This is a genomic window from Streptomyces sp. NPDC002537, assembly GCF_053594975.1.
Genome location: NZ_JBSFWT010000064.1, coordinates 1 through 43,347 on the forward strand (window position 1 = coordinate 1; position 43,347 = coordinate 43,347).

Annotated in this window: 39 protein-coding genes and 1 pseudogene; 26 read left to right on the forward strand and 14 right to left on the reverse strand. The window is 68.8% G+C overall.

What is annotated here, in order from left to right:
- Together ACWD4A_RS25275 and ACWD4A_RS25280 are read right to left on the reverse strand one after the other, a co-directional pair.
- Nucleotides 1-404 (reverse strand): annotated as a pseudogene (locus ACWD4A_RS25275) (sensor histidine kinase); the annotation flags it as partial.
- Entirely contained in the window at nucleotides 401-619 is a 219-nt protein-coding gene (locus tag ACWD4A_RS25280; RefSeq protein WP_451197394.1) for a helix-turn-helix domain-containing protein, read from the reverse strand. The gene ACWD4A_RS25280 and the pseudogene ACWD4A_RS25275, both read right to left, overlap by 4 nt.
- 124 nt (nucleotides 620-743) lie before the next feature.
- On the opposite strand from ACWD4A_RS25280, the gene ACWD4A_RS25285 reads away from it, so the two are divergent.
- The 15 genes from ACWD4A_RS25285 (at nucleotide 744) to ACWD4A_RS25355 (ending at nucleotide 14,893) form a co-directional block, all read left to right on the forward strand.
- On the forward strand, nucleotides 744-1,229 hold the full coding sequence (locus ACWD4A_RS25285; RefSeq protein ID WP_451197395.1) for a hypothetical protein: 486 nt from the start codon (nucleotides 744-746) through the stop codon (nucleotides 1,227-1,229).
- Complete coding sequence (locus tag ACWD4A_RS25290; RefSeq protein ID WP_451197397.1) at nucleotides 1,219-2,310, forward strand: efflux RND transporter periplasmic adaptor subunit; 1,092 nt, start codon at nucleotides 1,219-1,221, stop codon at nucleotides 2,308-2,310. The genes ACWD4A_RS25285 and ACWD4A_RS25290 overlap by 11 nt, the downstream gene beginning before the upstream one ends.
- Nucleotides 2,307-3,026, forward strand: a complete 720-nt coding sequence (locus tag ACWD4A_RS25295) for an ABC transporter ATP-binding protein (RefSeq protein WP_451197398.1) — start codon at nucleotides 2,307-2,309, stop codon at nucleotides 3,024-3,026. The genes ACWD4A_RS25290 and ACWD4A_RS25295 overlap by 4 nt, the downstream gene beginning before the upstream one ends.
- Entirely contained in the window at nucleotides 3,023-4,222 is a 1,200-nt protein-coding gene (locus ACWD4A_RS25300) for an ABC transporter permease (RefSeq protein WP_451197399.1), read from the forward strand. Before ACWD4A_RS25295 ends, ACWD4A_RS25300 begins: the two co-directional genes overlap by 4 nt.
- A gap of 96 nt (nucleotides 4,223-4,318) precedes the next feature.
- A complete protein-coding gene (locus ACWD4A_RS25305; protein ID WP_451197401.1) occupies nucleotides 4,319-4,459 on the forward strand; it encodes a hypothetical protein in 141 nt (46 codons plus the stop codon).
- A 4-nt stretch (nucleotides 4,460-4,463) separates the two neighbouring features.
- Nucleotides 4,464-5,723, forward strand: a complete 1,260-nt coding sequence (locus ACWD4A_RS25310) for a methyltransferase domain-containing protein (protein WP_451197402.1) — start codon at nucleotides 4,464-4,466, stop codon at nucleotides 5,721-5,723.
- Nucleotides 5,724-6,111: 388 nt separating this feature from the next.
- A complete protein-coding gene (locus tag ACWD4A_RS25315) occupies nucleotides 6,112-7,650 on the forward strand; it encodes a peptide MFS transporter (protein ID WP_451197403.1) in 1,539 nt (512 codons plus the stop codon).
- A gap of 88 nt (nucleotides 7,651-7,738) precedes the next feature.
- Entirely contained in the window at nucleotides 7,739-8,506 is a 768-nt protein-coding gene (locus ACWD4A_RS25320) for a GntR family transcriptional regulator (RefSeq protein ID WP_451197404.1), read from the forward strand.
- Nucleotides 8,507-8,626: 120 nt separating this feature from the next.
- Nucleotides 8,627-9,748 carry a TIGR03364 family FAD-dependent oxidoreductase gene (locus tag ACWD4A_RS25325; protein ID WP_451197405.1) on the forward strand — a complete coding sequence of 374 codons (1,122 nt, stop codon included), beginning with the start codon at nucleotides 8,627-8,629 and terminating at the stop codon, nucleotides 9,746-9,748.
- 5 nt (nucleotides 9,749-9,753) lie between these two features.
- The gene (locus ACWD4A_RS25330; RefSeq protein ID WP_451197406.1) at nucleotides 9,754-10,440 is read left to right on the forward strand and encodes a phosphonatase-like hydrolase; all 687 of its coding nucleotides are present in this window, start codon (nucleotides 9,754-9,756) and stop codon (nucleotides 10,438-10,440) included.
- 1 nt (nucleotide 10,441) lies between these two features.
- The gene (locus ACWD4A_RS25335; protein WP_451197408.1) at nucleotides 10,442-11,509 is read left to right on the forward strand and encodes an ABC transporter ATP-binding protein; all 1,068 of its coding nucleotides are present in this window, start codon (nucleotides 10,442-10,444) and stop codon (nucleotides 11,507-11,509) included.
- Nucleotides 11,502-12,476 carry a 2-aminoethylphosphonate ABC transporter permease subunit gene (locus ACWD4A_RS25340; protein ID WP_451197409.1) on the forward strand — a complete coding sequence of 325 codons (975 nt, stop codon included), beginning with the start codon at nucleotides 11,502-11,504 and terminating at the stop codon, nucleotides 12,474-12,476. Before ACWD4A_RS25335 ends, ACWD4A_RS25340 begins: the two co-directional genes overlap by 8 nt.
- Complete coding sequence (locus ACWD4A_RS25345) at nucleotides 12,463-13,260, forward strand: ABC transporter permease (protein WP_451197410.1); 798 nt, start codon at nucleotides 12,463-12,465, stop codon at nucleotides 13,258-13,260. The genes ACWD4A_RS25340 and ACWD4A_RS25345 overlap by 14 nt, the downstream gene beginning before the upstream one ends.
- A 62-nt stretch (nucleotides 13,261-13,322) precedes the next feature.
- Complete coding sequence (locus ACWD4A_RS25350; protein WP_451197411.1) at nucleotides 13,323-14,384, forward strand: 2-aminoethylphosphonate ABC transporter substrate-binding protein; 1,062 nt, start codon at nucleotides 13,323-13,325, stop codon at nucleotides 14,382-14,384.
- A gap of 149 nt (nucleotides 14,385-14,533) precedes the next feature.
- A complete protein-coding gene (locus tag ACWD4A_RS25355; protein WP_451197412.1) occupies nucleotides 14,534-14,893 on the forward strand; it encodes a hypothetical protein in 360 nt (119 codons plus the stop codon).
- Between the two features lie 125 nt (nucleotides 14,894-15,018).
- Here ACWD4A_RS25355 and ACWD4A_RS25360 read toward each other — a convergent pair whose 3' ends face one another.
- The 3 genes from ACWD4A_RS25360 to ACWD4A_RS25370 form a co-directional block, all read right to left on the reverse strand.
- Complete coding sequence (locus tag ACWD4A_RS25360) at nucleotides 15,019-15,570, reverse strand: phosphonate degradation HD-domain oxygenase (RefSeq protein WP_451197413.1); 552 nt, start codon at nucleotides 15,568-15,570, stop codon at nucleotides 15,019-15,021.
- Nucleotides 15,571-15,695: 125 nt separating this feature from the next.
- Nucleotides 15,696-16,568, reverse strand: a complete 873-nt coding sequence (locus ACWD4A_RS25365; RefSeq protein ID WP_451197415.1) for a serine hydrolase — start codon at nucleotides 16,566-16,568, stop codon at nucleotides 15,696-15,698.
- Nucleotides 16,565-17,533 (reverse strand): LysR family transcriptional regulator, encoded by a 969-nt coding sequence (locus ACWD4A_RS25370; protein ID WP_451197416.1) that lies wholly within the window; start codon nucleotides 17,531-17,533, stop codon nucleotides 16,565-16,567. The genes ACWD4A_RS25365 and ACWD4A_RS25370 overlap by 4 nt, the downstream gene beginning before the upstream one ends.
- Nucleotides 17,534-17,652: 119 nt before the next feature.
- Between ACWD4A_RS25370 and ACWD4A_RS25375 the strand changes: the two genes are divergently transcribed.
- The 3 genes from ACWD4A_RS25375 to ACWD4A_RS25385 all read left to right on the forward strand — a co-directional run bounded on the left by ACWD4A_RS25375 (nucleotide 17,653) and on the right by ACWD4A_RS25385 (nucleotide 23,019).
- On the forward strand, nucleotides 17,653-19,287 hold the full coding sequence (locus ACWD4A_RS25375; protein WP_451197417.1) for a penicillin-binding transpeptidase domain-containing protein: 1,635 nt from the start codon (nucleotides 17,653-17,655) through the stop codon (nucleotides 19,285-19,287).
- Between the two features lie 66 nt (nucleotides 19,288-19,353).
- On the forward strand, nucleotides 19,354-20,826 hold the full coding sequence (locus ACWD4A_RS25380; RefSeq protein ID WP_451197419.1) for a peptidoglycan D,D-transpeptidase FtsI family protein: 1,473 nt from the start codon (nucleotides 19,354-19,356) through the stop codon (nucleotides 20,824-20,826).
- Between the two features lie 84 nt (nucleotides 20,827-20,910).
- Complete coding sequence (locus tag ACWD4A_RS25385; RefSeq protein WP_451197420.1) at nucleotides 20,911-23,019, forward strand: D-alanyl-D-alanine carboxypeptidase; 2,109 nt, start codon at nucleotides 20,911-20,913, stop codon at nucleotides 23,017-23,019.
- A gap of 50 nt (nucleotides 23,020-23,069) precedes the next feature.
- Here ACWD4A_RS25385 and ACWD4A_RS25390 read toward each other — a convergent pair whose 3' ends face one another.
- Nucleotides 23,070-25,352 carry a transglycosylase domain-containing protein gene (locus ACWD4A_RS25390; protein ID WP_451197421.1) on the reverse strand — a complete coding sequence of 761 codons (2,283 nt, stop codon included), beginning with the start codon at nucleotides 25,350-25,352 and terminating at the stop codon, nucleotides 23,070-23,072.
- 510 nt (nucleotides 25,353-25,862) lie between these two features.
- Nucleotides 25,863-26,831, reverse strand: coding sequence for a hypothetical protein (locus ACWD4A_RS25395; protein WP_451197422.1), 969 nt, complete (start codon nucleotides 26,829-26,831; stop codon nucleotides 25,863-25,865).
- A 286-nt stretch (nucleotides 26,832-27,117) separates the two neighbouring features.
- Here ACWD4A_RS25395 and ACWD4A_RS25400 point away from each other — a divergent pair, with 286 nt between their 5' ends.
- On the forward strand, nucleotides 27,118-28,899 hold the full coding sequence (locus tag ACWD4A_RS25400) for a hypothetical protein (protein ID WP_451197424.1): 1,782 nt from the start codon (nucleotides 27,118-27,120) through the stop codon (nucleotides 28,897-28,899).
- A gap of 284 nt (nucleotides 28,900-29,183) precedes the next feature.
- Here ACWD4A_RS25400 and ACWD4A_RS25405 read toward each other — a convergent pair whose 3' ends face one another.
- Nucleotides 29,184-30,500, reverse strand: coding sequence for a choice-of-anchor A family protein (locus tag ACWD4A_RS25405; protein WP_451197425.1), 1,317 nt, complete (start codon nucleotides 30,498-30,500; stop codon nucleotides 29,184-29,186).
- A gap of 301 nt (nucleotides 30,501-30,801) precedes the next feature.
- Between ACWD4A_RS25405 and ACWD4A_RS25410 the strand changes: the two genes are divergently transcribed.
- Nucleotides 30,802-31,848, forward strand: coding sequence for an Lrp/AsnC family transcriptional regulator (locus tag ACWD4A_RS25410; protein ID WP_451197426.1), 1,047 nt, complete (start codon nucleotides 30,802-30,804; stop codon nucleotides 31,846-31,848).
- Nucleotides 31,849-32,047: 199 nt separating this feature from the next.
- Nucleotides 32,048-32,677, forward strand: coding sequence for a DedA family protein (locus tag ACWD4A_RS25415; RefSeq protein WP_451197428.1), 630 nt, complete (start codon nucleotides 32,048-32,050; stop codon nucleotides 32,675-32,677).
- Nucleotides 32,678-32,688: 11 nt separating this feature from the next.
- Here ACWD4A_RS25415 and ACWD4A_RS25420 read toward each other — a convergent pair whose 3' ends face one another.
- Together ACWD4A_RS25420 and ACWD4A_RS25425 are read right to left on the reverse strand one after the other, a co-directional pair.
- Nucleotides 32,689-33,138, reverse strand: a complete 450-nt coding sequence (locus ACWD4A_RS25420; protein ID WP_451197430.1) for a RidA family protein — start codon at nucleotides 33,136-33,138, stop codon at nucleotides 32,689-32,691.
- Nucleotides 33,135-34,433, reverse strand: a complete 1,299-nt coding sequence (locus ACWD4A_RS25425; protein ID WP_451197431.1) for an aminotransferase class I/II-fold pyridoxal phosphate-dependent enzyme — start codon at nucleotides 34,431-34,433, stop codon at nucleotides 33,135-33,137. Before ACWD4A_RS25425 ends, ACWD4A_RS25420 begins: the two co-directional genes overlap by 4 nt.
- 100 nt (nucleotides 34,434-34,533) lie before the next feature.
- Here ACWD4A_RS25425 and ACWD4A_RS25430 point away from each other — a divergent pair, with 100 nt between their 5' ends.
- Nucleotides 34,534-35,250 carry a GntR family transcriptional regulator gene (locus ACWD4A_RS25430; protein WP_451197433.1) on the forward strand — a complete coding sequence of 239 codons (717 nt, stop codon included), beginning with the start codon at nucleotides 34,534-34,536 and terminating at the stop codon, nucleotides 35,248-35,250.
- A gap of 79 nt (nucleotides 35,251-35,329) precedes the next feature.
- On the opposite strand, the gene ACWD4A_RS25435 is transcribed toward ACWD4A_RS25430, so the two are convergent.
- Together ACWD4A_RS25435 and ACWD4A_RS25440 are read right to left on the reverse strand one after the other, a co-directional pair.
- On the reverse strand, nucleotides 35,330-36,151 hold the full coding sequence (locus ACWD4A_RS25435) for a type 1 glutamine amidotransferase (protein WP_451197434.1): 822 nt from the start codon (nucleotides 36,149-36,151) through the stop codon (nucleotides 35,330-35,332).
- Nucleotides 36,152-36,244: 93 nt separating this feature from the next.
- On the reverse strand, nucleotides 36,245-37,699 hold the full coding sequence (locus ACWD4A_RS25440) for a TQXA domain-containing protein (protein ID WP_451197436.1): 1,455 nt from the start codon (nucleotides 37,697-37,699) through the stop codon (nucleotides 36,245-36,247).
- Nucleotides 37,700-38,313: 614 nt separating this feature from the next.
- Between ACWD4A_RS25440 and ACWD4A_RS25445 the strand changes: the two genes are divergently transcribed.
- From ACWD4A_RS25445 to ACWD4A_RS25460, 4 genes are all read left to right on the forward strand, one after another.
- A complete protein-coding gene (locus tag ACWD4A_RS25445) occupies nucleotides 38,314-39,819 on the forward strand; it encodes an alkaline phosphatase family protein (RefSeq protein WP_451197438.1) in 1,506 nt (501 codons plus the stop codon).
- A 275-nt stretch (nucleotides 39,820-40,094) separates the two neighbouring features.
- Nucleotides 40,095-40,511 (forward strand): SSI family serine proteinase inhibitor, encoded by a 417-nt coding sequence (locus ACWD4A_RS25450; protein ID WP_451197439.1) that lies wholly within the window; start codon nucleotides 40,095-40,097, stop codon nucleotides 40,509-40,511.
- A gap of 98 nt (nucleotides 40,512-40,609) precedes the next feature.
- Complete coding sequence (locus ACWD4A_RS25455) at nucleotides 40,610-41,473, forward strand: isocitrate lyase/PEP mutase family protein (protein WP_451197444.1); 864 nt, start codon at nucleotides 40,610-40,612, stop codon at nucleotides 41,471-41,473.
- 45 nt (nucleotides 41,474-41,518) lie between these two features.
- Entirely contained in the window at nucleotides 41,519-41,851 is a 333-nt protein-coding gene (locus tag ACWD4A_RS25460; RefSeq protein WP_451197440.1) for a hypothetical protein, read from the forward strand.
- On the opposite strand, the gene ACWD4A_RS25465 is transcribed toward ACWD4A_RS25460, so the two are convergent.
- Both ACWD4A_RS25465 and ACWD4A_RS25470 read right to left on the reverse strand, forming a co-directional pair.
- Entirely contained in the window at nucleotides 41,817-42,791 is a 975-nt protein-coding gene (locus ACWD4A_RS25465; protein ID WP_451197441.1) for an NAD(P)/FAD-dependent oxidoreductase, read from the reverse strand. The two genes, ACWD4A_RS25460 and ACWD4A_RS25465, sit on opposite strands and share 35 nt — an antisense overlap.
- A gap of 69 nt (nucleotides 42,792-42,860) precedes the next feature.
- A partial coding sequence (locus tag ACWD4A_RS25470; protein ID WP_451197442.1) for a tail fiber domain-containing protein occupies nucleotides 42,861-43,347 on the reverse strand: 487 nt, incomplete at its 5' end.

Genomic DNA, 43,347 nt, shown 5'->3' on the forward strand with positions numbered 1-43,347 from the left:
CGGGTGATGACGCCGACCGGGCGCAGCACGCGTCCGGCCATCCACCAGGCCAGGGCCGCGGAGATGACGGCGAACACGGCCAGCGCGATCAGGGAAATGAACAACAGCCGGTTCTGGGCGGCCTGTTCGGCGGCCTCGGAGAAGGTCTTGATGGTCTGGAAGCGTTTTGTCTCGTCAGGGGAGACGGGGCTTGTTGAGGCGAGGGAGGCCACGAGGGAGGGCGCCGGGGCAGCGGTGACCTCTCCGCGCTTGGTGGCCACAGCCGTGGTGATCGAGGCGTAAAGGCCCTGGCGGACGAGGAAGTTGACCAGGCTGATGAGCATGCCTCCGGCAAGGACGAGCAGCCCGCCGTAGAGCAGGGTCAGCCGGGCCCGCTCCCCGCCGGGCAGCCCGAGGCGCTTCATGCCGGGCCGTCGATGTGGTAGCCGTGGCCGGGGACGGTGGTGATGACCGGGGGATCGCCGAGCCTGGCGCGGAGTTCGCCGAGGGTGACCCGCACGGCGTTGACGCTGCTGCCGGCGCGTTTCCCCCGCACCCGCGCGATCAGGGCGTCGCGGCGCACCCTCTCGGCGATCATGACTGCCAGGAATTCCTCGTCCTCCACGATCAGCACGCGCATGGCATCAGGTGTATCCGAAGGCGACCTTTCGTCGTTGTAAGCGTCTTCGTTGAGAGAAACGAAATGCGGGTGTGTGCCAGCCTCCGTGCTGTCGGTCTCCAATGTTCGGACACGGAGGAAATCCATGCGGAACGGCAAGTACGGCATCGCGGCATCGGTCCTGGCAGGGGTGGCGTTGTTCGCCACGGCCTGTGTCGGCGGCACCGAGAATTCGAGCAAGGACAGCAGTTCCAAGGGCTCGGACTCGTCCGGCGAGGGCAAGGAGGCCGATGCGCAGTACAAGTACCGCGAGTGCCTGCGCAAGAACGGTGCGAAGGTGACCGAGCCCAAGAGCGAAAAGGAGGCCATGGGCATCGACGGTGACCCCGAGAAGGTCAAGAAGGCGATGAAGGCGTGCGCCGACCTGTCCGGTGGCCCGGGCAAGGGCGAGATATCCCAGGCCGACAAGGACAAGGCCCTCAAGTTCGCCCAGTGCATGCGCAAGAACGGTGTCGACGTGCCCGACCCGAAGTTCGACGGCGGAATGATGACGTCGCAGCGTATCCCGGACGTCGATAAGGGCAAGTTCGAGAAGGCGAACAAGGCGTGCAGTGATCAGAATGGCGAGTGAGCGCGAGAAGTCCCGCAAGAAGCCGGTGATCGTCTCGCTGATCGTGGCGACCGCGCTGGCGGGCGGGGCCATGGCCGTCTCGGCGTCCAGCGGTGACGGCACGAGCCACGAGAACCGTACGGACGGCCTGCCGCAGAAGACCGACTCGATCAAGCGGCAGGACCTGAGCAGCCGCACCCAGGTGGACGGCACCCTCGGCTACTCCAAGGAGCGCAGGCTCAACGGCGGGGCACAAGGCACCCTCACCTGGCTCCCGGACACCGGCACGGTGATCAAGCGCGATGAGCCCCTCTACGAGGCCGACGGCGACAAGGTCCGGCTCATGTACGGCGAGCGCCCCATGTACCGGAAGCTGAAGGCCGGGGACAAGGGCCCGGATGTCAAGCAGCTCAAGGAGAACCTCCGCGACCTCGGCTACGGCCAGGGCCTGTCAGTGGACGAGCAGTTCACCTCCGGCACCGCGGAAGCGGTCAAGCGCTGGCAGAAGGCACACGACCTGAAGCAGACCGGCGAGATCGGCCCGGACCAGATCGCCTTCGCGCCCAGTTCCGTGCGGGTCAAGAAGAAGGAGGCGGCCGTCGGCGACCAGACCGGCCCCGGCCGCCCGGTCCTGACCACCACCGGATCCGAGCGCGAGGTGCAGATCAAGCTCGACGTGGCCGACGCCGATCTCGCCAGGCCCGGCACGCGGGTCGACATCACTCTGCCCGGTGGCGAGAAGGTCAAGGGCAAGGTGGCCTCCGTCGACCGCAACGTCAACAACGACGACAACAAGGAACAGGGCGGGCAGGACAAGGCGAAGGTCACCGCACGGGTGACCTTCGCCGACCCGGGGCAGGCCAAGGGCTTCGACCAGGCACCGGTCTCCGTCGACCTCGAGGGCGAGGTACGCAAGGACGTGCTGACCGTGCCGGTCAACGCCCTGCTCGCGCTGCCCGTCGGAGGCTTCGGCATCCAGGTGGTGGAGAACGGCAAGGCCCGCGAGATCCCGGTGAAACTCGGCATGTTCGGGGAAGGCAGGGTCGAGATCAGCGGATCCGGTCTGACGGAGGGCATGAAGGTCGGAGTGCCCAAGACATGAGCACCGTCGTCGAACTGAACCAGGTCACCAAGGAGTACCCGGGCGGCGTCGCGGCGCTGCGCGGGGTGGACCTGCGCATCGAACGCGAGGAACTGCTCGCGATCGTCGGCCCGTCCGGGTCGGGCAAGTCCACGCTGCTGCACATCGTCGGCACCCTGGACCGGCCCACCGCCGGCTCCGTCACCATCGCGGGCCACGACGTGGCGACCCTCTCCGACCGTCGGCTGTCCGCGCTGCGCGCCCGGCACATCGGCTTCGTCTTCCAGTCCTTCCACCTGGTGGCCGGTGTCAGTGCCCAGGACAACGTCGCCGAGGGGCTGCTCTACTCCGGCCTGCCGCGCGCCCAGCGCCGCGAGCGCGCGGCCCACGCCCTGGAGCGGGTCGGCCTCGCCGACCGGATGCACCACCGCCCGCACGAGCTCTCGGGCGGACAGAAACAGCGCGTGGCCATCGCGCGGGCGGTCGTCGGCGAGCCGGATCTGCTGCTGGCCGACGAGCCGACCGGCGCGCTGGACTCCGCCTCCGGCGAGGCGGTCATGGAACTGCTCCACGATCTGAACGCCGAGGGCGCCACCATCGCCGTGATCACCCACGACAGCGAGATCGCCGACGCGCTGCCCCGCCAGGTACGCATCCGCGACGGCGAGGTCGTCGCGGACCTGCGGGCGGGAAGCGATGCCCTGGCGGACAGTGCCGGACGAGGTGAGGACGGATGAGCGACGACCGGCTGACTTCCGCCCGGCTCGGCCCCCGCGACGTCTTCCACGTCGGGTCGGCGGGCCTGCGCACCCGGCCGATGCGGGTCGTGCTGTCTGCTCTGGGCATCGCCATCGGCATCGCCACCATGATCGCGGTGGTCGGCATCTCCGCCTCCAGCAAGGCCCAACTTCTCCAGGAACTCGACAAGTTGGGCACCAACATGCTGAAGGTCACGCCCGGCCAAGACCCGTTCAGCGGTGAATCGGTGAAGCTGCCCAAGGAGTCGCCCGGCATGGTCGGCCGTATCCCCGGCGTCGAGCACGTCGGCGCGACCGGAGACCTGGAGCAGAGCGTCCGGCGCAGCGAGAAGATCTCCAAGGACGAGACCGGCGGGCTCTCGGTGAAGGCCGCCACCGAAGGTCTCCTGAAGGCCCTGCGCGGCACCGTCGGCTCGGGTACCTGGCTCAACGAGGCCACCGGGCGCTATCCGTCGGTGGTGCTCGGACATGTCGCCGCCGAACGCCTGGGCATCACCACACCGGGTCAGCAAGTCCTCGTCGGCAACCAGTACTTCACCGTCATCGGCATCCTCGACCCGCTCCCGCTGACGCCCGAGATCGAGCGAGCGGCCCTGGTGGGCTGGAAGGGCGCGGCCAAGCTGCTGGGCTTCGACGGACACCCCACCCAGATCTACGAGCGGTCCACGGACGCCTCGGTCGGCGCGGTCCGCGGCCTGATCCCGCGTACCGTCGACCCCGAGACCCCGAACAACGTACGGGTCACCGACCCGTCCTCCGCCCTCCAGGCCAAGGCCGCGACCGAGGGGGCCTTCACCAACCTGCTGCTGGGGCTGGGCGGGGTGGCACTGCTGGTCGGCGGTGTCGGGGTCGCCAACACCATGATCATCTCGGTGCTGGAGCGGCGCCACGAGATCGGACTGCGCCGGTCCCTGGGCGCCACCCGGGGGCAGATCCGCATCCAGTTCGTCACCGAGTCGCTGCTGCTCTCCGGGCTCGGCGGGCTGGCCGGGGTGGTGCTGGGTTCCCTGGCCACCTATGTGTACGCCGTCTCGGGCGGCATGCCGTGGGTGGTGCCTCCATGGGCCGTCGCCGGAGGCTTCGCCGCCACGCTGTTCATCGGTACGGTGGCCGGCCTGTACCCGGCGGTCCGGGCCGCCCGACTCTCCCCGACCCTCGCCCTCCAGGCCGGTTAGGGCGCGTCTGATGGGCCGGTGAGGAACTGCGGGGCCGACAAAACCTCCGTCCCGCACTACTGTCGGCCCATCACCGACCCTCACGAGGAGGCCGCGATGGGATGGGGCACCGGTAAAGGCGGGGACGGCGGCGACGGCAAACACGCCGGCAAGAAGGACCCCGGGATCGCCGCGCCGTCCAAAGACGGCGCGCGTCCCGCGCCGGAGCCGAAGCACAAGAAGAAGGACGAGAAGTAGCGGGATGGGCAACTCCCGCTGCTCCCTCCGCTCCCTTCGCGAACGCGAGCAGGCCGCCGTGCGCGGCCTGCTCGACGCGATCCGCGCGGCGAACGGGCCGGTCGACCCACGCTGGGAAGCCGCCTTGACGGCCGCCCCCCGGCACCTGTTCCTGCCCCGCACGGTGTGGGCGGAGGACGAGCACGGCGACTACGCACAGGTGAGCGCCGACATCGAACCGGACCGGTGGCTCGAACTCGCCTACGCCGAAGAGCCCGTGGTCACACAGATCAACGACGGGCGGCCGGTCGGCGACGACGACGCGGTCCTGCCCTCGTCATCGGCCTCCGACCCGGGCACCGTGGTACGGATGCTCACGATGCTCGACCCCCGGCCAGGCCGACGGATCCTGGAGATCGGCACCGGCACCGGCTGGAACACCGCCCTCCTCTCGCACGCCGTCGGCGCGGAGAACGTCACGAGCGTCGAGATCGACGAGCAGGTGGCCCGGCATGCGGCCGATGCGCTCTGCAGGGCATCCATGAAACCGCGGATCGTCACCGCGGACGGCGAATACGGATGGCCGGCCGGAGCCCCGTACGATCACGTCATCGCCACCTGCGCCGTGCACACGATCCCGCCGGCATGGATCGACCAGACCCGTCCCGGCGGCACCGTCCTCACCCCGTGGAACAGCCCCTGGCGCGACTACGGGCTCCTCCACCTCACCGTCCGGCCGGACCACACCGCACAGGGCAACTTCTCACCGCACTCCGCGTTCATGCTCATGCGCGGCCAGCGCCGGGACGTCCGCCTCTTCCGCGACGTCGTCCAGGACGAGCACCGGCCCACCGAGTCCACGACCGGTCTCGCACCGACCGCCGTCGCCGGCGATGACCTGGACGCCCAGTTCGCGCTCGGCCTGCTCCTTCCGGACCTGTGGCACGCATGGCACGAGAACCCGGTCGACGGCGTCGCCACCCGCCTGTGGGTGGCGAGCGCCGATGCCGGAAGCTGGGCCGCCGTCGACGACGACGGGCAGCGCGAGGACCGGTTCACGGTATGGCAGCACGGCCCGCGCCGACTGTGGGACGAAGTCGAAGCCACCTGGACCTGGCACAGCACCAACGGCCGCCCAGGACCGGCCCGTTTCGGCCTGACCGCCACCCGTACAGGACAGCGGGTCTGGCTGGACGACGCGGACAACGCTCTCCCCGGCGCCTGGGCCAAGAGCGCCTCGTGGGTGACTCGGCGCAGCGGGCCGAGCCTGCCCGACTTCGGCTGAAGTACCTCGTCGTACGCCTCGGCGACCTCCCGGGAGTGGATCACCACGGCACCGTCACGGCCACCGCCGCCCCCGACGGCGGGCTCACCGCCCGGGGTCGGGCTCCCGCCCCACGTACAGCCCTCCAGCGGGCCCGTGGAGCGGTGGCCGAGGCTGCGGAAACCCAAGGTCATCTATTTGTGTCAACCTTTGGCCCCGCTTTGGAGTCGAAGGTCCCTGTTGTGTACAAGGCAGGGGCCTCACTCTGGAGCACAGTCAATGACCTCCTGACCAGGTCGCCGCTCCGATGTGAGCGGGGGCGTGGATCCCGGCGCAGTGCGGCGCCGGTGCTGGTCACCCATCGGACGCGCTGTCGCTCTCAGGCGTCCCGACCGTTCAAGGAACCCCTATGGCGTCCCTCCCCACCAAGGGCGCGGCCGAGCACAGCGGGCTGGCAGCCCCTGAGCAGAGCGGCAAGACATTCTTTGGCCACCCGCGCGGGTTGGCCGTACTTTTCATGACAGAACTGTGGGAACGCTTCAGTTTCTACGGTATGCGCGCGCTTCTCGTGCTCTACCTGATCGCCGGTGGCCCGGATGCCAAGCCGGGCAGCCAGGGCGGCGGGCTGGAGATGCCCGAGGGCAGCGCCATCGCGATCTACTCCGTCTACCTGGCGATGGTCTACCTGCTCGCCCTGCCCGGCGGCTGGTTCGGTGACCGGGTCTGGGGTCCCCGCAAGACCGTGGCCGTCGGAGCGGGTGTCATCATGGCGGGCCACCTGTCGCTCGCCGTTCCGGGGCAGGCCATGTTCTTCGTGGGTCTGGCCCTGGTCGCGCTGGGTTCCGGTCTGCTCAAGGCCAACATCTCCACGATGGTCGGCCACCTCTACAACGGCCCGGACGACCCGCGCCGCGACGGCGGCTTCACGATCTTCTACATGGGCATCAACCTGGGTGCCTTCGTCGCTCCGCTGGTGATCGGCACCGTCGGCCAGACCGTCGGCTGGCACCTGGGCTTCGCCCTCGCCGCGGTCGGCATGGGGCTGGGCCTGGCGGTGTTCCTGATCGGCACCCGCCACCTCAGCCCGCGGAGCAACGTGGTCCCCACGCCGCTGCCGGCCCAGGAGCGCAACGCCTGGCTGGTCAAGGGTCTGATCTGGTGCGCGATCGCCGCCGTCTTCTACGGCGTGGTCGTGGGCACCGGGAACTTCACCCTCAACTGGGCGCTGGTCCCCATCACGCTGCTGGGTCTCATCCTCCCGGTCGCCGTCCTGACGCGCATCAAGCGCGACAAGGAGCTGTCGGACACCGAGCAGTCCAAGGTCAGCGGCTACCTCTGGTTCTTCGTCGCCGCGGCCGTCTTCTGGATGATCTACGACCAGGGCGGTTCGACGCTGGCCGCCTTCGCCGAGACGAAGTCGGCGGACACGGTCTTCGGACTGGGCTTCCCCTCCAGCTGGTTCCAGTCGCTCAACCCGCTGTTCGTCATGGCGCTGGCCCCGGTCTTCGCCTGGCTGTGGCTGTGGCTGTCCCGCAAGAACCGGGAACCGAACACCGTGGTCAAGTTCGCCATGGCGATGTTCCTCGTCGGCGGCTCGTTCTTCGTCTTCGTCGTCCCGATGGCCATGGCGTCCGACGGCACGAAGGTCAGCCCGATGTGGCTGGTGTCGATCTACCTGATCCAGACCGTGGGCGAGCTCTGCCTCTCCCCGGTCGGCCTCTCGGTGACCACGAAGATGGCGCCGCAGAAGTACGCGGGCCAGATGATGGGCGTGTGGTTCCTGGCGGTGACGGCGGGCGACTGCGTCACGGGTCTGCTCTCCCTGGCCGGTGTGAGCCTCAGCGGCACCGGGGTCATCGCGGCCGAGGCGGCACTCGCGGCCCTCGCCGGCTTCGCGGTCTTCATGTACCGCAAGAAGGTCACGGCTCTCATGGGCGACGTCCACTGACAACGAGCGGGGCGTACCTCGCGCAGGCGTCGGCCGGTCCCGTCAGCGGACCGGCCGACGCGTATGCCCGGGGTGCGAACATGGCCCCGTGGACTACCTGAACGACCAGACACCTGGCGCACCGATCCGGTCCGGCATCCCCGAGCACGGACGCATCCCGAAGTACTACGCGGTCAAGGTCCAAATCGCCGCACTGCTCGGCGAATTGGGCGAGGGCAGCCTGCTGCCCACCGAACGTGACCTGGCGCTGCGCTTCGAGGTCTCCCGGGAGACCGTGCGCCAAGCCCTGCGTGAACTGCTCCTGGAAGGGCGGGTACGGCGGCTGGGGCGGGGCACGGTCGTGGCGGGCCCCAAGATGGAGCAGCCGCTGTCCATGGCGAGCTACACCGAGGGTGTGCGCAGGCAGGGCAAACGGCCGGGGCGCCACTTGACCGGACTGGACCGCTTCCCCTGCCCGCAGGCCCTCGCGGCCGAGCTCCAGCTTCACGTAGGGGATCCCGTATGGCACATGGAACGTGTACTGCTCGCCGATGACGAACGGGTCGGGCTGGAGAGCACCTATGTCGCCGTCGAGCGGGTGCCCCGGCTGGACACCGACTTCGAGCCCAACTCGTCCTTCTACGCCTACCTCTACGACCGGCTGGGCATCGGCTTCGGAGGTGCGGACGAGCGGCTGGAGACGGTGCTGGCCACACCGCGCGAGGCCCTGCTGATCGGGACGTCGCCCGCGCTTCCGATGCTGCTGATCCACCGCAACTCCCGTGACACGCGAGGCATACCGCTGGAGCGGGTCAGGACGCTGTACCGGGGCGACCGGTTCTCCTTCACCACGCACCTGGACGCCGTCACCCGATGAGGCCGGGCTCACGGAAGATAACGAATCGGTAACTGGTCTTTGCTGGTATTGCAGGCCTGTTCACCTTCCCGTTGCCTTTGCCCTGGATCCAGTTCACGGTGCTCGTCGAGTGTCGTGGTCATGCGAGTCATAGTCGTCGGAGCCGGTGTGCTGGGAACGATGCACGCCTGGCAGGCAGTGGAACGTGGCCACGAAGTGGTCCACATCGAGCGCGAGACCGAGGCGCGCGGCGCCTCGGTCCGCAACTTCGGACAGATCTGGGTCAGCGGCCGCGCGGGCGGCGAGGAACTGGCAACCGCCCTGCGCGCCCGCGAACTGTGGGAGGACATCGGAACAACCCTCCCCGAACTGGGCTTCCGAGCCATCGGATCGCTCACCGTCGTCCGCAACGAGGCCGAACGGGCCGTCGCTGAGGCCGCCACCCGGCGCCCCGACGCCACCGCCCGCGGCTGGGAACTCCTCGGCCCCGACGAGGTCCGGGAGATGAATCCCGCGCTGCGCGGCGAATACCTCGGCGCGCTGTGGTGCGAGCAGGACGCCGCCGTCGAGCCCCGCACCGCCCAACGCGTCCTCAAAAAGGCGCTGTTGGCCTCCGGCCGCTACACCTACCTCGGCGGACGCGAAGTGCGCGAGGTGGTGGGGGAGAGGGCCGTACGCGACGACCACGGCGAGGTCCATCACGGCGACGTGGTGGTGCTGTGCACCGGCGCATGGCTCGGCGGACTGGTCCGCGAGCTCGTCCCGGACCTGCCGGTGCGGCGCGTACGCCTGCAGATGATGCAGACGGACCCGCTCGGCGAGGCACTGACCACCTCCGTCGCCGACGCCGACAGCTTCCGCTACTACCCCGCCTACACGAGCGACGCGCTCGACGCCCTGGCCGCGGCACAGGCCCAGACACCGACCGCCGCCGAGCACAAGATGCAACTGCTGATGGTGCAGCGCACCGACGGCTCCCTCACCATCGGCGACACCCACGAATACGAGGCACCCTTCGCCTTCGACGTGGTCGAGGAACCGTACGAGCACCTGCGCACCGTCGTCGAGACGATCCTCGGCAGGCCCCTCCCCAGGATCCGCCACCGCTGGGCGGGCGTGTACGCGCAGTGCACCGACACCTCCCGCGTCGTCCACCGGCAGCAGGCCCGCGAAGGTGTCTGGCTGGTCACCGGCCCCGGTGGCCGCGGCATGACCTGCTCCCCGGCGATAGCCGAAAAGACCGCGAACGAACTGGGATGGTGAGCGAGTTGACGGAACGTATCTCCCTCGTGGTGCTGGACATGGCGGGCACCACCGTCGCCGACGGGGGCCTCGTCGAGCAGGCCTTCAGCGCCGCGGCCCAGCGCCTGGGCGTCGAACCGGGCAGCGCCGACCACGCGGAGAAGCTGGACTACGTCCGTGCCACCATGGGCGAATCCAAGATCTCCGTCTTCAGACACCTCTTCGACGACGAGACGACGGCCCAGCGCGCCAACACCGCCTTCGAAGAGGCATACGGGGAACTGGTCGACGGCGGTCACATCGCCGCCATACCCGGCGCCCGCGAAGCCATCGGGACGATGCGCGAAGCCGGCCTGACCGTCGTACTGACCACCGGCTTCGCCCGCGTCACCCAGGACGCGATCCTCGACACGCTCGGCTGGCACGACCTGGCCGACCTGACCCTCTGCCCGGCCGACGCGGGCGGCCGCGGCCGCCCCTACCCGGACATGGTCCTCACCGCCCTGCTGCGCACCGGCGCCGCGGACTCCGTCCGGCAGATCGCGGCCGTGGGCGACACGTCCTACGACATGCTCTCCGGAAGCCGCGCGGGAGCGGGCGTCGTGGCCGGGGTACTGACCGGAGCACACGGCGCGCACGCGCTGCGGGACTCCGGCGCCACGCACGTCCTGGCCTCGGTCGCCGAACTCCCCTCCCTGATCGGAGGGGAGTGACATGGCCGGCGCGCCGGGGGCGGGCATCCGCTTCGAAGGCGTGTCGGTGGTCTACGGCAAGAACACGGTCCTGGACGACTTCGACCTGACCGTGGAGCCCGGCGAGGTGATGGCCCTGCTCGGGCCGTCCGGCTCGGGCAAGACCACCGCGCTGCGGGCGGTCGCCGGATTCGTCCAGCCCGCCTCGGGAAGGGTCCTCATCGGCGGCCGGGACGTCACCGGACTGCCGCCGTACCAGCGCGGCATCGGCATGGTCGTCCAGCAGTACGCGCTCTTCCCGCACATGCGGGTGGCCGACAACGTCGCCTTCGGGCTGCGGGCCCGGAAGGCGCCCCGGGGAGAGATCGCCGGCCGGGTGGCCGAGGCCCTGGAGATGACCGGCATGGCCGACTACGCCAAGCGCTATCCGCGGGAGCTCTCCGGCGGACAGCAGCAGCGGGTCGCCATTGCCCGCGCCCTCGCCATCCGCCCGAAGGTCCTCCTCCTGGACGAACCGCTCTCCGCGCTCGACGCCCAGCTCCGCTCGGGCATGCTCGCCGAACTCGCCCGGCTGCACCGCGACCTGCCGGATGTGTCCATGCTGTACGTCACCCACGACCAGGTCGAGGCGCTGACACTCGCGGACCGCATCGCCGTCATGGACAAGGCGAGGCTGCGGGACTGCGGAACACCGCAGGAGCTGTACCGCAGCCCGCGCACCGAATTCACCGCGTCGTTCGTGGGCAACGCCAACCTCCTTCCGGTGACGGTGGGTTCCGCGGACACCGTGGACTTCGCGGGCACCCGGCTCTCGGTCACCACGGGCGAGGCCGCGCACGGGGCGAGCGCCACCCTGTGCGTACGCCCGCATCTCGTCGGCCTCGGCGAGGGCCCCAACGCCCTGCGCGGCACGATCGCCGAGGTCCAGTGGCGCGGCTCCACCCACCGGCTGTACGTGGACGTGGCCGGCCAACGTCTCAAGGCCGATCTGCGGGAGCTGCGCGAGTCCCCTGTACCGGGCGACGAGGTCACCCTGAACTTCGCCGCCGAGGACGCCGTGCTGATCGGTGCCGGAGTCGCCCATGCCTAGCGCGGCGCACTCGACCTCCGCCACGGCCGGCCCGCGGTCCGCCTCTGTCCTCACCCGCGGTTCGTCGATCCCCTCGCAGCGCGGTGGCGGGGAAGGGGCCGGCCGGGGGCCGCGGGAGCCCGCCGGGACGGTACGCGCACCGGCCCGGTCGGTGCCCCGGTTCGTATGGGCGCTGCCGCCCGTCGCGGCCCTGGGGCTGATCTTCCTCTATCCGCTCGCGCTGGTCGTCCAGCAGTCCTTCACCACCGCGGCGGGCGAGACCTCCCTCCAGCCCTACGGCAAGGTCTTCGCCTCGGAGGCGTTCCGGGAAGCGCTCGGGACCACCGTGTGGCTGGCCGTCGGATCGACCGTCGGCTGCCTGCTGCTCGGCTTCGTCCTCGCCCTGGTCATCGCCTTCGTGCCGTTCCCCGGAGGCAAGGCGGTCACCAAGTTCATCGACGTCTTCCTCTCCTTCCCCTCCTTCCTGATCACCCTCGCCCTGCTGTTCATCTACGGCACCGTGGGCATCGCCAACGGCCTGTGGACCGACGCCACGGGCGCCGCGAGCGGCCCCTTCCAGTTCCTCAATACCCCGTGGGGCGTCCTGCTCGCCGAGATCACGTACTTCACACCGTTCGTGATGCGGCCCCTGCTCGCCGCCTTCTCCCAGCTGGACACCGCGCAACTGGAAGCGGCGTCCTCGCTCGGCGCGCGGCCCGCGCGCATCGTGCGCCAGGTGATCCTGCCCGAGGCGCTGCCGGCGCTGGCGGCGGGCGGCAGCCTGGTGCTCGTCCTGTGCCTCAACGAGTTCGGCATCGTGCTGTTCACCGGCGCCAAGGGCGTCACCACCCTGCCGATGCTCGTCTACAGCAAGGCGATGCTCGAATCCGACTACACGGCGGCCTGCGTCGTGGCAGTGGTCAACATCGCGATCTCCGTGGGCCTGTACGGCCTCTACCGGGTGGTGAGCCGACGTGTTGGTGCATAGCCGTAGGGGCCGCTGGGCCTCCTGGGCCGTCTTCTTCGGCCTCGCCTTGCCGGTCTTCGCCCTGCCCCTGGGCGTCATCGTGGCAGCGTCCTTCGCCACGCACTGGTCCGGCGTCTTCCCCTCGGGGGCAACCCTGCACAACTACTCCTCCGCCACGCGGGGCGAGTCGTTGCAGGCACTGATCACGAGCCTGGTCACGGCGGTCGGCGCCAGTCTGCTGGCGCTGACGCTGGGAGGCTGGGCCGCCCTGTCGGCGGCTGCGCTCGGCAAACGAGGCCGGAGAACGCTGGAGGCACTGTTCGTGCTGCCGGTCGCCGTCCCGTCGGTGGCCGTCGGGCTGGCCGTACTGGTCGCGTTCAGCAAGCCGCCGATCCTGCTCAACGGCACTCCCTGGATCGTGCTCATCGCCCACACGGTGCTGGTCACCGCCTTCGCCTACCAGTCGGTCTCCGCCGCCGTCCGACGGCTGGACCCGGCGTACGAGCAGGCCGCGGCCAGCCTCGGGGCCCGCCCCTGGTACGTGCTGTGGCGGGTCAGGATCCCGCTGCTGCTGCCCTCGCTCAACGCCGCGGCGGGCCTCTGCTTCGCCCTGTCCATGGGCGAGTTGAGCGCCACGATGATGCTCTACCCGCCGGACTGGGTCCCCCTCCCGGTCCAGATCTTCACGGCCACCGACCGGGGAGCGCTGTTCACCGGCTCCGCCGTCGCGGTCGTGCTGATGGGAACGACGATGCTCGTACTGCTCGCCGTCTCCCGCATCCGCACCAAAGCCACCTACCGATGACCCCCGGGCAACTCCCCATGCGGGAAACCATGCGAGAAACCATGCGAGAAAAGGACACCGTCATGAAGCGCTCCATCAAGCTCGCCGTCGCCGTCACCGGCAGCCTCGCCCTCGTCGGCACCCTCGCCGCCTGCGGAGGCGGCTCCCTGACCGGCTCCGACTCGAAGACCGTCACCGTCTACAGCGCCGACGGCCTCAAGGGCGAGAACGGCGACGGTTTCTACGACAAGGTCTTCAAGGACTTCGAGAAGCAGACCGGAATCAAGGTCAAGTACGTGGAGGGCGGCTCCGGGGAAATGGTGCAGCGCGTCGCCCGCGAGAAGACCAACACCCAGGCCGATGTACTGGTCACCCTGCCCCCCTTCATCCAGCAGGCCGACGGCAAGGGCCTGCTGGAGAAGTACGAGCCCAAGAACGCCGACAAGGTGGACAGCTCGGGCAGGGCACCGGACGGGAAGTGGACGTCGGTCGTCAACAACTACTTCGGCTTCGTCCACAACAAGAAGGAGCTCTCGGAGGCGCCCAAGACCTGGGAAGACCTGCTGGACAAGAAGTTCAAGGGAAAACTCCAGTACTCCACGCCGGGTGTCGCCGGTGACGGCACGGCCGTCCTCATCAAGGCCATGCACGACTTCGGCGGCAAGGAAGCGGCCATGGAGTACCTGAAGAAGCTCCAGGCCAACAACGTCGGCCCGTCCTCCTCCACCAGCAAGCTCGCGCCCAAGACCGACAAGGGCGAACTGCTGGTCGCCAACGGCGACGTCCAGATGAACTTCGCCCAGTCCAAGTCCATGCCGAACCTCGGCATCTGGTTCCCGGCCAAGGGCGGCGCCAAGCCCACCTCCTTCGCCCTCCCGTACGCGGCCGGGCTGGTCCACGGCGCCCCCAACAGCGAGAACGGCAAGAAGCTGCTGGACTACCTGCTGACCGAGGAGGTCCAGAAGCAGGCCAGCGAGATCAGCGGCGGCTTCCCGGCCCGTACCGACGTCAAGGCGACCGACGAGAACGCCACCAAGCTCGCCGACATCATGAAGGGCGTGGAGATCTTCACCCCTGACTGGTCGGACATCGACAAGAACCTCGAGTCCTACATAGACGCCTGGAAGTCCGCGACCGGCAGCTGAGCCGGTCGACGGGGGGAGACATCGGGGAAACATGGGTTGAGGTGGACTGGGCCGTATCGGAGGGGTTCGCGAGAGAACCTTTTCCTTTACGAGAGGACACCATGATGAAGCCCATTCGTATGCCGCGTCGGAAGTCTCTCCTTGTCGCTGTGGCCGCGGCCGCATTCGGCACCGTGGCGGCGGGCAGCACGGCCTTCGCCGCCGGGACGGACTCCGGCAACGCTTCCAAGCCGCCGTCCTGCAACATGAAACACACCCAGGCGGATGGCAAGAGCGGCACCGTCGTGGCTCGCGCTGTTGCCGGATCCACCGGCGAAACGCCTGCTCACAAGGCCGGGGACAAGGTCGAGCGCAAGCTCGTCGCCTCGGACGGCAAGGTCGCGGGCAAGGTCACCACCGCGGACGGCAAGACCGAGGTCAAGACCATCACCCTGGACGGCAAGGCCGATGTGTCCTGCGCCTCCATCGAGCTCACCGAGGCCAAGCCCGCCCAGAAGAAGGCTGGTTGACGGACCCGGGCGCAGTCGGCCGGGGACGCGGACAACAATGCCGGTCCAGTCGGGGCCGGACGGGCCCCGGCCGACTCAGGGCCCCTCACACCTGGCCCCTCACACCTGATACCCGGGGCACCGCCTCACGAGCGAGTGAGCAGCGATTCGAGCAGCGGGCGGAAGTGCTCGAAGCCCGGGGTCGCGAACTCCGGATCCTTCGCCTGCTCGTCCCAGCGGCGCACGGCGACGGCATCCCGGGACCCGGGTGACGCCGCGAACTCCCTTGCCTGATCAGGGGACATGGGACCGCCCTGCACCTTGAGCGTGTGCACGGACGCCTCCGAGAGAAGCTCGAAATAGCCGGGCTCCACCGCGCACAGATACCGCTTGGCGGCCACGTGCAGCCGTACGGGCTCGGTCACCTCGGGGCCGAAGTACCGGTCGAGCCAGTCGGCGCCGGTGTGGCTGTGCCGGTTGTCCTGACCGCCCTCCATCAGGTCCCGGCCGGTGACGGCGCCATGGAAATGTCCGATGTCGTGCAGCAGGGCGGCCGCGACGAGGTGCGGCGGAGCACCGGCGGCCTCGGCGAGCGCCCCGGCCTGGAGCATGTGCTCGGCCTGGGTGACGGCCTCACCGAGGTATTCGGCGCCGCCTTCTCCGGCGAAGAGTTCGGCGAGCAGGTCGATGGGGTTCACGCGTCGGTTCCTAAGCGTTCGAGGACGGCCGGAGTGGAGACGAGGCCGAGGTGGAACGGCTTCCGGCCCGTAGGTGAAGCCTGGCGGTCGGGAATGACGCCGAGGTTACAAAAGGGTTGAATCCGCTATAGGGCGCGGAGCGCGTCGACGGCGATACGGGCCGTGGTGCCGATGACGGCGTCGGCCGGAGGGAGCGTGGCGGCGGTGCTGGCGGCGCGGGTGAAGACCGCGACGGCGTAGCGGCCGCCGTCGGGGTATTCGATGACGCCGACCTCGTTGCGCACGGTCGGCAGGCTGCCGGTCTTGCCCGCGACGTGGACGTCGTCGAAGGGGAAGCCCGAGGCCATGCGATGGGGCCAGACCTGCAGGCCGAGGAGACGGCGGATCGCGGCGCAGTGTTCGGGCGCGCAGGCTTCGTCACGCCAGACGGCGGCGAGCAGGCGGGTCATGTCGCGCGGGGTGCTGCGGTTGGTGCGGGCGGGATCGAGGGCGCGCAGCCGGGCGACGACGTACGGATCGGTCAGCGCCTGCGGGCCGCCGGGTCCCGCGTCCTGCCTGATGGTGGCGAGGATCCGGCCGAACGTGTGGACGGCGTGGGTATGGGCGAGGCCGAGCCGGGCGGTGGCGTGATTGACGGCATCGAGGCCGACCCGCTCCAGGAGGACGTCGGCGGAGGTGTTGTCGCTGACGGCCATCATCAGATAGGCGGCGTCGCGCAGTGACATGCGGACGGGGTCGAGCATGGCGGCCAGCCCGGTGGGCCCCGAGGTACGGCCGGCCGGCGGGCACTCGATCTGCTCGGTGAGGTCTACGCGCCCCGCCGCGGCCTGTTGGTGGAGTGCGACGAGCAGACAGAGCTTGTGCACGCTGGCGGTGACGACCGGGAGATCGGCGCCCGCGTTGATCTCCGCACCGGAGTCGATGTCGAGGGCGTGCAGTCGGCCGGTGACACCGGCACTGTCGAAGGCATCGCGGATGCGGGCGAGAGCGCCGGTCACAGCCAGTACTCCGCTGCCGGGCGCAGATGGAGCGGGTGTGTGGGCGGGGCGGCGCTCATGGCGGTGGTGTTCCGCAGCGCGTGTGTGGCCGCCTCCGCGAAGGCGCCGACGACGGTGTCGCTGCGCCCTTGCGGCCAGGCGACGGAGTGGCGCCAGGCCAGCGGGGCCCCGGCGAGAGGGCGCCAGACGACGTCCGGGTCCCGGTCGGCGGCGCCCGCGGGGTGGGCGTCCCGTGGGCTGAAGGCGACGGCGTGCGCGGAGAGGATCAGACCGCGGACGAAGCTGGCGCCCTGGCCGTGCCGGACGGCCGCGGGGGAGTAGCCGTTGCGGGCGCAGGTGGTCAGCACGTCGTCGTGCAGGGACGGAGCGGCCGCGCGGTGGAAGAGGACCAGGTCGTATCCGGTGAGGGCGGTCAGCGGTACCTCGTCGAGTGCGGCGGCCGGGGCGTCGCGGGGCAGCAGCACCCCCACCTCACGGCGCAGCACCGGGCCCAGTTCGAGGCCGGAGACGTCACAGGGGTGATGGATCAGCCCGACGTCCAGCTCGTGCGAGGCGAACTGGGCGAGCTGCTCGGCGGTGGACAGCTCGCGCAGCTCCAGCTCCACACCGGCATGGCGCTGCCGGAAGTCCGCCAGGATCGCGGCGACGGTTTCGCCGGGGATGTCGGGCGGCAGGGCGGCGCGCAGCAGCCCGCTCTCGCCGTCGCGGACCCGGCGGGCGGTGGCCATCAGCGCCTCGGAGCGGGCGAGCAGCTCACGGGCCTCGTCCAGGAGCAGCGTCCCGGCCTTGGTGATCGTCACCTGTCGGCTGGTCCGCTCGAACAGGCGCACCCCCAGCTCGCGCTCCAGACGCTGGATGCGCTGCGACAGGGGCGGCTGGGCGATGCCCAGCCGCTCCGCGGCACGGCCGAAATGTGACTCTTCTGCAACAGCCACAAAGCACTCCAAGTGCCGCATCAGATCCATAGCCAGCAACGATATCCCAAATTAATCGATTCAAGAACGATAAGGAACTTGGACACATACCGGGGCGCGCTGCTCTTCTCCTGATAACAGTGGATGAGTACAAGGACCAGGACTCCCCGATGCCTGAAACCCGAAACCGCACCACCTCCCGCCGCAAGCCCCGCAAGGTGGCCCGGTCGGCCACCGCGGGGGCTCTGGTGCTCGCCGTCGCCGCGGGCGGGGCGTACCTCGCCGAGCTGGGTCCCTTCGCCGCCGACTCCGCGGCGGCCGGTCCCGACCCCGCGGCCGTGGCCGAGGCACGGGCGTTCCTGGCGGACTGGGCGGGTGACCGCATGCCGAACGCGGGCCGCCGTACCACCGACCCCGGCAAGGCCCAGGACGTGCTGCGCAATTTCACCGCCGGACTCGGCATCGACAAACCGACCCTGACCGCGGCGAACGCCACAGTGTCCGGGAACGGCACCGTCAGCGTCCCCTTCACCGCCAAGATGCCCGTCACCGACCTGGGGACATGGACCTACGACTCGAAGCTGCCCCTGCGGAAGCAGCAGGACGGCACATGGAAGGTGGACTGGACGCCGGCCCTCGTCCACCCGAAGCTGAGCAGCACCGAGAAGTTCCGTCTGGAGCGCGAGGACACCGACCGCCCCGAGATCACCGACCGTGGGGGCGCCGCCTTGTCAGGCGGAAAGCACCCTTCCCTGGCCCCGGTGCTGAACCAGCTCTCCGGAGCCGCGGGAGCAGGCCCTCGCGGTGCGATCCAGCTCGTCGACCGGGCCACCGGAGAGGTCAAGGGCACGGAAGCCACCTTCGGCAAGAAGCCCGACCGACCCACCGACCAGCCGATCCGCACCACGCTCGACTCCACCTGGCAGACCGCCGCCGAGAAGGCCCTCGCGTCCGAGGCCAAGGGCAAGGACGCCGCGCTCGTCGCCCTGCGCATCGACAACGGCGAGATCCTCGCCGTGGCGAACTCGCCCGCTTCCGGCTTCAACCGCGCCGTCTCCGGCACCTACGCGCCGGGATCCACCTGGAAGGTCGTCACCACCAGCGCACTGATGCTCAAGAACGCCGTCAAACCGAGCGACGTCGTGGACTGCCCCAAGTACCTCACCGTCGGCAAGCAGTTCCACAACGTCGAGACCGGCGAACACCGCGACGCCACCTTCCTCCAGGACTTCACCGAGTCGTGCAACACCGCTTTCATCAGCCTGCGCGACAAGCTCGGCGACCGGGAGCTGGGCGACGTCGCCCGCAAGTACTTCGGGATCGGCCAGGAATGGCACATCGGCATTCCCTCGTTCGACGGCTCGGTCCCCGCACCCCGTGACCAGACCGAGAAGGCCGCCTCGATGATCGGACAGGGCAAGGTACTGGCCAACCCGCTGCTCATGGCATCCGTCACCGCGACCGCGGTCTCCGGTACGTTCCACCAGCCCACGATCACCGGTGGGACCAAGGACACGACGACCACCGAAAAACTGCCACAGGACGTCGTCACCCAGCTGCGCGCGATGATGCGTGCCACCGTCACCGACGGCACGGCGAAGGTCCTGGCCGATCTGCCCGGTGGCGTCGGTGCGAAGACCGGCACCGCCGAGGTCACCGAGGAAGACCCCAACAACGGCTGGATCGTCGCTCACCGCGGCAACATCGCCGTGGCCTGCGTCGTCGAGAAGGGGAAGACCGGCGGCGCCTCCGCGGGGCCCGTCGTCCGCAGCCTGCTGTCCGCCGTCACCGCCGACCCGTCATGACACCGCCGTTGCCGCCGGCCCTTCCCACGAAGCCGGCAACTGCCGCGAGACCTCATCTGGAGAACAATGAACAAGCCGCTGAGGCACATAGCCGTCTTCTGCGGGGTACTGGTGCTGGCCCTGCTCGTACAGGCCACGTGGGTGCAGTTCGCCAGAGGCGACAAACTGGCCAGTGACCCGCACAACCGGCGGGTGCGGATCGAGGCATTCTCCGAGCCCCGCGGCAACATCATCGTCGGCGGTGAATCGATCACCGGCTCCGTGCAGACCTCCGGCTCGGACTTCAAGTACAAGCGCGTCTTCAAGAACGGACCGATGTACGCACCGGTCACCGGCTACTTTTCCCAGGCCCAGGGCGCAACCTTCCTCGAAGGCGTCCACGGCGACATACTCAGCGGCAAGGACAGCAGGCTCCTCGGCAGCCCCCTCTCCCTGCTGACCGGCGAGAAGCCGCAGGGCGGCGATGTCGTCACCACCATCGACCCCAAGGCACAGCGGGCCGCCTACAAAGGGCTGACCGACCTCGACGCCAAGGGCGCGGTGGTCGCCCTCGACCCGCGCACCGGCAGGATCCTCGCCATGGTGAGCACGCCGTCCTACGACCCCTCCGTCTTCGCCGGTATGTCGGGCAAGGAAGGGGAGGAGTTCCAGAGGCTGGACAAGAGCAAGGACAAACCACTGAGCAACCGGGCGATCCGCGAGACCTACCCGCCCGGCTCGACCTTCAAGATCCTCACAGCGGCGGCTGCCCTCGAACACGGCACGGTCACCGACATCAACGCCTCTTCGGGCATTCCGTCCCCCTACCAGCTACCGCTGAGCCGCAAGAAAATCGGCAATGTCGTCCCCGACGCACAGTGCGACAAGGTCTCGATGAAGACGGGCATGCAGTGGTCCTGCAACAACATCTTCCTCGACGCCGCGCACAGGACCGGCAAGGACCAGATGCGCGAGACGGCGGAGAAGTTCGGCTTCAACAAGGAACAGTTCACCCCCGTCCGCACGGTCGCCAGTGGCTATCCCGGTGAACTGGACCAGCCCCAGACCGCGCTGACCGGCATGGGCCAGGGCAGCGTGGCCAGCACGCCGCTGCAGATGGCCATGGTCACCGCCGGGCTCGCCAACGACGGCAAGGTGATGAAGCCGTACATGGTGGACGAACTGCGCGGCCCCGACCTGTCGACGATCGAGAAGGCCGAACCCGAGGAACTGAACCAGGCCGTCTCCGAGAGCACCGCGAAAAAGGTGCAGGAGATGATGGAGTACACCGTGAGCGACGGCACGGGAAGCAAGGTGAAGATCGACGGCGTCACGGTCGGCGGCAAGCCCGGTACGGCCGAGCACGGCGTCAACGTCGATGACGAGCGGCCGTACGCCTGGTTCGTGTCCTACGCCAAGCAGAGCGACGGCTCCTCCCCGGTCGCGGTCGCCGTCCTCGTCGACCCCAAGGACATGAACATCTCCCCCTCCGACATCGCGGGCGGCCGGCTGGGCGCCCCGATCGCCAAGGCGGTCATGGAAGCGGTACTGAAGCGGTGAGCCGTCCCCGTACGGGGACGGCCGGGCAACACGGGATCACTGGCCGGACCCGGGCCAGGCAAGCACAAGGCGGCGGCGCGACAGATGAGTGAGACACCAGCAGTGGGCGAGGACCCCGACAAGGCGGAGCCGAAGCGACTCCCGGAAAGGGCGTCGGCGAGCGGACACGAACCGCGAACCGTGCCGTCCCGCACCCCGGAACCCGAACCGGCGGCTGATGGGCTCCCGGAGTCGGTTCAGGCCACAACCGACACGACGAGCGAGGAGCCCACACCGGAGCCGGAAGAAGAGCAGGCGCCTCACCCGGCAGCGGCGCCGCCCGACACCGATGCGGCGACCGAGAGCACGGAACGTACCGCGTCCGATGAGCGGGCCGACGCGTGCGACACCGAAGCCGACGTCCCGACCGGGACGGATAGCGAGACGGATACCGAGACAGCCGGCCGGGACGCCACCGACGATGCGGCCACTACCGCCACCGCCGAGGACAGCCTCACGACCTCGGGCCCTCGCGACGAAGCCACCTCCAGGGGCGAAGACAGCAAGGCCACAACAGAGAGCGAACCGGACGACGACACCGAACCGGACGGCGACACCGAAGACGACAACGATGTCGAGCAGACCGACTCCGCCGTCACCGACCACGGCGCCGAGTCGGCCCCGGAGCGGACCGGCCGGATCGTGGCAGTCGCCCTGACCGACGTCGCGGCCGCGGAGCGACAGCGTTCGGTTCCGCCGGGTACCGTCCGTCCCCGCGAAGAGAAGTCCGGCCGCCCCGGTCGGCCGGGTGCGGTGGAGGAGGAGACGGCGGCCGCCGCTCCGGTGCCCGGGGGCGCCCCGTCGGCTCGGTCCGGCCCGCAGCCCGAGGCCGAGCAGTCCCCGCCGCCGACGCCCCTGGACCTGCTCGCACAGCTCACCAACACCCCGCCGCCGCCCGAGACCCCGGCCCGGACCATCGTTCGGCGGCTCAAGATCTGGACACCGATCGCCCTGGCCCTGGCCGCCGTCCTCATGGCCGTGCAGGCGGTGCGCCCCCTGCCCGACGCGACGCTCGAACTCGCCGGTGGCACCTCCTCCTACACCTTCGACGGACGGTTCGACATCCCGTGGCCCGAGAAGGGACAGGGCGCCGTCCAGGCCCAGGGCATGGGCAGCCTCGGCACCTTCGGGAAACAGAAGCCCGTGCCGATCGCGAGTGTCGCCAAGGTGATGACGGCGTATGTGCTCCTCAAGGAGCACCCGCTCAAGAAGGACGAGGCGGGCCCGGCGATCGAGGTCGACGACAAGGCCGTGCAGGACGGCATGTCGGAGGACGAGTCACGCGTCGAAGGTCTGACGGCCGGCACGAAGTTCAGCCAGCAGGACATGCTGAAGATGCTCATGATCCCGTCGGGCAACAACATCGCCCGGCTGCTGGCCCGTTGGGACACCGGCAGCGATACCGAGACCGCGTTCGTGCGGAAGATGAACGACGCGGCCAAGGCGCTCGGCATGAAGGACACCACCTACACCGACCCCAGCGGCCTCGACGCCAAGACCGTGAGCACCGCTGTCGACCAGCTCAAGCTGGCCGAGGCGGTCATGAGGTTCGACGCGTTCCGGCCGGTCGTCGCGCTGCCGAACGCCACCATCGAGGGCCTGCCCCAGCAGATCGTCAACAACAACGACAACCTCCTGCTCGCGGGCCTGAGCATCACAGGCATCAAGACCGGATCCAACACGCCGGCAGGCGGCGCCCTGATGTGGGCCGCCTACAAGACGATCGACGACGAGACGCCGCTGATCCTCGGCACGTTGCTCGACCAGCGCGTCGACGGCCCGGACCCCAACGGCGCCAACAGCCTCGTCCTGGTCAAGGACAACAGCAAGAAGATCATCGAGGCGGTCCGTAGCGCACTGACCTCCTCCGTCGCCGTCGACAAGGGCCAGGTCGTCGGCCATCTCGACGACGGACTCGGCGGCCGGACCCCCCTCGTCGCGGCCAAGGACCTCAAGGTCCTCGGCGTGCCGGGCCATCAGCTGGACCTTCACCTCGACGACGACGGCAAATCCCTCCCGCGCACGGCCAAGGCGGGCACCGAGGTCGGTGTGCTGACGGCGGGCAGCGGCCCCGACGCGTTGAAGGTACCGGTGACCCTCCAGGAGGATCTGGCCGAACCGTCCCTGGGGTCGAAACTGAAGCGATGGGGATGACGCTCGGGCCGACGGAGTCCGCCCGAGCGTCAACTGCCAGCACCTCGTGATCAGTTACCGCCGCCTGGCGGTGGATCGGCCGTCGGGTTGCGCGTCGGGCCGGTCGGGCCGTCCGTCGGGCGGCCCGTCGGTGTCCCCGTCGGCGGGTTCGTCGGGTTCGGCGGGATCGTCGGGGGAGACGGCGGGGCGGTCGGGGCGGTCGGCCGGGGCGTGGGCGTCGGAACGCTGTCCGGCGTCCTCGACGGCAGGGGCTCCTCCGGCGTATCGGTGATCGGCGGGGTCGGTTCGGCTCCGGAGCCCTGGCCGGTCTCCAGGTCGAACTTGGCGTGGTCGCCCCGCACCGCTTCGAAAGCGTAGGCCGACCAGATCCTGGCCGGGTAGCTGCCACCGGCGATCCGGCCGTCGGCGCCCGCCGCGCCCGAGATGGTGACCTGACCACCCTTCGGGACGGTCACCTTCTTGCCGTCCACCTTCATCTCACGGGGCCCGGCGGCCTGGCCCCACAGGCCGACCGAGGTGACCAGGTTCGGGGTGTAGCCGACGAACCAGGCCGACTTGTTGTCGTCGGAGGTGCCGGTTTTGCCGGCCACCTGCCGACCGCCCCGGTTGCGGGCGTCCCGCACCGATTCCTTGGCCGTACCGTCGTCGACCACACCGGTGAGCACCGACGTGACGCCGTCCGCGGCCTCCCTGCTGATCACCTGGTCGCCGATGGCACGCTGCGGGCTGTAGGAACGCGTCGGGTGCTGGGCCTCCTTGATGATGGTCGGGGTGACCTTCTCGCCGTGATTGGCGAGCGTGGCGTACACACCGGCCATCTGCATGGGGCTGGCCCCGTAGGAGCCCAGCGTGATGGCCGGGTGCGCCTTCTGCCCCTTGATGTCGGCCATGCCGAGCTCGTAAGCGTCGTCCTGGACCTGGTCGAGCCCCACATCCACACCCATCTGGGCGAAGACCGTGTTGACCGACTTGTCCATGGCCTCCTGGACGGTGATGGAACCGTAGGAGATGTCGTCCTCGTTGGGCGGGGCGTAGCCGTTGCCACCCGGGCCCTTGACCGGCCGCTCGGTGTCACCGTTGTAGATGGTGTCAGCCGTGATCGGCTTGCCGTCCTGGGTCCGGGAGCCCGCGTTGAACGCGGCGGCGAGAATCGCGGGCTTGAAGGTGGAGGCGGGCTGGTAGGTCGTGTTGGTCGCGTTGTTGAGCTGGTGCTTCGCGTAGTCCTGGCCGCCGTAGAGGGCGAGGATCTCGCCGTTGTTCGGGTCCACCGAGACCGCGCCGGCCTGGACGTCCGCGTCGACCTTGCGCTTGGCCGGGTCCAGCTTGCGGGTGAGTTCCTTGGCGACCGCGTCTTCCAGCAGCTTCTGCTTCTTCCGGTCGATGTTGAGGGTGATCGTCCAGCCGCCTTGCTGCAACTCCTGATCGCTCACGCCCTGCCTGCGCATCTCGGCATTGGCGGCCTGCACCAGATAGCCGTTCTGGCCCCCGAGTCCGGCGGCGGGCTTGGCTTCGGCGGGCGTCGGGAACTTCATCCCCGCGCGCTGCCCGGCGTCGAGCTCCTTCATCTCGACCATGTTGTCGAGCACATAGTTCCAGCGGTCGGTCACCAGCTTCTTGCCGGTGTCGGTGGCCACCGCCCAGTCGTACTGACTGGGGGCCTGGAGCACCGCCGCGAGATAGGCGCCCTGCTCGACGGTCAGCTTGGTGGAATCGACTCCGTAGTATTCCTGCGCCGCGGCCTGGATACCGTAGGCACCGCGCCCGAAATAGCTGGTGTTGATGTAACCGGCGAGGATCTCGTCCTTGCTGGAGCGCTGGTCGACCTTGAAGGAGATCACCAGTTCCTTGAGCTTGCGGGTGATCGTCTGGTCCTGGTTCAGGTAGTAGTTCTTGACGTACTGCTGGGTGATGGTCGAGCCGCCCTGTTTGCCACGGCCGGAGAGGGTGTTCCACAGACCGCGGGTGATCCCCATGAGGTCGATGCCGTTGTCCTCGTAGAAGGACTTGTTCTCGGAGGCGACGAAGGTCTTCTGGACCGCTTCGGGGATCTTGTCCAGGCCGACGATGTCACGGTTGACCTGACCGGCCCGCGCGAAGACCTTGCCGTCGGCGTACTTGTAGACGTTGTTCTCACGCCTGGCCATCGCGTTCGCCTCGGGGATCGGCACCAGCAGATGGAGGACGTAGAGGCCGCCCATCGCGAGCAGGCAGAGCCCGAAGAACGCGCCGAGCATCTTCTTCCAGGTGAAGAGTCTGCGTATGCCCTTTTTCTTCCGCTGCTTGCCACGGCGTGCCTCACGCTGCCGGGCTCGCTGCTCTTCCACTCGCCCCATAACCCCAGTCGCTCGCCTTCACTTCGACTTTGCAGAGAACACCCCTGTCGACGGGCCGTGATTCTTCACGATGACCCTGACCGCCTCGACTTTCCCTTGTCTGACGCAAGGCAGGGCGATCGTGGAATTACGGAAGTACGGCCGGGTCACGGCAGGAAGCCGCCAACGGAGAGGAGCCAGGCCATGGAGAGTGCCCCTGGTTCGGCGGCTTTCATGCGGCGATGGTGAATCCTCGTCTGGCCGTCCCATCTATACCGCACCGGGCCTCAACATTTCGACTGGATCAGCCAATTGGATCCAAAGGTGGACTCATCGCGCCGAAGGGTGACACTCTCCCAGGATTTCCCGGGCCGAACGGCGCTGCACGCCGGGGGAACATCGTGAGAGGAAACCGCCACGGACCGCTCCGGGAACGGCTACCCACAGCGCGTGTCGGGCAACCCGGCCGTCACGGAAACAGGGTGCACAGGAGATCCCCTGTGCACCCTGAGGCGTTCTGAAGCGCTTCCGTTACTGCGAGGTGCCCTCTTGGAATCCCGTGCCCGCGGTGTCCGCGGCGCCATGGTCCTGTGGCGGCTTGGGATCGGTGATGTGGCCGCCGGTGGCGCCTGCACCGCCGGTGCCGGTGTCGGTGCCGGTGCTGTCATCCGCCCTTTCACCGTCCGGTGTGTGGCCGGGAACGTCTGGATCCGACTCGGTGTGCGGGGTGGAGCCGTCGCCGGGCGAGGCGGACGTCGAGGGGGACGGCGATTCGGTGCCTGTGCCGCCGTCGTGCTGTGAGACGTCCGGGTCCGGTGTCAGGCCGTCGCTCGGATTCTCCTTGCCGTTCCCGGTTTCCCGGCCGCCGCCCTGGGAGTGGCCCGGGGTGGGGGTCCGTTGGGGTGTCGGGTCCTTCTTGTCCGGCGTCCCGCCGAAGATCCGGCTGACCGACGTGCTGCCCTTGCCGCCCGACGCGTCCGAACCCTTTGCCCATTCGACTGCGGTGACCGCTCCCATGGCGACGACGAAGATCGCGCCGGCGGCCAGCAGCGGGCGCTTCCATCCTCGCAACCGCGTGCCGTGCGTCGTTCTCTCCGTGAACTCATCGGAATGGCGATCGAATTGCTCACCACCGCGTGTCGTGGAATGCGCGCCCGTGTCCTTGCCGTCCCCGGGCGCGAGGGAAGGATTGGGCAACAGTCGGGTCGCGTCCTCGGCCGGGAGTACCTGCGTGGTGTCCACTTGGCGCAGCACCTTCGTCGCGGCGTCGCTTCTGCCCGCGTGACGCGGTTTCGGCTTCGCCGCCAGGCCCGTGGCCTCACGGAGCTGCTCACCCGTCCGCTTGAAAACATGCTGGAAGATCGTGCCGCCGGAAGTGGCCACGATGCTCACGACACCGGCGCCGATGACGGTGCCGTACACACCGAGTTGGCCCGCGAGCAGCGCGGCCACCACCGCGGCCAAGGCGCTCCCGGCGACCTGAGCGAAGCTCAACTCCATACGCTTGTTCTTCGGTTTTGCCTCGCTGTCGGCTCTTCCGTTCATCTCCTGCCTCTGTTAGTTCTTACTCATGATCGGACAGGAGAATACGGTAGAGCGCCATGAAAAGTTCCGGCTCGGGTGAATGTGTGAGTCTCGGCACTTGTGAAACGGCGCCGTTGCCCGCGGCGAAGCGTCGGGGTGAACTCCCGGAATGCCGACCGAAGTAGAGATGTCAACTTGCGCCGATGTCAAAACGACTATCGATGATGCATCGTCAGCTCGTGGCGCTTGTAGCGTTCTTGTTATGAGCCAGGAAGAGACTTACTCTTACGAGACGGATTACGACGTCTCCGTGCGCTATGACGAAGAAGACGGCGAGGCCTACTACCACTTCGGTGACGAGGGCAGCGGGTTTCGCTGGAAGACGTCGGGGGCGGGGACGCAGCACACCGTCATCATGCCGGAGCACTGCGAGCTCGGATGGGACGGCCAGAAGATCACCGTCAAGTGCGCGGAGAATGATTTCTACACGCAGGTGGAGATCACCATCTCGGCGAGCATGGGCCGCTTCAGCTTCGGTGGCAGCGGGCTGCTGGAGGCCGACGGCAGCGAGTACGCGGTGCAGCTCACCTCGATCGACGGCAGCAGCGTGTACGGCGGCCTGGACAAGGTGTTCAGTGCGCCCGAATGGCGCAGCAGGATACGCTGTTTTCCCGTTTCAGGTGATGTTCCTTCCGGGCACTACGACCGACAGGACATCAAGGGCTATGTCTCCGTGACCGCCGCTTCCACTGTCCGGGAATCCACCATCCAGGTTCCCGACTCCTCTTCGGATCTCGGCACATACAGCCAGCAGGGCCGACTGGGAAAGGTTGTGCCCGTACTGGACCCGTCCGATCTGGTGGAGACCTTCACCGAAGCGGGCAGGCAGACGATTGCCTACCTGGCCAGGAGGAACCCGGGGGCATTCACCGATGTCGCCGGCAGGTCCATCCCGGCGGAGCAGGTGGTGGAGAAGCTGGAGGAGGCGTACAAGGAAGCGCTGCCGGCTCTCTCCAAGATCAAGCTGCGCACGGTCGTCATAAAGGGCGCGGGTGCGGGTGCCTCCAACGCGATTGGCGTCTGGGGTGTCTATTCGGCATTCTCCAATGACGACGTAAGTGCTCTGGACCGGGCGTCTGCGGTAACCGGCGTACTGTCTTCGGGGCTTGACGCAGCGGCTGCTGCTGCCACGGGGGTGAAGGCGGGGACGGTCGCCTTCAAGGGCACCGCAAAGGCAGCCGAGAAGATCTTGGGCCGCGTGGCCTTTGTGTTCGGGGTCGCATCGGACGGACTCGCCCTCGCGAGTGCGATCAAGAACGGCGACCAGGAGGCGATCGCGCTGGACGGGGCGTCCCTGGTGGGAACCGCCATTTCGCCGATTTTCCCTCCCGCTCTGCTGCTCAGCCTTCCGGCTGTGTACATGAGCCTTGAGTCGCTCTTCTCCGACAAGGTGCCGGTGACCGAAGCGGACTTCCTGGCCATGCTGGAGGTCCGGGAAAAGCTGACCAAGAGCGTCATCGAGCAGGCCACCTCCCCGAAGGAGGACGCCATCACACGGGCAACGGCCTACATGACCTACCAGAAGGTGGTGACGTCGAAAATCATCGAGCTGCAGACGGGACAGGAGCGTTCGAGCCTCGCCGGTGACCAGGCCGCCGTGGCCGCGCTCGACAGCGAGGAGGAGCAGGCGCGGAACGGCCTGGCGGGCAACGACTGGGCCGAGCAAGCGGTACGCGAGGTCGCCCGAGCTCATGTGGAGGCGGTGTGCGGCAACCATGAGCTGGTCATGGAGGTCGTCTATGACGCCATGGACAAGTGGATCGACGGCTGGACCGTCCCGCCCAGCATGGCCGTTCGCCTCGACATAGGGTTCCGCAAGAAGGGCTACGGTCCGGTTCCCATCGGCGATGCGAACAGCCTCTACCGGCATCTCGTGAAGCAGGCCATTCGTCTGCACCCGGAAAAGCAGTTCAGGCCCGTGGCAACGGATCCGATGTTCACCTCCATCGTGGAGTCCTGGGTGACCGCGTCACGGAACGGCTGAGCAAGTTCCGGCGATCGAGGCCGAGTTCTGGACCATCCACCTTTCGGTGTCCGGTGTCAACTTTCGGTCCGCTCGCGTGATCCACGAGATCACGCATACTGAAAGCGGCCGGGGCACCGGGGATTTGACCGATAGGGGACTGTCGGCAGGTTTCCCGTTCGCCTGGGTCCTCTCGCCACCGGGCCGTGTTCCACTCCATGTACGCACACGTAGGAGCACGGCCCGGTGGTCTGCCATGTCCAGCCGGACGGACGAAGCCCCCCGACACCAGGGGGCCCGCGTACCTACTGGGACGTTCCGCGCCGCTTCGCGTACCGGATGGCGAGCAACGTGCCGGCGGCGATCATCGTTCCGCCCAGGCCCATGTACAGGAGCATGCTGTCGCTGCCGGTCGAGGCGAGGTTCCCCACAGGGGCGGCACTGGGCGAGGGCTGCGTGGACGGTTCCGGGCCGGTGCTGTCCTCCGGGCCCGGCTTCTCCGGGGCGGGTGTGCCGGGCTTCTCGGGGCCGGATGTTTCCGGGCCGGGTGTGCCGGGCTTCTCCGGATCGGGCTTTTCCGGGGTCGGCTTCTCGGGACCGGGCGTTTCCGGGTCGGGCTTCTCCGGCTTCTCCGGGTCGGGTATGCAGCCTCGGAACGACATATGGTGGGTCTCCGCACCGGAGATGCTGGTCATCTCCTTGGCGATGACGGACCCGTTGACGTGACCGGGGCCGACCTCGCCGCCCTGGCCCGTTCGCCCCAGTGCCACGGAGGCGTTCGGCGCCAGGATCGTGCCGGGCCAAGAGGTGTAGTTCTTGAGGACCTCGGTGGCCTGGGGGAAGTTCCACAGCAGCTTGCTGCGCGCGGACTTGAAGGCGTCGCTTCCCGCCTGGTAGTCGTCCTGGACGTAGCGTCCCGCGGTGTGGTCCCACAGGGAGACGCCGTACGTGGCGTTCGCGTGCATGTTGTACGACGAGCCAAGGACATTCACCAGAGCGGTGGCCCCCAGGGGAACCTTGATCTTGATGTGCCGGGCCTTTTCCAGCTCGGCGGCCTGGACGGAGAAGACGTTGAACCTCTGGTCGCCCTCGAGTACCAGTGTGTCCGGCTCGCTGCGCACCGTCCCTGTGGCCGCCAGCCCGCCCCATGTGGAGGAACTCGACCTGAGCTGTGAGAACTCCTTCGAGAAGTCGATGGGGGAGGGCCCGGCCTGGTGCGGCCCGTCGATCGCGAAACTCGCACCGGGGGCCTCGATGAGCTTCTGGTAGACCGCCCTGCCGCGCTTGATCACGACTTGATTCGCCGTCAGATCCCCGCCGACCACGAGGGAAGCGCCCCCGGGCAGCGCCGAGACCTCGCTCCCACTGAGATGGCTGCCGATGGAGAATCCCTCCTTGCGCTCCGGATCGCCGAGGGTCGCGTCGCCACCGATGGCGACCGCGCCTTCCGAGTCCGAGACGCGACGCGAGGATTCGGCGACGAACTCGGCGTACCGGCCTGCGAGTCCGAGAGGTGACGGCAGACAGGTGTCCGTCGGGGCAGCCTGAGCCGTTCCGCTGAGCGGGCCTGTGAGGAGCCCGCCGCCAACGGCGAGCAGGGCCAAGGATGAACGCGCGAGCATAAGGGACTTCCCGGTAGAACGGCGGCTGGCGGACCCGAGGCTACGCGCGCGTCCCGGCCCTGAAGATCACCGATGGTCGACACCATGGTGGCGAGGGTTGACCGATGAGGCGGCTGACGGCCCATCACGCCACTCGCATGCGGCGTACCCGGCCGATCCGGCAACTTCGTCAGGCGGAAGGGGCATTGCGGCAGGGATACGCCGGGCCGTTCGGCCCGCTGCGCTCGTCATGCGTACATGCCTGCCCCCCCTTCGTTCATATACAGGGTGAAATGACGGGTAGCGGCTACGCTGCTCCTTGATGGATTCCTCCCGTATCACTCCAATTGATCTCAGGATCCTGCATGCGCTGCAGATCTACCCCCGGGCCTCCTGGGCTCTCCTGGGAGAGGCCCTGGAGGTCAGCCCTGCCACCGTGGCCCGGCGTTGGGCGCGGATGAACGAGGCCGGCCTGGCCTGGACGAGTGCCTACCCCTCCCAGGTGCGCGACGGCGCGGCGGACATCGCCGGCGCGTACGTGTTCGCGTCGTGTGCGCCGGGTACCGCGCTGGAGACGGCCGACGCTCTGGCCCAGCACCCCGAGGCGCTGTCGGTGGAGCTGACCGTGGGCGAGCGGGACCTGTTCATCACGATCGCCGCACCCAACCGCGTCGCCCTCGGGGAATACCTGCTCGGACCGCTGTCGACAGCCCCCGGACTGCTCTCCTTCGACACCACTCTGCTGGCCAGACTCCACCTGGAGGGCAGCCAATGGCGACTGCGCGCCCTGCCCCCGGACATCGCCCACAACCTGCGCGCGGCGGCGGGACGGCACGAACGGGTTCCTCCCCGGCGCCCCGCGGACGAGGTGGACCAGCAGGTGCTGGCCGTCCTCGGCGAGGACGGCCGCGCCTCGTACGCCGTGATCGCCGCCGCGTGCGGGATCAGCGAGAGCATGGCCCGGCGCCGTACGGAGTCACTGCTGGCGAGCGGTGGAATAACGGTGCGCTGTGATGTGGCCTGGGAGATCGCGGGCTGGCCGGTCTCGACGACACTCGCCGCGCGCGTACCGCCGGAGCGCCTGCCGGAGACGGTGCGAGCCTTCACGGTGCTCCCCGAGGCGCGGTTGGTGGCGTCCTGCGTAGGAGTGGCGGACCTGCTGGTGAGTCTGTGGCTGCCCTCGGTCCAGGACATTCCCCGGATGGCGGCCGCGATCGCCGGCCGTTTCCCCGACACCGAGACGCGCCGGTGGCTGACCGGGGTGCGCGCCGTCAAACGTCTCGGTCGCCTGCTGGACGCGCGGGGCCGGGCGACGGGTTGGGTGCCACCGTTCCAGCCCGCTGCCCCACCCTCACAGGAGGAGCGGTAGCGCACCGCATCCTGGCAAATACGGATGAATGGGTGGGCCGGATGAGATGATCCCGCGGAGTGCGCGCATCGCTCGTGGAAAACGACTGGCTCTGGCATCGGAGACTGCCCATGAAAAGGGGAACGCCCGGCCGGGGAGGTCACACGAGCCGGGGCCGCACGCGAGAGGGCGGCCAGGGACCGGGAGCCACCGGCCCGTGATGTCCACGACCGTGTTCGCGTCCGGCCCCTCGTGGTTGAGCCCCCACCACCTGATCGGCGAATTCGGGCTCATCGGGATCCTCGTCATCGTCTTCACCGAATCCGGCCTGCCGATCGGCTTCCTCCTGCCCGGCGACTCGCTGCTGTTCACGACCGGTCTGCTGGTCACCACCGGTGGGATCGAAGAGCCCCTGTGGCTGGTGTGCCTGCTGGTGGTGGCCGCCGCGATCCTGGGGGATCAGGCCGGATATCTCCTCGGCCGCAAGGCAGGCCCCGCCGTCTTCAAACGCTCCGGCTCCCGTCTCTTCAGAGAGGAGAATCTCCGGAGGAGCCGTCGGTTCTTCGACAGACACGGGAAGAAATCCATCATCTTGGCCCGCTTCGTATCGGTGATCCGTACCTTTACACCGATCGTCGCCGGCATGAGCGGCATGGACTACCGCTCCTTCCTCACCTACAACGTCATCGGCGGCATCATCTGGGGCGCGGGGCTGACGCTGCTGGGCGCCGGGTTGGGCACCATCGCGTTCGTCCGCGAGCACCTTGAGCTGATCATTATCGCCATCGTGCTGCTCGCGGCCCTGCCGATCGTCACCGAACTGCTCCGCTCCCGTTCGAAGAAGAGATGACCCCCTGGGCCTTACGGGGCATCGGACCGCGGTAGATACAGCACGGCATCGACCTCGAGCTCGATGCCGGGGAGATCGGACCGGACGAGAGTCCGGGCGGGCGGCGGGTGGGACACATAGTCTCGGTAGACGTTGTCGAAGTCGCCCTTGCGAGCGGGGTCGCGCAGGTAGACGTGGACCTTCACCGCATCCTGCAGTGTGCCGCCGACGGCTGTGGCGACCGCTTCCAGGTTGTCCAGCACCTGGCGGACGTGGGCTTCGAACGGCTCCGCGCCCATCCGTTCGCCATTGGCGTGCCGAGGGGTCTGTCCGGCGAGGAAGACCAGGTCACCCGCGCGGAGGGCTTGGCTGTAGGTACCGGCGGGGGCCGGGGCGGCAGATGTATGGACGGCGCGTTCCGTGTCGGCGATGGCGTATCCACGCGGTGGGGGACCGTCGGCACGGACAGGTGCGCGGGTCAAAGTCTCTGCTCCGCACCCAGGGCGTGGAGCACATCGACGGTGCGCTCCAGCGCGTGGGCCCATTGCCGCTCGTCGCGTGCGTAGCAGATCCGGAAGTGGCCCCGTCCCGTGGGACCGAACTGGTAACCAGGGCTGACCAGGATCCGCGCGTCGCGTACAAGGCGGGCGGCGATCTGTTCGTCGGGCAGCCGCAGCGCGCTGACGTCCGGGAAGAGGTAGGCGGTGCCGGCCTGCGGACGTACGGTCAGGTAGGGGACCTCCCGCAGTCGTTCGACGGTCATGTCGCGCAGGGCGCGCAGTTCCCGGACCCGGGCGGCCACCCACGCGTGGTCGTGGCGCAGCCACGGTGTGAGGACGTGCTGGGCGTAGGCGGGAGCGCGCAATGCCATGAGCGCGAGAACGTCCTCCATCGCATCGGCCAGCCGCGGCGGAGCGACGACGACTCCGAGTCGATAGCCCGACAACGATTCGGTCTTGGAGGGGCCGAGCAGGGTGACGCAGCGGCCGTACAGGGCCGGTTCGGCGGCGAGGTGGGGGAGTGGGCCGTCGTAGACGAGCCTGGCGTAGAGCTGGTCGACGATGACGGTCATGTCGTGCTTCTGGACGATCCGGGCGATGTCGGCCAGGACCGCTCGGCTGTAGACAGCACCGGTGGGGTTGTTGGGGTGGGACAACAGGAGCACGCGCGCGCCTTGGCGCCCGGCGCTGTCCAGGGCATCGAGGTCGAGTGCCGGCCCGTCCTCCGACAGGTGCAGGGGGATCCGCTCGACGCCGGCGCCGAGGAAGTTGACGATCCGCTCGTCGAAGAGGTAATCGGGGTCGGGCACGGCCACCCGGTCTCCGTCCTCGACCGTGGCGGCCAGGGCCGCGAAGAGGCCGGCCTGGGTGCCGGGAGTCAGGACCACCTCGTCATCCGGGTCGACCGGCACCGCGAGAAACGCGCTCACAGCCGCGGCCACCTGCCGACGGACGTGAGGGTCCCCACGGTAGGCGGTGTAGGCGAGCTCTCCGCGCTCGGCCGCGGCGGCGAAGGCCGACAGGGCCCAGGGCGGCGGGGGGAACCGGACGGTGTCGAAATGGGTGGTGTCGATGATCATCGCGTCGGGGCCTCCGACGGCGTCCCGCCCGTCTCCCGTCTCGCGTACGGCGCGCCGCACGAAAGCGTCCGCCGCGCGGGCGGACATGCCTACCCCGGCGGCTTCGGGTATCGCGGCCCGCACCAGTCTCGACGCCGGTCCGCCCGGGGCGGACCTGTTCACTGCGCCGCGGTCATGGTCGCGCTCGTTGGCCTCCATACGTAAATGTATACATTACGAAGTGGTGCATGCAAAGGCCCTGAGGTTATGCAGTGCAAGAGCGGACTGCTAGCGTTTACCGCAAGATCAGGAGGTCGAGATGAGCGACGGGGGTGGCGCCGTGCCGGATGGACCCGACCCGGTCGTGCGGGCGCCGCGTGCCACCAAGGCGAGCCGTGTCTACGCCGCGCTGCGCGAGGACATCCTGACCGCCCGGCTGGCCGCCGGCTCCGTATTGGACGAAGCCGAGCTGGCCCAGGTCTTCAACGTTTCCAGGACGCCGGTGCGCGAGGCCCTGCGGTCCCTGCAACGTGATGGACTGCTGCTGGTGGGGGCTCGCCGGCAGCTGTTCGTCCTGGACGCTTCCGAGCGCCGACGCGAGGTGCTGCTGCTGCGCGAAGCCCTGGAGGGAGCCGCGACGGTGGAGGCGTGTCGGCGGGTGGAGCCGGAAGACCTCGACGAACTGCGCCTGGCCGTCATCAAGCAGCGCCGGATCGCCCGATCGTCGGACCCGGGAGACTTCTTCCGCCTCGACGAGGAGTTCCACAGGACACTGGCCGCCGTGGCGCGGATGCCGCTGTTGTCCCAACTGCTCGACCAGCTGGGCGCGTTCGTCCATCTGGCCCGGATCGGCGAGTCCACCGACCGCGAACACATGCTCGGCGTCGCCGACGAACACGAGCGTCTCATCGACCTGCTCGAGGACAGGGACGCACTCACGTTGCGCACAGCCCTCGTCGCCCACATCCACGATCCGCGTCAGCGCCACACCGCGACCCCGCGGGACGGGGGCCGACGGGACACGGACGACGCGTAGGCACCCCGGGCCGAAGGGCGCCACATCGCGGGACGGCATCCGGAAGCCGTACTCGGGCGCGCCGTCCCGCGATGTGAGGTCAGGTCGCCGCCCTCTGCCGGTCGGCTTGCGCGCCCGCTGCGGCTTGGGGTGTCTGCGCGAGCCACTGCCGCATGAGGAAGTGTGCCTGCTGCTCCATGTCCGAAGCGCGCCATCTGTGTTCGGCGAGGAACGCTTTGAGGCCCTCTCGTCCCAGCGCCCGCTCCGCGGCCTGCCGGTAGGAGTCGTCCAGCAGCCACTGCTCGGCCAGGTCCGGAGTCACCTCCAGATGGAACTGGATGCCGTAGGCATTGCGCCCCACGCGGAAAGCGTGGGCGTAACGATCGGTGCCGGCCAGCAGTTGGGCGTGAGGCGGCAGCCGGAAGGTGTCGCTGTGCCACGCCATGACCGTCGCGCGTGCCGCGGACGCGCCGACTCCCGCGGCCCACGGGGCCAGTACGGGATCCGTGTGTCCGGCTCCGGTCAGCGCGACCTCGACGTGGCCGACTTCCGGCCCGTCCCCGTGCACGCACGCGCCGCCCGTACTGGCCGCGAGCAACTGGGCGCCGAGGCACACCCCCCAGTACGGCACTCCGGACGACACGGCGTCGGCAATGAGGCGGCACTCCCCGCTGGTACTCGGATCAAGGCCGCTGACCGAACCGGGGCCGCCCATGACGATGAGGGCATCCACACCCGAGAGCTCCGCCGGAGGCTCGGGGTCGCTGTACGAGGTGACACGCACCTCGTCGATTTCCCAGCCCATCTCGATCAGAGCCCGGCCGTACACACCTGGCGGTTCGGTATCGACGTGCGTCAGTACCAAAGCTCTCCCCGGCCTTCCTTCGAGTGCGACGACCCTCCGCTCTTTGTATACATCCATGCCGTAAGTACACGTAACTTTTGTCCGTGAGTCAAGGGTGAGCGCGGGCTCCCGGCTGCCGAGGCGAGAGCAGCCGGGAGCCTCAGGGGGCGATCAGTCCCGGGTGGCCTTGCGGCGCTTGCGGTTGAGGAACACGGCGGTTCCCCCGCCGAGGATCAGGAAGGCGGCCAGAGCCGCCAGGGGCGCGGTGAGACTGTTGCCGCCGGTGGCGGCCAGGCTGCCGTCCACGTCCTCCTTGTCCGAAGGACGGTCGGTCGGGCTCGTACCCGGGGCCGTGTCCGCGCTCTGCGTGGGAGAAGGCTTGCCACCACCGCCGCCGTTGCCGCCACCGGATGCGCCCTCACCGGGCTTGCTCTCGGTCTCGCAGTCCAGGATGCCGCTGAACTCCTGGGTCTTGCCGCCCGGCAGGGTGACCACGATGCGGTAGGCCCGGTCCTCGGCAACCGGGACGGTCACGGTCTTGGAGCCGCCGGGTGCGACGGTGTGGCTCTTGCCGTCCAGGGAGAAGGTGTACTGGGCATCGCCCTTGTTCGTCGCCGTGATGTCGACGCCGCCCTTGGCGCAGTTCTTCTTCGCGGACACGGCCGGTACGGGGGCCGGCTTATCGCCCTCGGCCCAGTTCACTGCCGTCGACGCCGTGACGGTGCTGGTGCTGGAGCCCGCGAGGATCATCGTCTGGCTGCCCTTGTGCTGGCCGATGCCGGTGAACACGCGCCCGATGGGTACCCGCGTGGTGGCCGTGGCCTTGATCGCGGCCGTGCCCCCGGCGGTGCCCTTGGGGACGTCGACGTACAGCCGGGAGCCGTTGGCGGCGGAGGTGACGGGCTTGCCGTCGCCGTCCACCAAAGCCACCTTGTCGTCCGTGGCGTCCGTCTCCAGCGACACGTTCACCGTGCCGGCGCTCGTCTCCACCGACACCGGTCCGAGCTTTTCACCGCTCTTGCCGGACAGTGTCTGGGGGTCCAGCGCCAGCGAGGCGCTGGGCTCCGTCAGCGGCTGGGCCTTCTCGTGCAGATATACGGCGAGCTTCTGAGCCACCGGATCCTTGGCCCGGGTGTCGATGTGATCGGAGTAGCGCCAGATCGCGGCCTGGGTGCCGGCGGCAGCCTGCCGTTCGGTGAGGGCGGGGACGCCCGCGGCGTCGGCGAGTGCGCCCAGGTCGTTCTTCTGCGGGTAGGAGTTCTGCAGAATCCAGCGGATCTTGCCCGCGTCCGGGTTGTTGTGGAGCGAACTCTCCTTCCACGGAGTCTCCTGGTAACGGGCCCTGGGCTGAGTGGGGTTGAAGGCGTCGATGCAATACGTCTGCAGTGTGCCCCCGCCGTCCATGGAGAGGTTGAAGAGCCCTCCCTGTACGGTGCGCCACCTGGTGCCCTCCTTCAACTCCACGTCCCCGTATGTCTTGAGACCGCCCAGGGTCGCGGTGGCACCGTCGTCGTTCCGCCCATCGGCCGCCGCCGGGACGACCGTGGAGAGCAGGAGCGACGCCAGAGCGGCCGCCGTCGCAGCAGCGGACCTGCGAAAGCGCTGCTTTTCGTGGGCACAGAACATGGGTTTTCCTCACAAGAAACAAATGAGCGTCAGTCGGGGGGCTGAAAGAGGGCGCGGTTCGTGCATGCGCCACCAAGAGACACCCCCGTCCGGACAGCGGGCCTGCTCGTCCGGCATCACGGACCGGGCATACAGGCCGTCGCATCCCTGCGAGGCCCGGTCGACGGAAATGCTATGAGGGCATTCCGGAGAGCCGGTCCCCCATGAGAACAGAGCGACAGCCAAAGGATGACAGCGTTCACGCCGATCGGTCGGCTTCGTGGCTTCGAGGGGCCGACTCACTTGTCTGACCGTCAGTTCACTTCGGTGTGCGGAGAGTTCGGCTCGTGTGCTCCGGCCCTTGGTCCATCTGGCCTTCATCACCCTTGTCCAGTCGGGTGCATGATGGTGTGTCAGTCTCTGCTCTGCTCGGCATCCATCGGCCGGGCAGCGTCTCGCGTTGTGGGGTCGGATCACGGCACCGGCCCGCAGTGCCTCGCGGCCTGCGGCCCGGAACGGACGCACACGGTACATCCGCCGGATGCGAGCCATTCACCTGCACGTTCCGGAAGATCCCCAAGGTCATGAATTAGGCCTTCTAGGGCTAATTCTCTATATCTACCTGATGGGGTGTAATGTCCAAGGCGCTCTCTCGTCGTACCGTCCTCGCCACCACGGCTTCCGCTGCCGCCCTGGCGGCAACCGGCTCCTTTGCGGCCCCCGCCGGCGCCTCCGCACGCGGCCGCAGTCGGAACAAGGTGCTTGTCGTCGGCATGGACGGCCTGTGTCACGACCGGCTCGACCGGGCGGAGACACCGCGCATCGATTCCCTGATCGCCGGTGGGACGTTCGGCACCAGTCTGTTGTACGCCCGGCCGATGGCCAATACGGATTCGGGGCCCGGCTGGTCGACCATCTCCTGCGGAGTGTGGCCCGACAAACACCGTGTGACCGACAACAGCTTCGGAGGCGACTATGGCGCCTACCCGCCCTTCATGACCCGTCTCGCCGAAGTACGTCCCGAGCTGTCGACCTACGCCGGCCTGTCCTGGACCCCGCTCAAGGACCACGGCACCTTCGCCGGTGCCAAAGAGATCTACGCACCTTCCGGGGCGACCCTCGAGAAGGACAGGCTGGTCACTCAACGCACCGTGCGACTGCTACGGGAGGAAGAACCCGACGTCCTCTTCGTGCACCTCGACAACACCGACTCGGTGGCGCACGCGTCCGGTGTCAACGGTGCCGCCTACTTCCAGGCCATGGCCACCGCGGACGGACTGCTCGGCGAGATGCTGGATGCGATTGCCTCCCGACCCGACCGGGATCGCTGGACCGTGATCGTCGCCACCGACCACGGACACGTCCCCCAAGGAGGCCACGGCGGCAGTTCCATCGACGAACGCTCCACCTTCGTTCTGGCGAAGGGGCCGGGGATCCCGGCCGGCGCCCGCCCGCGGGACACCCGGCTCGTCGATGTCGCGGCCACGGTGTTCCACCAGCTCGGCATCGTTCCGGACAGTCGGTGGGAGCTGGACGGCAAGCCACTCCAGCAGCGCGCCGATGACGACTTCGAGTCGCTCCACGACCGTTTGGAAGGGCGGGAGGACGAAACCGCCATACCTGCAGACGTACGTGGCTGGACCCGGACACCCCCGTCGGGCTGGTCAGTGATCAACACAGGGATGGGTGGGGGAGGAACCGCCGAATGGCGTGGCTGGTCCTTCGCCACCGACGATTTCTGGAGCCGCACCCGGCGCGACGAACAGCGCGAGCTGAATGTCCGTGCCCGCGGCGTCTTCGCTGTCGCCGACGCCTCACGCTGGGCCTCCCGCAGCCACTCCGGCCGTTTCGACTCCACGCTGGTGAGCCCGGCTCATCCCGTGCGCGGCAAGGCGCGTGTGCAGCTCGAATACACCTCGCTCTACCGACACGTCGACGGCCAGAGTGCCGAGGTACTCGCCTCCTTCAACGGCCAGACCCCCGTGGTGGTCGACACCCTCACCGGGGACTGGCGCTCCAAGCTCCGTTCGGTGACTGTTCCCGTCCCCGGGGAGGCGTCGGCCGTCAGTTTCCACTTCCGTCTCACCGGGGACAGAAGCTGGTTCTGGACGGTCGACACGGTCGAGGTCAGCGCGGTGTGACCTCGACAGACGTCGCGCGACGGGCGGGAGGCTCGCGTTACTCGTTCCACCGCATTGAAAGGGCTGAGTCAATTGACCATAAGTTGATTCTTCGCAGACCTTTTCGGATCGACGTGAAACCTCCGGCCGCCAAGGGCTGCATGCGTGGAATCCAAAGTCGAGGAAACTCTCGACAGTTGGTTGCGCGAGTGATTTGATCATGGCCGTCCGCGACCTTCCGGTCCGGAAATCAAGTCGAGCGGGGCACGTTCTGTACGGCCCTGCAAGGAGGTTTCATGTCCATTCGCCGAGTCGGAGCCGGGCGTCTCATATCGCTCGCCTCGATGGTGGCCGCCGCCCTCACGGTGCTCGCGGTCACGCCGGCCCAGGCCGCGACTGCTCAGAACCCGTCGGCCGAGCTGGGCATCCTGGTGTTCCACGGGGACGACATCCGCCAGTACTCCCTGGACTGCGGCCCCGACGGTGGCTCGCATCCGGATTCGCGCACGGCCTGCGGCCAGTTGCGGAAAGCCGACGGTGACCTGACCACGCTCCGTCCCGGGGCCGACCCGTCCTGCAAGGCACCCGAGACCGACCCGGTGGACGTCGAGATCATGGGCACGTGGAACGGCATGATCACGGTCTTCAACGAGCGTTACCCCAACCCCGCCTGCGCACAGGCATCTGCGGGCCTGGTCGTCCCGATCCACTAAGGGAAAATCAGCGTTGCTCCCGAGCCTGTGAAGAGCGGATCTTTACAGGCTCGGTACCGTTGGCAGCGTTCACTCGGCATTTGTCATCGGAGGTTCCGTTGTCGGCCCACCATTTTTCCCTGAAGAGTCTTCTCGAGGCTCCGGAGATTGTCATGGCGCCGGGCGCGGCCGATTCGGTCACCGCTCGCCTGGTCGAAGCGGCGGGCTTTCCCGCTGTCTATATGACGGGCTTCGGTGCGACGGCCAGCCGGTTGGGCATGCCGGACATCGGTCTGCTCAGCCAGACGGAGATGACCGAGCATGCGCGGAACATGACGCGCGCGGTGTCGATCCCGGTGATCGCGGATGCCGACACCGGATACGGGGGACCGAGCAACATCGACCGCACCGTCCGCGAGTACCTCCAGGCCGGTGTGGCGGCGATCCATCTCGAGGACCAGGTCGCGCCGAAACGGTGCGGACAGATGAGTGGTGTGCGGCTGATGGACGCGGACAGCAGCGTCAAGCGCCTGGGATGTGCCATCCAGGCGCGCGGGTCCGCCGATCTGTTGGTCATCGGGCGCACGGACGCCCTGCCCGCGGAAGGAATCGCGGAGGCGATCCGACGCGCTCGCCTCTACCAGGACGCCGGTGCCGACCTGGTCTTCGTCGACGGCATCAAAAGGATCGAGGAACTGGAGGCGGTCGCGGCAGGGGTCGAAGGCCCCAAAGCGGTATCCATCGTGGACGGGAACGAGACGACCGCGCTGACGGCTTCCGACCTCCAAGAGCTGGGATTCTCCCTGGCCTTCTACGCGGTGACGGCCCTTTTCACCGCGACCCGCGCCGTCGCCGACGCTTTCACACATCTTCGGTCGGCCGGCACCCCCGCGGGCGGGCCGCCGCAGCACACCTACGACGAGTTCTCCCGACTCGTGGGATCCGACTTCCACAAGGAACTCGACGACCGTTTCGGCGGCTGATCGCGCAACGCCGCCGCCCGGCCGAGGCGGAAGGGTGCGAGGAGAGTGCGTGGTTCATGTTCCCGCCTGCCCGTTGAGGAACTGGGAGCACCTGTCGGCATACGCATCCGCCGCAGCGACCTCGCCCCCGAGGAACGGACGGCCGGCGTCACCACCCAGGCCGCCCGCCCCGACCTGCTGACCACCCTGGGCGCCGAGGTGGACAAGGGAGTCTGGCTCAGCACCGCGAGCGAACGCCTGCCGGTGACCGTTCTCGGGGCGGTCGCCGCCCTCAACACGACGCGAGAAGGCGCTCCGCGGGAATCCGGTCCGAGCCGCGGCACCCCGGAGACGAAAACCAGGGTCAGGACACGGTCGGGGCCGACTTCCGGTAGGTGACGACCGCTTCCCGGGTCTCCTCGTCGATCAGGTCCGCGTTGATCTGGGCCGCGGCTGCGATGCCGGCCGCCGCGGCCGCGGCGGCTCGGTCGACCAGGCTGGTGACGTTGCCCGCGACCCATACCCCTGGCACGGCGGTGCGCCCGCCCGCCGCGCTGGGGATGTACTCGCCGATGCCCGCCGGATGCTCCGCCGGCCGCAGTCCGAGCCCCGTCAGGAACCGGGCCCGCGCCACCAGCCGTGGCGAGGCCATCAGCACCTCGCAGCCGACCACCGTGCCGTCGGCCAGCCGCACACCGGCCAGCCGGTCCTGCTCGGTCTCCAGGGCCACCACCTCGCCGTCCACCACGCGGATGCCGCGTGCGGCCAGTTTCTCCGCTTCCTCGGCGGACGGCGCCGGATCGGTGTGGACGAAGTACGTGACGTGGTCGCTCCACTGCCGGAACAGCAGTGCCTGCTGCACCGACAACGGCCCGCTCGCCAGTACACCGATGGCCCGGTCCCGGACTTCCCAGCCGTGGCAGTACGGGCAGGCCAGTACCTCCTTGCCCCACCGCTCCCGCAGCCCCGGCACGTCCGGCAGCTCGTCCGCCAACCCGGTGGCCACCAGCAGCCGGGGGGCACGGACCGTGCGGCCGTCGGCCAGCGCCACCGCGAAGAAGCCTTCGCCGTCCCGGGCCGCCGTGGTGACCTCGCCGTCCACCACGTGACCGCCGTAGCGGCGGACCTCGGCCCGGCCGCGTTCCAGCAACTCGCCCGGTGACATCCCGTCCAGGGCCAGCAGCCCGTGCACGCCCTCGGCCGGGGCGTTGCGCGGGGCACCCGCGTCGATCACCACGACCGAACGCCGGGCCCGGGCCAGCGTCTGCGCCGCGCTCAGCCCGGCGATGCCGCCGCCGATCACCACCACGTCACAGCCGTTCTTCAGCTGAAAGGTCACATGACCACCTTTGTGCCGACGCCCGCCGCGGCGGGCTCCATTGGTGTTCCGGTCACGGGCGGCATCGCGTCACTGCTGCTGCCCGGTGCCGGCGGAGTCGAGTCCGGCCCGCAACTCGGTGATTTGGTCCTGCAGTTCGTCGATGCGGGTCTGCTGCTCGTCCAGCAGACGGTGGAGGGCCTGGATGCACAGCAGGCTGACACCGTTGGCATCGACGCAGTACATGCGTCTGTCGGTGCCGCCCAGCCCGTAGGCGGCGTACCAGTCCTGGGCCATGGGGCCCAGGTGCGACACGCCGGGCGGGTCGTCCTTGTAGTGCCAGGTGGAGATCGGCAGCGCCAGTGCTTTGGCCAGGACGTCGTAGCCGTTGACGGGAGGGCCGGTCGCGGGGACCTGGCCGACACCCCGGGTGGACGACGCGTCGGCGACGGTGGCGGGTGCGGGGGCCGACCCCCGCTTGCCCGCGCCCGCGCCGGGTGTGGCGGACGCGCCCGGTTCCGGGGCGGTCTGAGCGTCAGCCGCCGCGCAGGCTCCGTACGTCCAGGTGGCGCAGTAC

Bases quoted from the DNA above. Each gene is read 5' to 3' on its own strand.
- ACWD4A_RS25290 (WP_451197397.1), top strand. From the start codon at position 1,219: ATGGCGAGTGAGCGCGAGAAGTCCCGCAAGAAGCCGGTGATCGTCTCG.
- ACWD4A_RS25340 (WP_451197409.1), top strand. From the start codon at position 11,502: ATGCCTAGCGCGGCGCACTCGACCTCCGCCACGGCCGGCCCGCGGTCC.
- ACWD4A_RS25380 (WP_451197419.1), top strand. From the start codon at position 19,354: ATGAACAAGCCGCTGAGGCACATAGCCGTCTTCTGCGGGGTACTGGTG.
- ACWD4A_RS25305 (WP_451197401.1), top strand. From the start codon at position 4,319: ATGGGATGGGGCACCGGTAAAGGCGGGGACGGCGGCGACGGCAAACAC.
- ACWD4A_RS25335 (WP_451197408.1), top strand. From the start codon at position 10,442: ATGGCCGGCGCGCCGGGGGCGGGCATCCGCTTCGAAGGCGTGTCGGTG.
- ACWD4A_RS25395 (WP_451197422.1), bottom strand. From the start codon at position 26,831: ATGGAGTTGAGCTTCGCTCAGGTCGCCGGGAGCGCCTTGGCCGCGGTG.
- ACWD4A_RS25445 (WP_451197438.1), top strand. From the start codon at position 38,314: ATGTCCAAGGCGCTCTCTCGTCGTACCGTCCTCGCCACCACGGCTTCC.
- ACWD4A_RS25310 (WP_451197402.1), top strand. From the start codon at position 4,464: ATGGGCAACTCCCGCTGCTCCCTCCGCTCCCTTCGCGAACGCGAGCAG.
- ACWD4A_RS25440 (WP_451197436.1), bottom strand. From the start codon at position 37,699: ATGTTCTGTGCCCACGAAAAGCAGCGCTTTCGCAGGTCCGCTGCTGCG.
- ACWD4A_RS25400 (WP_451197424.1), top strand. From the start codon at position 27,118: ATGAGCCAGGAAGAGACTTACTCTTACGAGACGGATTACGACGTCTCC.
- ACWD4A_RS25405 (WP_451197425.1), bottom strand. From the start codon at position 30,500: ATGCTCGCGCGTTCATCCTTGGCCCTGCTCGCCGTTGGCGGCGGGCTC.
- ACWD4A_RS25430 (WP_451197433.1), top strand. From the start codon at position 34,534: ATGAGCGACGGGGGTGGCGCCGTGCCGGATGGACCCGACCCGGTCGTG.
- ACWD4A_RS25295 (WP_451197398.1), top strand. From the start codon at position 2,307: ATGAGCACCGTCGTCGAACTGAACCAGGTCACCAAGGAGTACCCGGGC.
- ACWD4A_RS25415 (WP_451197428.1), top strand. From the start codon at position 32,048: ATGTCCACGACCGTGTTCGCGTCCGGCCCCTCGTGGTTGAGCCCCCAC.
- ACWD4A_RS25410 (WP_451197426.1), top strand. From the start codon at position 30,802: ATGGATTCCTCCCGTATCACTCCAATTGATCTCAGGATCCTGCATGCG.
- ACWD4A_RS25350 (WP_451197411.1), top strand. From the start codon at position 13,323: ATGAAGCGCTCCATCAAGCTCGCCGTCGCCGTCACCGGCAGCCTCGCC.
- ACWD4A_RS25370 (WP_451197416.1), bottom strand. From the start codon at position 17,533: ATGGATCTGATGCGGCACTTGGAGTGCTTTGTGGCTGTTGCAGAAGAG.
- ACWD4A_RS25390 (WP_451197421.1), bottom strand. From the start codon at position 25,352: ATGGGGCGAGTGGAAGAGCAGCGAGCCCGGCAGCGTGAGGCACGCCGT.
- ACWD4A_RS25300 (WP_451197399.1), top strand. From the start codon at position 3,023: ATGAGCGACGACCGGCTGACTTCCGCCCGGCTCGGCCCCCGCGACGTC.
- ACWD4A_RS25285 (WP_451197395.1), top strand. From the start codon at position 744: ATGCGGAACGGCAAGTACGGCATCGCGGCATCGGTCCTGGCAGGGGTG.
- ACWD4A_RS25280 (WP_451197394.1), bottom strand. From the start codon at position 619: ATGCGCGTGCTGATCGTGGAGGACGAGGAATTCCTGGCAGTCATGATC.
- ACWD4A_RS25315 (WP_451197403.1), top strand. From the start codon at position 6,112: ATGGCGTCCCTCCCCACCAAGGGCGCGGCCGAGCACAGCGGGCTGGCA.
- ACWD4A_RS25450 (WP_451197439.1), top strand. From the start codon at position 40,095: ATGTCCATTCGCCGAGTCGGAGCCGGGCGTCTCATATCGCTCGCCTCG.
- ACWD4A_RS25325 (WP_451197405.1), top strand. From the start codon at position 8,627: ATGCGAGTCATAGTCGTCGGAGCCGGTGTGCTGGGAACGATGCACGCC.
- ACWD4A_RS25425 (WP_451197431.1), bottom strand. From the start codon at position 34,433: ATGGAGGCCAACGAGCGCGACCATGACCGCGGCGCAGTGAACAGGTCC.
- ACWD4A_RS25375 (WP_451197417.1), top strand. From the start codon at position 17,653: ATGCCTGAAACCCGAAACCGCACCACCTCCCGCCGCAAGCCCCGCAAG.
- ACWD4A_RS25435 (WP_451197434.1), bottom strand. From the start codon at position 36,151: ATGGATGTATACAAAGAGCGGAGGGTCGTCGCACTCGAAGGAAGGCCG.
- ACWD4A_RS25385 (WP_451197420.1), top strand. From the start codon at position 20,911: ATGAGTGAGACACCAGCAGTGGGCGAGGACCCCGACAAGGCGGAGCCG.